Source organism: Microcystis sp. 0824, assembly GCF_003112475.1.
In the GTDB taxonomy this organism is placed as follows: domain Bacteria; phylum Cyanobacteriota; class Cyanobacteriia; order Cyanobacteriales; family Microcystaceae; genus Microcystis; species Microcystis aeruginosa_C.
Window position 1 is genome coordinate 1 of sequence record NZ_BDSM01000003.1, and the last position, 55,463, is coordinate 55,463.

General features: G+C 42.2%; 67 protein-coding genes, 4 tRNA genes and 3 pseudogenes. 36 read left to right on the forward strand and 38 right to left on the reverse strand.

Features of this window, described 5'->3' with window-relative positions:
- Positions 1-214: 214 nt before the first annotated feature.
- From N0824_RS00455 to N0824_RS00485, 6 genes are all read left to right on the forward strand, one after another.
- A complete protein-coding gene (locus N0824_RS00455) occupies positions 215-1,378 on the forward strand; it encodes a pyridoxal phosphate-dependent aminotransferase (protein WP_108935305.1) in 1,164 nt (387 codons plus the stop codon).
- Between the two features lie 492 nt (positions 1,379-1,870).
- Positions 1,871-2,908: a fatty acid desaturase gene (locus N0824_RS00460; RefSeq protein WP_108935421.1), complete on the forward strand. Its 1,038-nt coding sequence runs from the start codon at positions 1,871-1,873 to the stop codon at positions 2,906-2,908.
- A 395-nt stretch (positions 2,909-3,303) separates the two neighbouring features.
- Positions 3,304-3,567, forward strand: a complete 264-nt coding sequence (locus tag N0824_RS00465) for a hypothetical protein (RefSeq protein ID WP_045362302.1) — start codon at positions 3,304-3,306, stop codon at positions 3,565-3,567.
- Positions 3,568-4,035 (forward strand): type II toxin-antitoxin system VapC family toxin, encoded by a 468-nt coding sequence (locus N0824_RS00470; protein ID WP_108935306.1) that lies wholly within the window; start codon positions 3,568-3,570, stop codon positions 4,033-4,035.
- A gap of 329 nt (positions 4,036-4,364) precedes the next feature.
- The gene (locus tag N0824_RS00480) at positions 4,365-4,625 is read left to right on the forward strand and encodes a type II toxin-antitoxin system Phd/YefM family antitoxin (protein ID WP_002783395.1); all 261 of its coding nucleotides are present in this window, start codon (positions 4,365-4,367) and stop codon (positions 4,623-4,625) included.
- Positions 4,618-4,884 carry a Txe/YoeB family addiction module toxin gene (locus N0824_RS00485; RefSeq protein ID WP_002756029.1) on the forward strand — a complete coding sequence of 89 codons (267 nt, stop codon included), beginning with the start codon at positions 4,618-4,620 and terminating at the stop codon, positions 4,882-4,884. Before N0824_RS00480 ends, N0824_RS00485 begins: the two co-directional genes overlap by 8 nt.
- A 237-nt stretch (positions 4,885-5,121) precedes the next feature.
- Here N0824_RS00485 and N0824_RS00490 read toward each other — a convergent pair whose 3' ends face one another.
- From N0824_RS00490 to N0824_RS20630, 7 genes and pseudogenes are all read right to left on the reverse strand, one after another.
- On the reverse strand, positions 5,122-5,466 hold the full coding sequence (locus tag N0824_RS00490) for a DUF86 domain-containing protein (protein WP_008202195.1): 345 nt from the start codon (positions 5,464-5,466) through the stop codon (positions 5,122-5,124).
- Positions 5,463-5,756 (reverse strand): nucleotidyltransferase family protein, encoded by a 294-nt coding sequence (locus tag N0824_RS00495; protein ID WP_002783391.1) that lies wholly within the window; start codon positions 5,754-5,756, stop codon positions 5,463-5,465. Before N0824_RS00495 ends, N0824_RS00490 begins: the two co-directional genes overlap by 4 nt.
- Before the next feature lie 198 nt (positions 5,757-5,954).
- Positions 5,955-6,059: pseudogene (locus tag N0824_RS21145) on the reverse strand (PEP-CTERM sorting domain-containing protein); the annotation flags it as partial.
- A gap of 30 nt (positions 6,060-6,089) precedes the next feature.
- Positions 6,090-6,443 (reverse strand): type II toxin-antitoxin system PemK/MazF family toxin, encoded by a 354-nt coding sequence (locus N0824_RS00505; RefSeq protein WP_106908318.1) that lies wholly within the window; start codon positions 6,441-6,443, stop codon positions 6,090-6,092.
- Positions 6,444-6,698: a hypothetical protein gene (locus N0824_RS00510; protein ID WP_045362295.1), complete on the reverse strand. Its 255-nt coding sequence runs from the start codon at positions 6,696-6,698 to the stop codon at positions 6,444-6,446. It lies immediately after the preceding gene.
- Between the two features lie 164 nt (positions 6,699-6,862).
- Positions 6,863-6,958, reverse strand: a pseudogene (locus tag N0824_RS21150) (LamG domain-containing protein); the annotation flags it as partial.
- Between the two features lie 164 nt (positions 6,959-7,122).
- Positions 7,123-7,494 (reverse strand): hypothetical protein, encoded by a 372-nt coding sequence (locus N0824_RS20630; protein WP_158269529.1) that lies wholly within the window; start codon positions 7,492-7,494, stop codon positions 7,123-7,125.
- A 277-nt stretch (positions 7,495-7,771) separates the two neighbouring features.
- Here N0824_RS20630 and N0824_RS00525 point away from each other — a divergent pair, with 277 nt between their 5' ends.
- Positions 7,772-8,017, forward strand: coding sequence for a hypothetical protein (locus N0824_RS00525; RefSeq protein ID WP_002734321.1), 246 nt, complete (start codon positions 7,772-7,774; stop codon positions 8,015-8,017).
- Positions 8,010-8,219, forward strand: a complete 210-nt coding sequence (locus N0824_RS00530; protein WP_172963129.1) for a type II toxin-antitoxin system RelE/ParE family toxin — start codon at positions 8,010-8,012, stop codon at positions 8,217-8,219. The genes N0824_RS00525 and N0824_RS00530 overlap by 8 nt, the downstream gene beginning before the upstream one ends.
- Before the next feature lie 413 nt (positions 8,220-8,632).
- On the opposite strand, the gene N0824_RS00535 is transcribed toward N0824_RS00530, so the two are convergent.
- Both N0824_RS00535 and N0824_RS00540 read right to left on the reverse strand, forming a co-directional pair.
- Positions 8,633-8,705: transfer RNA gene (locus N0824_RS00535), tRNA-Arg, on the reverse strand.
- 56 nt (positions 8,706-8,761) lie between these two features.
- Positions 8,762-9,904, reverse strand: coding sequence for a ferrochelatase (locus tag N0824_RS00540; RefSeq protein ID WP_108935307.1), 1,143 nt, complete (start codon positions 9,902-9,904; stop codon positions 8,762-8,764).
- Positions 9,905-10,102: 198 nt separating this feature from the next.
- Here N0824_RS00540 and N0824_RS00545 point away from each other — a divergent pair, with 198 nt between their 5' ends.
- Positions 10,103-10,861: a DUF2993 domain-containing protein gene (locus N0824_RS00545; protein ID WP_108935423.1), complete on the forward strand. Its 759-nt coding sequence runs from the start codon at positions 10,103-10,105 to the stop codon at positions 10,859-10,861.
- 154 nt (positions 10,862-11,015) lie between these two features.
- On the opposite strand, the gene yidD is transcribed toward N0824_RS00545, so the two are convergent.
- Entirely contained in the window at positions 11,016-11,246 is a 231-nt protein-coding gene (yidD, locus tag N0824_RS00550) for a membrane protein insertion efficiency factor YidD (protein WP_002783381.1), read from the reverse strand.
- Between the two features lie 55 nt (positions 11,247-11,301).
- On the opposite strand from yidD, the gene N0824_RS00555 reads away from it, so the two are divergent.
- The 6 genes from N0824_RS00555 to uvrA all read left to right on the forward strand — a co-directional run bounded on the left by N0824_RS00555 (position 11,302) and on the right by uvrA (position 17,687).
- Positions 11,302-11,988 carry a diacylglycerol/polyprenol kinase family protein gene (locus tag N0824_RS00555; protein WP_108935308.1) on the forward strand — a complete coding sequence of 229 codons (687 nt, stop codon included), beginning with the start codon at positions 11,302-11,304 and terminating at the stop codon, positions 11,986-11,988.
- Between the two features lie 102 nt (positions 11,989-12,090).
- Complete coding sequence (locus N0824_RS00560) at positions 12,091-12,963, forward strand: aldose epimerase (RefSeq protein ID WP_108935309.1); 873 nt, start codon at positions 12,091-12,093, stop codon at positions 12,961-12,963.
- Positions 12,964-13,026: 63 nt separating this feature from the next.
- Positions 13,027-13,098, forward strand: a tRNA-Lys gene (locus N0824_RS00565).
- Between the two features lie 29 nt (positions 13,099-13,127).
- Positions 13,128-13,730, forward strand: a complete 603-nt coding sequence (gene tsaB, locus N0824_RS00570; RefSeq protein WP_108935310.1) for a tRNA (adenosine(37)-N6)-threonylcarbamoyltransferase complex dimerization subunit type 1 TsaB — start codon at positions 13,128-13,130, stop codon at positions 13,728-13,730.
- Positions 13,731-13,789: 59 nt separating this feature from the next.
- Positions 13,790-14,563, forward strand: coding sequence for a serine O-acetyltransferase (cysE, locus tag N0824_RS00575; protein ID WP_108935311.1), 774 nt, complete (start codon positions 13,790-13,792; stop codon positions 14,561-14,563).
- A 211-nt stretch (positions 14,564-14,774) separates the two neighbouring features.
- On the forward strand, positions 14,775-17,687 hold the full coding sequence (uvrA, locus tag N0824_RS00580; RefSeq protein ID WP_108935312.1) for an excinuclease ABC subunit UvrA: 2,913 nt from the start codon (positions 14,775-14,777) through the stop codon (positions 17,685-17,687).
- Here uvrA and N0824_RS00585 read toward each other — a convergent pair.
- On the reverse strand, positions 17,644-18,420 hold the full coding sequence (locus N0824_RS00585) for a class I SAM-dependent methyltransferase (RefSeq protein WP_108935313.1): 777 nt from the start codon (positions 18,418-18,420) through the stop codon (positions 17,644-17,646). The two genes, uvrA and N0824_RS00585, sit on opposite strands and share 44 nt — an antisense overlap.
- A gap of 285 nt (positions 18,421-18,705) precedes the next feature.
- Between N0824_RS00585 and N0824_RS00590 the strand changes: the two genes are divergently transcribed.
- From N0824_RS00590 to N0824_RS00625, 8 genes are all read left to right on the forward strand, one after another.
- On the forward strand, positions 18,706-19,428 hold the full coding sequence (locus tag N0824_RS00590) for a hypothetical protein (RefSeq protein ID WP_108935314.1): 723 nt from the start codon (positions 18,706-18,708) through the stop codon (positions 19,426-19,428).
- A 215-nt stretch (positions 19,429-19,643) separates the two neighbouring features.
- Positions 19,644-20,543, forward strand: a complete 900-nt coding sequence (locus N0824_RS00595) for a lysophospholipid acyltransferase family protein (RefSeq protein WP_108935315.1) — start codon at positions 19,644-19,646, stop codon at positions 20,541-20,543.
- 141 nt (positions 20,544-20,684) lie between these two features.
- A complete protein-coding gene (gene fabG, locus N0824_RS00600) occupies positions 20,685-21,461 on the forward strand; it encodes a 3-oxoacyl-[acyl-carrier-protein] reductase (protein WP_002757772.1) in 777 nt (258 codons plus the stop codon).
- Positions 21,462-21,565: 104 nt separating this feature from the next.
- On the forward strand, positions 21,566-22,333 hold the full coding sequence (locus N0824_RS00605; protein WP_002757776.1) for a proteasome-type protease: 768 nt from the start codon (positions 21,566-21,568) through the stop codon (positions 22,331-22,333).
- A 31-nt stretch (positions 22,334-22,364) separates the two neighbouring features.
- On the forward strand, positions 22,365-23,102 hold the full coding sequence (locus N0824_RS00610) for a sulfite exporter TauE/SafE family protein (protein ID WP_108935316.1): 738 nt from the start codon (positions 22,365-22,367) through the stop codon (positions 23,100-23,102).
- A 119-nt stretch (positions 23,103-23,221) separates the two neighbouring features.
- A complete protein-coding gene (locus N0824_RS00615; protein ID WP_108935317.1) occupies positions 23,222-23,641 on the forward strand; it encodes a M48 family metallopeptidase in 420 nt (139 codons plus the stop codon).
- Positions 23,634-24,521: a M48 family metallopeptidase gene (locus tag N0824_RS00620; protein WP_199224869.1), complete on the forward strand. Its 888-nt coding sequence runs from the start codon at positions 23,634-23,636 to the stop codon at positions 24,519-24,521. Before N0824_RS00615 ends, N0824_RS00620 begins: the two co-directional genes overlap by 8 nt.
- A tRNA-Leu gene (locus tag N0824_RS00625) sits at positions 24,500-24,584 on the forward strand. Before N0824_RS00620 ends, N0824_RS00625 begins: the two co-directional genes overlap by 22 nt.
- 189 nt (positions 24,585-24,773) lie before the next feature.
- Here the strand turns inward: N0824_RS00625 and N0824_RS00630 are convergent.
- The 18 genes and pseudogenes from N0824_RS00630 to N0824_RS00710 all read right to left on the reverse strand — a co-directional run bounded on the left by N0824_RS00630 (position 24,774) and on the right by N0824_RS00710 (position 36,100).
- Entirely contained in the window at positions 24,774-25,778 is a 1,005-nt protein-coding gene (locus N0824_RS00630) for a DNA cytosine methyltransferase (protein WP_108935318.1), read from the reverse strand.
- Between the two features lie 46 nt (positions 25,779-25,824).
- Positions 25,825-25,989: a hypothetical protein gene (locus N0824_RS00635; RefSeq protein WP_002743277.1), complete on the reverse strand. Its 165-nt coding sequence runs from the start codon at positions 25,987-25,989 to the stop codon at positions 25,825-25,827.
- 14 nt (positions 25,990-26,003) lie between these two features.
- Positions 26,004-26,240 (reverse strand): DUF4926 domain-containing protein, encoded by a 237-nt coding sequence (locus tag N0824_RS00640; protein ID WP_002743276.1) that lies wholly within the window; start codon positions 26,238-26,240, stop codon positions 26,004-26,006.
- A gap of 12 nt (positions 26,241-26,252) precedes the next feature.
- Positions 26,253-26,573 carry a DUF6883 domain-containing protein gene (locus N0824_RS00645; RefSeq protein ID WP_024968524.1) on the reverse strand — a complete coding sequence of 107 codons (321 nt, stop codon included), beginning with the start codon at positions 26,571-26,573 and terminating at the stop codon, positions 26,253-26,255.
- A 49-nt stretch (positions 26,574-26,622) separates the two neighbouring features.
- A complete protein-coding gene (locus tag N0824_RS00650; protein WP_002743274.1) occupies positions 26,623-26,817 on the reverse strand; it encodes a hypothetical protein in 195 nt (64 codons plus the stop codon).
- A gap of 30 nt (positions 26,818-26,847) precedes the next feature.
- Positions 26,848-27,147 (reverse strand): hypothetical protein, encoded by a 300-nt coding sequence (locus tag N0824_RS00655; protein WP_108935319.1) that lies wholly within the window; start codon positions 27,145-27,147, stop codon positions 26,848-26,850.
- The gene (locus tag N0824_RS00660) at positions 27,140-27,391 is read right to left on the reverse strand and encodes a hypothetical protein (RefSeq protein WP_108935320.1); all 252 of its coding nucleotides are present in this window, start codon (positions 27,389-27,391) and stop codon (positions 27,140-27,142) included. Before N0824_RS00660 ends, N0824_RS00655 begins: the two co-directional genes overlap by 8 nt.
- Positions 27,392-27,583: 192 nt before the next feature.
- On the reverse strand, positions 27,584-27,817 hold the full coding sequence (locus N0824_RS00665) for a DUF433 domain-containing protein (RefSeq protein ID WP_002775448.1): 234 nt from the start codon (positions 27,815-27,817) through the stop codon (positions 27,584-27,586).
- A gap of 131 nt (positions 27,818-27,948) precedes the next feature.
- Positions 27,949-28,161: a hypothetical protein gene (locus tag N0824_RS00670; RefSeq protein WP_002763392.1), complete on the reverse strand. Its 213-nt coding sequence runs from the start codon at positions 28,159-28,161 to the stop codon at positions 27,949-27,951.
- Positions 28,158-28,586: a hypothetical protein gene (locus N0824_RS00675; protein WP_108935321.1), complete on the reverse strand. Its 429-nt coding sequence runs from the start codon at positions 28,584-28,586 to the stop codon at positions 28,158-28,160. The genes N0824_RS00670 and N0824_RS00675 overlap by 4 nt, the downstream gene beginning before the upstream one ends.
- Positions 28,587-28,853: 267 nt before the next feature.
- Positions 28,854-29,060: a type II toxin-antitoxin system HicB family antitoxin gene (locus tag N0824_RS00680; protein ID WP_108935322.1), complete on the reverse strand. Its 207-nt coding sequence runs from the start codon at positions 29,058-29,060 to the stop codon at positions 28,854-28,856.
- 5 nt (positions 29,061-29,065) lie between these two features.
- On the reverse strand, positions 29,066-29,275 hold the full coding sequence (locus tag N0824_RS00685; protein ID WP_002769523.1) for a hypothetical protein: 210 nt from the start codon (positions 29,273-29,275) through the stop codon (positions 29,066-29,068).
- A gap of 81 nt (positions 29,276-29,356) precedes the next feature.
- Complete coding sequence (locus tag N0824_RS00690) at positions 29,357-29,629, reverse strand: type II toxin-antitoxin system RelE/ParE family toxin (protein ID WP_108935323.1); 273 nt, start codon at positions 29,627-29,629, stop codon at positions 29,357-29,359.
- On the reverse strand, positions 29,616-29,828 hold the full coding sequence (locus N0824_RS00695; protein ID WP_002743287.1) for a hypothetical protein: 213 nt from the start codon (positions 29,826-29,828) through the stop codon (positions 29,616-29,618). The genes N0824_RS00690 and N0824_RS00695 overlap by 14 nt, the downstream gene beginning before the upstream one ends.
- A gap of 51 nt (positions 29,829-29,879) precedes the next feature.
- Positions 29,880-30,548, reverse strand: a complete 669-nt coding sequence (locus N0824_RS21810) for a GUN4 domain-containing protein (RefSeq protein WP_373276087.1) — start codon at positions 30,546-30,548, stop codon at positions 29,880-29,882.
- Positions 30,528-31,892, reverse strand: a pseudogene (locus tag N0824_RS00700) (GUN4 domain-containing protein); the annotation flags it as partial. The gene N0824_RS21810 and the pseudogene N0824_RS00700, both read right to left, overlap by 21 nt.
- 159 nt (positions 31,893-32,051) lie before the next feature.
- A complete protein-coding gene (locus N0824_RS00705; protein ID WP_108935325.1) occupies positions 32,052-34,163 on the reverse strand; it encodes a TIGR00300 family protein in 2,112 nt (703 codons plus the stop codon).
- Between the two features lie 173 nt (positions 34,164-34,336).
- On the reverse strand, positions 34,337-36,100 hold the full coding sequence (locus tag N0824_RS00710; RefSeq protein WP_108935326.1) for an SWIM zinc finger domain-containing protein: 1,764 nt from the start codon (positions 36,098-36,100) through the stop codon (positions 34,337-34,339).
- Positions 36,101-36,215: 115 nt separating this feature from the next.
- Here N0824_RS00710 and N0824_RS00715 point away from each other — a divergent pair, with 115 nt between their 5' ends.
- From N0824_RS00715 to N0824_RS00730, 4 genes are all read left to right on the forward strand, one after another.
- Positions 36,216-36,497 carry a ParB N-terminal domain-containing protein gene (locus tag N0824_RS00715; RefSeq protein ID WP_046661931.1) on the forward strand — a complete coding sequence of 94 codons (282 nt, stop codon included), beginning with the start codon at positions 36,216-36,218 and terminating at the stop codon, positions 36,495-36,497.
- A gap of 13 nt (positions 36,498-36,510) precedes the next feature.
- Positions 36,511-37,203 carry a helix-turn-helix transcriptional regulator gene (locus N0824_RS00720; RefSeq protein ID WP_108935327.1) on the forward strand — a complete coding sequence of 231 codons (693 nt, stop codon included), beginning with the start codon at positions 36,511-36,513 and terminating at the stop codon, positions 37,201-37,203.
- A 447-nt stretch (positions 37,204-37,650) separates the two neighbouring features.
- The gene (locus tag N0824_RS00725; RefSeq protein WP_002799399.1) at positions 37,651-37,887 is read left to right on the forward strand and encodes a hypothetical protein; all 237 of its coding nucleotides are present in this window, start codon (positions 37,651-37,653) and stop codon (positions 37,885-37,887) included.
- Positions 37,877-38,293 carry a putative toxin-antitoxin system toxin component, PIN family gene (locus N0824_RS00730; RefSeq protein WP_108935328.1) on the forward strand — a complete coding sequence of 139 codons (417 nt, stop codon included), beginning with the start codon at positions 37,877-37,879 and terminating at the stop codon, positions 38,291-38,293. The genes N0824_RS00725 and N0824_RS00730 overlap by 11 nt, the downstream gene beginning before the upstream one ends.
- A 234-nt stretch (positions 38,294-38,527) precedes the next feature.
- Here N0824_RS00730 and N0824_RS00735 read toward each other — a convergent pair whose 3' ends face one another.
- Positions 38,528-39,376, reverse strand: coding sequence for a M28 family metallopeptidase (locus N0824_RS00735; RefSeq protein WP_108935329.1), 849 nt, complete (start codon positions 39,374-39,376; stop codon positions 38,528-38,530).
- 109 nt (positions 39,377-39,485) lie between these two features.
- On the opposite strand from N0824_RS00735, the gene N0824_RS00740 reads away from it, so the two are divergent.
- Entirely contained in the window at positions 39,486-40,868 is a 1,383-nt protein-coding gene (locus tag N0824_RS00740; protein WP_108935330.1) for a flavin monoamine oxidase family protein, read from the forward strand.
- A gap of 79 nt (positions 40,869-40,947) precedes the next feature.
- On the opposite strand, the gene N0824_RS00745 is transcribed toward N0824_RS00740, so the two are convergent.
- A complete protein-coding gene (locus N0824_RS00745) occupies positions 40,948-43,473 on the reverse strand; it encodes a mannose-1-phosphate guanyltransferase (RefSeq protein ID WP_108935331.1) in 2,526 nt (841 codons plus the stop codon).
- Between the two features lie 206 nt (positions 43,474-43,679).
- Between N0824_RS00745 and N0824_RS00750 the strand changes: the two genes are divergently transcribed.
- On the forward strand, positions 43,680-43,871 hold the full coding sequence (locus tag N0824_RS00750; protein ID WP_104396538.1) for a hypothetical protein: 192 nt from the start codon (positions 43,680-43,682) through the stop codon (positions 43,869-43,871).
- Positions 43,872-44,037: 166 nt separating this feature from the next.
- A tRNA-Arg gene (locus tag N0824_RS00755) sits at positions 44,038-44,111 on the forward strand.
- A 237-nt stretch (positions 44,112-44,348) separates the two neighbouring features.
- On the opposite strand, the gene N0824_RS00760 is transcribed toward N0824_RS00755, so the two are convergent.
- Both N0824_RS00760 and N0824_RS00765 read right to left on the reverse strand, forming a co-directional pair.
- Positions 44,349-44,624 (reverse strand): hypothetical protein, encoded by a 276-nt coding sequence (locus N0824_RS00760; protein WP_002795807.1) that lies wholly within the window; start codon positions 44,622-44,624, stop codon positions 44,349-44,351.
- Positions 44,625-45,025: 401 nt separating this feature from the next.
- The gene (locus N0824_RS00765) at positions 45,026-45,574 is read right to left on the reverse strand and encodes an RDD family protein (RefSeq protein ID WP_108935332.1); all 549 of its coding nucleotides are present in this window, start codon (positions 45,572-45,574) and stop codon (positions 45,026-45,028) included.
- Positions 45,575-45,988: 414 nt separating this feature from the next.
- Between N0824_RS00765 and N0824_RS00775 the strand changes: the two genes are divergently transcribed.
- Both N0824_RS00775 and bioF read left to right on the forward strand, forming a co-directional pair.
- Positions 45,989-46,348, forward strand: coding sequence for a DUF6464 family protein (locus tag N0824_RS00775; RefSeq protein ID WP_002765174.1), 360 nt, complete (start codon positions 45,989-45,991; stop codon positions 46,346-46,348).
- Between the two features lie 47 nt (positions 46,349-46,395).
- Positions 46,396-47,553 (forward strand): 8-amino-7-oxononanoate synthase, encoded by a 1,158-nt coding sequence (bioF, locus tag N0824_RS00780; protein ID WP_108935334.1) that lies wholly within the window; start codon positions 46,396-46,398, stop codon positions 47,551-47,553.
- 32 nt (positions 47,554-47,585) lie between these two features.
- On the opposite strand, the gene N0824_RS20635 is transcribed toward bioF, so the two are convergent.
- From N0824_RS20635 to N0824_RS00810, 5 genes are all read right to left on the reverse strand, one after another.
- Positions 47,586-47,813, reverse strand: coding sequence for a hypothetical protein (locus N0824_RS20635; protein ID WP_158269530.1), 228 nt, complete (start codon positions 47,811-47,813; stop codon positions 47,586-47,588).
- A gap of 198 nt (positions 47,814-48,011) precedes the next feature.
- Entirely contained in the window at positions 48,012-48,254 is a 243-nt protein-coding gene (locus tag N0824_RS00790; protein WP_046661940.1) for an antitoxin family protein, read from the reverse strand.
- A 275-nt stretch (positions 48,255-48,529) separates the two neighbouring features.
- Positions 48,530-49,288, reverse strand: coding sequence for an FkbM family methyltransferase (locus N0824_RS00795; protein ID WP_108935335.1), 759 nt, complete (start codon positions 49,286-49,288; stop codon positions 48,530-48,532).
- Between the two features lie 734 nt (positions 49,289-50,022).
- On the reverse strand, positions 50,023-50,862 hold the full coding sequence (locus tag N0824_RS00805; protein ID WP_103112821.1) for an HNH endonuclease: 840 nt from the start codon (positions 50,860-50,862) through the stop codon (positions 50,023-50,025).
- A gap of 458 nt (positions 50,863-51,320) precedes the next feature.
- Positions 51,321-52,772, reverse strand: coding sequence for an ATP-dependent DNA helicase RecQ (locus N0824_RS00810; protein ID WP_108935336.1), 1,452 nt, complete (start codon positions 52,770-52,772; stop codon positions 51,321-51,323).
- Between the two features lie 482 nt (positions 52,773-53,254).
- Between N0824_RS00810 and N0824_RS00815 the strand changes: the two genes are divergently transcribed.
- From N0824_RS00815 to N0824_RS00830, 4 genes are all read left to right on the forward strand, one after another.
- Complete coding sequence (locus N0824_RS00815) at positions 53,255-53,440, forward strand: DUF3285 domain-containing protein (RefSeq protein WP_002752941.1); 186 nt, start codon at positions 53,255-53,257, stop codon at positions 53,438-53,440.
- An 11-nt stretch (positions 53,441-53,451) separates the two neighbouring features.
- On the forward strand, positions 53,452-53,961 hold the full coding sequence (gene ybeY, locus N0824_RS00820; RefSeq protein WP_108935337.1) for an rRNA maturation RNase YbeY: 510 nt from the start codon (positions 53,452-53,454) through the stop codon (positions 53,959-53,961).
- Positions 53,962-53,993: 32 nt separating this feature from the next.
- Complete coding sequence (locus tag N0824_RS00825) at positions 53,994-54,482, forward strand: diacylglycerol kinase family protein (protein WP_108935338.1); 489 nt, start codon at positions 53,994-53,996, stop codon at positions 54,480-54,482.
- Positions 54,483-54,808: 326 nt separating this feature from the next.
- Entirely contained in the window at positions 54,809-55,048 is a 240-nt protein-coding gene (locus N0824_RS00830; protein ID WP_002738935.1) for a DUF4327 family protein, read from the forward strand.
- Positions 55,049-55,463 lie beyond the last annotated feature (415 nt).

Here is a 55,463-nt window from a genome sequence, read left to right on the forward strand (position 1 = left end):
AATTCCCCCTCCCCACACCCCACACCCCACACCCCACACCCCACTCCCCACTTCATAATTCATAATTCATAATTCATAATTCCCACACCCCACACCCATCCCTAAGCGCCGCAATTCCGGAGATTATATAAAAAAACACCCAGAACAATCGAGGTGATGGACAATACTAAAGGTTGTGTAGGTCATCAGAAAAGCCCTGTCAGGGTAAAATACTATGAAACTAGCGTCACGAGTCAATCAAGTCACCCCCTCCCTTACCCTAGCTATCGACTCTCTGGCCAAGGAAATGAAGAAAAACGGCGAAGATGTCTGTAGTTTTAGCGCCGGGGAGCCAGATTTCGACACACCCATTCACATCAAAGCTGCCGCGAAAAAGGCCCTCGATGAGGGAAAAACTCGCTACGGACCGGCTGCCGGAGAACCGGGGTTAAGAAAAGCCATCGCTGAGAAATTGCTGCGGGATAATCAACTAGCATACAATGCCGATAATATCATCGTTACCAATGGCGGTAAACAGTCTCTCTATAATCTAATCATGGCGTTAATTGAAGCGGGGGACGAAGTAATTATTCCCGCACCCTACTGGTTGAGTTATCCTGAAATGGTGACGTTAGCGGGAGGAACATCGGTTATAGTGAACACTAGCCTAGAGAATCACTATAAAATCACCCCCGAACAGCTAGAAGCGGCAATTACACCGAAAACTAAATTATTTGTTCTCAATTCTCCCTCTAATCCCACCGGTATTGTCTATACTCCCGAAGAAATCGCAGCTTTAGCAAAAATTGTGGTTGAAAAGGATATTTTAGTGGTTTCTGATGAAATTTACGAGAAAATCCTCTATGATGGCGCAATTCACCGCAGTATCGCTTCTTTTGGTCCGGAAATCTTTCAGCGCAGTATTGTTAGTAATGGTTTTGCTAAAGCTTTCTCGATGACGGGGTGGCGCGTCGGTTACATAGCAGGACCGGTGGAAATTGTCAAGGCCATGACTAAGATCCAAGGTCATAGTACCTCTAATGTCTGCACTTTTGCCCAATACGGTGCGATCGCTGCTTTAGAGAGTCCCCAAGATTGCATCGAGGAAATGGTCAAAGCTTTTAGCGAGCGCCGACAGTATATTTTAGAACGAGTGCGATCGCTCCCTGGACTCAATTGTCCTACTCCCAACGGTGCTTTTTATGTGTTTATTGATATTAGTCAAACTGGTTTAAAATCCCGGGATTTTTGTCAGAAACTCCTAGAAACCCAAAAAGTAGCCGCTATCCCCGGTATTGCTTTCGGTGCTGATGATTGTATTCGTCTTTCCTATGCTACAGACCTAAAGACGATTGAAAAAGGATTCGATCGCATTGATAAGTTTATCGGCACTTTGTAGGATGATTACTGTATCTGTTAGGGTGAATTTTGTTCGCCCTTTTTTTTGGGTTTAACCACTTAGCTATTAGCCTTCAGCCGTCAGCTTTTATTTATTCTCCCCCGCAACGCACGCGAAGTAGTCTCCCTGCTCCCCAATTCATAATTCCTGATTCACCCCCTGTGCAACTATATTTTTAGTCTTGATTTACAAGGCTCTCAGAAATCAGCAGAGATAAAGTATCCTCTGGAACCCTGATTCTGTCGTTTTCAGTTGCACATCGCGTTAATTCATAATTCATAATTCATAATTGATAATTCATCGGGGCTTTTGTTAAGTTACATTAAGCCCTACAATAAAATCCTAGGGAGTTAGACGAAATTCGCTCGATCGCTCGGTCTTATCTGCTCCTAGCTGAGATAGAGAAAAGATAGCGCATCGAGAAACAGAAAACTTGAACTACTCAAGCCTTCGTCAATACTGCCCTTGTCATCTATCTTGAGTTATAACCTAGTGTCCCAAACCCTACCTAAACCTGCCCTAGAAAGGGAATTTTTGCCATTTACCCTACAGGATGTCCGTCTAGCTATCCCGGCACGTTGCTTCCAATCAAGCGTTTTTCGCTCTTTAGCCTACTTTTTTTTTGATATTGGCATTATTACCCTACTTTACTGGATAACTTACCAGATTAATCAAGCTTGGTTCTTCCCCCTTTTTTGGTTTATGCAGGGAACCATGTTTTGGGCCTTATTTGTCGTCGGTCACGATTGCGGTCACGGTTCCTTTTCCCGTTATCGTTGGTTAAATAACTTAATCGGTCATCTCAGTCATACTCCCATTCTCGTACCTTTCCACGGTTGGCGCATCAGTCATCGCACCCATCACGCTAATACCGGCAATATCGACACCGATGAAAGTTGGTATCCCGTCACGGAAACCCAGTATAACAATATGGCTTGGTACGAAAAATTAGCTCGTTTTCAGCTAATTTTATTTGTTTATCCCCTCTATCTTTTCCGTCGTTCCCCTAATAAACAGGGGTCCCATTTTATGCCCGAAAGCCCCCTCTTTCGCCCCTCGGAACGCTGGCAGGTACTGACTAGCACCTTTTGCTGTACCTTTATGTTAGGTCTATTAATCGGGGTGGGTATCAGCCAAGGCTTTTGGTTTCTGTTTAACTACTACATCATGCCCTATATCGTCTTTGTGGTTTGGTTAGACCTGGTGACATTCCTACACCACACCGAAGATGATATTCCCTGGTATCGCGGTCAAGATTGGTACTTTCTCAAAGGGGCGCTTTCTACCATCGATCGCGATTATGGCATCTTTAATCCCATCCATCACGAAATTGGTACTCACGTCGCCCATCACATTTTTATCACTATTCCCCACTATCATCTCCAAGAAGCAACCGAGGCTATCCGTCCCGTCTTAGGAGACTATTATCGCGTCTCGAAAGAACCGATTTTCAAATCTCTCTGGCGGTCCTACCGCAATTGTCATTTTGTCAGTGACCAAGGCAGTAAGGTTTTTTACCGCAAAAACTAATCCTATCTTAGTTATGAGGGGGAAACGGCAGCAAAATCTGCCTCCTCCTCTCACACCGAGAATAGTTGCCAAAACTAGCAATAAAGTCTTTTTCTTGATTTGGTTCAGTGGCAAGGAATTAAGCTGATGCAGTGAAATTGAACGACGTACAAAGGGAATGACATCGGCAGCATTGGCCAAGAATCAAACAAATATCCAAGCGGTTCTCTAGGATTTGATCATTTTGCTTTTCAACAGCTACTGACAAGAGGATATTAAGCGCCTAGAATCTAAAAATTTACGATCAAGCAGGTCTAAAGAGTGAGTTTTTATGATACTGTCTATTGTACTAGCTCAATTATTATAACTTTCCTATAAAAGATTAATTACTCAGACAGCAAAAAAAGTGGCAGATTATGACACAGGCAATCCTTACTCAAATCTTGAATCAGCTTGAGACTCTTGAGCTAAAAGAACTTCAGCTGCTTAATCAGAAGATTCAACAGTATCTTATGGATAAAGAAGAAGCTGACAAACAAGCGGTATTTCACCAATCTCTTCTTGATGCTGGATTAGTCAAGCAGATTAAGCGTCCTTCATCTCAACCGATAACTGAGCGACGATTGATTGAAATCGAGGGAAAACCTATTTCAGAAACGATTATTGAGGAACGCCGTTAAATGGCACTTTATTTCTTAGATAGTAGTGCCTTGGTCAAGCGTTATATCAGCGAAACCGGTTCAGCATGGGTATTGGAATTATTTACTGATGCTTTAAATAATGAAATATTTATTGCCGCAATCGCCAAGGTAGAAATTGTAGCTGCTATTACGCGAAGATCCCGCACTGGAAGTATTAGCGTTACGGATGCAGCGGCAATAGTTCATCAGTTGAGAAAGGACTCGCTTAAAGATTATCAAGTCATTGAAATTACCGAAAGTATAATTAATTCAGGAATGGTATTAGCGGAAACTTATGGTTTAAGAGGTTATGACGCAATCCAGTTAGCAGTAGGTTGTGCTGTTAATACACTTTGCCTAGCTAGTGGTTTACCTTCTATCACTTTTGTCTCGGCAGATAATGAATTGAATGTTGCTGTGATCAGTGAGGGATTGCTGATGGAAAATCCTAACAATCATCCGTCTTAAGTAAGCGATAAGCTGTGAACTCTGAAATTTTTAGAGTTTAAAAAGGTGGAAAAAATAATCCCCTTCAAGGGAGTAAAGGAATTAAGCTGATGCAGTGAAATTGAACGACGTACAAAGGGAATGACATCGGCAGCATTGGCCAAGAATCAAACAAATATCTAATTGGAGAAGCAACTAGAAATGTACCAAAGGAAATTAAGTCTCCCTATCCTCTTATTCCTTGGCGTTTAATCGGAGGAATGAGAAATATTTAGAAAAGGTGCTATTATGCTGAACAATACTTAACTTGTGTTAAAATCGGTTATGTTGTTAATTTAAGGGATAGTTACATGAAAATTGTTACTGTTACTGAGGCCAAAGAACAAATTGATGAATTAGTGAATGATACCAATGATAATCATCAACCGATTTTGTTATCTGGTACGAAAAAGAATGCTATTTTAATTGCTGAGGAAGATTGGAACTCTATTCAAGAAACGCTTTATTTGTATTCTATTCCTGGTATGGTAGATTCAATTATTGAAGGTGGCAACACTTCTATTGAAGATTGTCTGGATGAGGCGGGTATCAGAGCAATTTTAAATGGATAATTGGCAGTTGGTTTTTACCAAACAAGCGAAAAAAGATGCTGAAAAGCTGGCTCGTACTGGGTTGGCAAAACAAGCTAACGAGTTATTAAATATTCTTAAGTCAAATCCCTATCAATCTTATCCTGTTTATGAGAAACTCAGTGGCGATTTAGCGAGCTATTATTCTAGACGTATTAATATTCAGCATCGTTTGGTTTATCAGGTTATTCCAGAAGAGAAAGTTGTCAAAGTTATACGGATGTGGACTCATTATGAATAACCCCTTTTAATTTATTTTACCTAAAATGTCGGATGAATGCCCCCGCTAGATTTTTCGACAAGATACTCACCTTTGCGGGGGATGAAATCCGACCAGAATATCAACCGCGAAGCACGATTTTCATTCTACTATTTGTAGGTAAACTGTGTTATACTTAATTTAGCCAGGGTCGAGGATTAATCAATGCTAGTCGTAGAAGCCAAGTTAAAAAACGGGACACCAGAGAGCCAGGGAAATTTATTGTAATTTCTCAATAATACTGATAATGATTCTCTTTAGCTGGGGGAGATTGTTTTGAATCACTTTCCAGACGACTTTTTCATCAATTGCCCAATATTCATGAACTAATTTATCCCGCATACCTGCGATGTTTTTCCAAGGAATATTAGGATAATTAACTCTCACTTCATCAGGAATATTTTTGACTGCTTCCCCAATTATTTCAATTAATTTTACTGCCGAAAGAAAGATTTCTATCTTAGTTGAAAATTCTTCAAAGCTTAGATACTGAGTCATCTTTTCTAGTTGACAAATTGCCTCTAGAATGTCTTGCAAGAAATCTCTAAATTCCCGTTGCGTCATACATAAATAACCTCGGATAAAATTCTTTCTCGCCTTCTTCCTTTTAAGCCATTTTTACTGATAACATCCGCTTTTACCTTAAGTAAATCACTTAAATAATATTCCATATCTACTAAATCCAGTAAACTAGGCGGTTCTGTATAATCTATCAGAATATTAACTTCACTATTTTCCTGCACTTCTCCTTTTACATAATCTCCAAAAATACCTAATTCACTGACATGATACTTTTCTTTTACTAAGGACTTAACTTGACCCAAAATCGCTTTAATTTCTTCTAAATTTTTCATGATGCTTACCTTCTAAGATAACGGAAAAGACTTTTACCCTACTGATCAAAATTTTATTTCCTGTATCTGTATTGTAGCAGATAGCGGATGAAAGGATAAACCATACTCCTTAAAATCATGAGAATTGAGAGAGTTATGCCAAAAATACCCCCTCAACTGACTGAATGAAGAGGCATTTATAGTATTTTTAGAAGCAATTTAGCCTACTTTTCTGGTTTCTTTTTCGATGGATTGGGAGGGTTTTAGTTTACGCTTCAGGGTTGAAACTGCGCCGAGTGTACTGACTACCAGGAGACTTAAAGTTCAAGTTTTCCAGACAGAAAATTAAACTAATTAAACATTCATATTAGTGTTTGTTAAATCTAATGTGTATCGCATCGCCTCTTCCAATTGCTGTAAATAACTAGAAGAAAGTGTCCCCAACTGTCTCTGAAGTCGTTGTCTATCAATAACAACAATTTGATAACATAAGGCTACTGATTCCTGATTTAAGCATCCTTGTCCTGCGGGAATAACCATTGTTCCGGGGATTTGTGCGCGACGTAAATTACTGGTTAATGGAATTACAACAACAGTGCTAGTGAAGCGATCAATATTGTTATGTTGGACAATAATAACAGGTCGAATACCAGCTTGTTCTGAACCACGACTCGGATTCAAATCAGCTAGATAAATATCGCCTCGCATTTATTCCTTATCCTCTTGTTCAAGGTGAGATAAATAATCGGGTAAAATACTTTCTGAAAAGCTAATATCCTCTTGAGCAAATTCATTTTGTAACGATTGTGCTTCTGCATCTGAAATATTATCCCATTTCTGAAAACGTGAATTTCTTTGTAAGGATTTGACAAATTCAAGGACTTTTTGCTGTTTTTCTAGCGGTAAAGTCTTAATACTTTGCAAAATCTGGTCTTGAAGATTATTAATATGGGTGACAGACATTTCAACTTTTACTATATTTACACTAGGCCAACCATTTTACCATAAAAAACCCTCTTGTTGTCAATTAGTTAGCAACAATTAAATAATAGACAATAAACAATACACAAAAAATACCCCCTCTACTGACTGAATGAAGGGGCATTTATGGTATTTTAGTGGGCAATTTAGCCTACTTTTGTGGTTTCTTTTTCGGTAGATTGGGATGATTTTAGTTTGCGTTGGAGGGTTGAAACTGCGCCGAGAGTACCGAGTGCGAGGAGGAAAGTTATAATTTGAGGAACACTATTAGATATGTAGATATGATTAGATAAGGTACAATAAAAGATGAAGATGCACCTACTTAAGCCATGAAACAAGTTCTCAAAAATATTGAGGTATCAGAGATTCCCACACTAATCGATACATGGATAGATATTCCTGTAAATTAATCGATAGTAAAAAATGTGGGATATCCCGAACGATCAGCCCGTATGAAATAATATGTATTGACTGGAACACCATGTAAAGGTGGTATGGCTAAATAACAACGCCGGAAAGTTTTATCCAAAATAGTTTTTTGCATACATCTTTTTACCAATTTTGCGGGGATCAGGCAACTAGTGCTACTAAAAGTTGCACCAGGAATACCTGGCACTATCGAAAATCTGTCATGATCATTTATACACTTATATACTTGACCAGATTGAGCTATTAAAAAGTCTTTGTTTTCACTTAAGTTAAATGTTTTAGCTTGTCGAGACACAGTTAGTCCCAATAAAGTTAATACAGCCGTTATGTATATTACACTTGTTTTCATTAATGTATCTCCTCAAAGTGCGAGCGCTCCCCCTCGCAGCCAGATTAAGCAACAACCCAACACCAAAGGCGGACAAAACAAAAATACACACTCCCCCCCCCACAACTGTATTAAAAGTTACAATTTAATAAATTTTTATATTTCTCTCTTAATCCCGATAAAGAAACCGCAGAACCAAGTCGGTTGTGAACAGCCCACCGCTTTTACCATTTTTGGTTAGTATCTGGATGTGGTATTATTTGAGGTGTGTTCGGATTATCTGATACGATCAAGGTCTATGACAACTTACTATGAAATCCTCAGCCAAATAGAGAATCTTCCCCTTACGGATAAGTTGCGACTTTTAGAGGATTTAAAAACTATCATCAAGCCGACCGTAGCGCCAAAAGATGACGATGAGATCATTCCAGCCGAAGAACTTGCTGAAAGCCAAGCAGCATGGCAAGATTATTTATCCGGTCGAGATACTGGAATCACTTCAACAGAATTAAAATACAAATTATTTGGAGATAAACTTGGCTGATTATATTCTACTTAGACAAGCAGAACGCTCCTTAGAAAGGATGCCTAAAAATGATCAAATTCGTCTTCTTGAAGCTTTGGATACTTTGATTTCGGATTCTACAAAATTAGATATTAAACCCCTTTACGGAAGAGATGAACTAAGATTGCGAGTAGGTAAGTATCGAGTGTTGTTTTTTGAAGACAGAAATAACAATCTATAGCGTTTTTCAGTCTGCTGAGGTACAAAAGTTATGGGTTTTAGGCAAAAGGCAAGAGGCAAAAGGGAAGAAAATAGGTGTACCTCACTAGCTTAGGAAACGCTATATTAATTCTGCTTTGTCGTGATCGCGTCACAAATCTTAAGTTATATATCTCTCACACTGGCGATCGCTTCCTTTCCCCTGTTTTACTGCTTCTCAGGCGAACTATTCTCATTCCGTGAGATATTGTGACGCAGTATGTCTGATTCGCCTTTGCCTTCTCCCTTGACTGATCCTCAACTCGATCGCCAACTAAATTAAACACAATTAATATCAACCGACGGGATTCAACTGACCCAATTCGACGCTCACCGCATCAAAGCGATTGTCCCCGGGACGATAGGAGAGAATTTCCAATTCCTAGTTAACAATAACGGGTACGGTAGGGATCGAACCTACAACCGTCCGCTTAGAAGGCGGATGCTCTATCCATTGAGCTACGTACCCAGGGAAGCACAATTATAAATTATACCTCCAAAAGTGACAAGTGGTAGGACTGATTTTCAATGATGATGGTGGTGTCCGTGGTGATGATGATGGTGATCGGAATGAATGTGAGGAATTGTTACAGAACTATTGACAGATAAAGCCTCTTGTGATAGCAAAGCTTCGATATGTTCCCAGGCCCAATCGGCGGCCATCTGACAAAATTCGGGGTTATCGTTGACACAGGCCATCTGCACATAATTAACTTGGTCGTGCTTGCGGCGTAAAGCTTCGATAATATGCTCCACATCCAGTAAAGTTTCGTGATTTTCCGTAGCAAAGCCAATCGGCATGAAAATTAAGGCTTTTGCCCCCAATTCAATCAAATTCTTCGCCGCTAACTCTGCATTCGGTTGCGTCCATTTAATTAAGGGGGTTTGGTGATTTAACCAACCCACAGAAATCAAGGGATAACGATAGATTAATTTTTCCCGGACCAACTCGTATAAAGCTTGACTTTCATCGATTCCCGACGTAAATCCCTTAGCTTCGTGGGGACAACCGTGATTCATTAAAATAATGCCAATTTGCGAGGGAAGACAGCTACTAGCTACCTCAGCAGCGATTTTTTCCTCCACTAACCGCGCCATTAAATCTATATAAGCGGGTTGGTTATAAAACGAGGGAATATAGCGCAATCCTTTGACCCAATGTTCCCCCGTTTGTCCTTGAGCTAAAGCTTTGTTAACTTGTTCGATGGCAATGCCACTGGTAAAGATAGAATCAACAACGAGGAGAGGATAGATCAAAATTTTCTCAAATCCCCGCTCGCGGATTTCCGTTAACACCTGTGCCGGTAAAAAAGGCGCACAGAAGTTAAACGCTTTGAATACCTCCACCCGATTACCCCATTTTGCCTGTAAATTGCGCTCGATTTCCTGTCTTTGATGCTCGAAAATGTGGTTATGGGGCGAAATAAAGTGATTATGCTGGTGTTGCCATTCGTGTAGGTCAAATATGGCCAATAATTTCGCTAGGGGAGGATAAACCCAAGTCGGTACGGGAGCGAACTTAGCCGTCAGCAGATTTAAGGCCTGTTCATTATAGTTGGCGAAGTCCTCGTAACTCTCCACTTCCCCGTATCCCATCAATAATACCGCCACTCGATCGCTGTGGTTGTGGGTAGCGGCTAACTGTTGTTGATCTGAAATGGCAACCACGTTTTTAACCCCGATTTTTTAAGTGAAAAACGCTATATCACTGGGATAGTAGCATTTTTCCATCCTATCCCCTCGCACGCGATAGACCGCTAAAAATTTATAACCTCTACAGAATCATACAGATTGCTTATCATCCTGATTAATAAAACGATATGTAAAGAAACTTTAAATAATGTTAAGATCGTTGCAGTCCCACCTATGAGAGATATGACAGCAGGCGTGTTTGGTAGCTTACCTTTTTCCAATCAGAGCGGCGATCAACTCATCAGTAAAGTGGTGAGTGCTGCAATCGCTGCATTATTCAAACGCACAGGCAAGCTGACAGCGACTGTCCGCGCCGAACCCGTAGCCAAATTACTGCAAGGCAGTATCGACGGTTTTGACTTTATCGGTCAGTCGATGCTCATGTACAATGGCCTACGCATCGAGGCCATGGAATTGTATGTGCAGGCGGTGGCGATCGATTTTAGTGCCATTTTTACCGGACAGGTGAAACTCCGTCAACCGACGCGGGCCACTTTGCGGGTAGTTTTAACGGAAGAAGACTTAACCACCTCTTTTAATACACCTTTTATTGTCGAAAAACTGCAAAGATTAGAGTACGAAGGTAAATCAATTCACTGTCAGAATACGGAATTAATTCTCAATGACGATAAAACTTTAACTCTGAAAAGTCTAATTAAATTGGGAGAAGAAGAACCAATTCTTCTAGAAATGACCACTGCTGTGGTTGTGGAAGAAAGGCGAAAAATTCAATTTGTCGAGGTGGTTTATCAAGGCGACGAAAGATCGAAAGCTTTAGGAGAAGCTTTAATCAGCCACGTTAACAACCTTATGGATTTAGATAAATTTGCCCTCGATGGTACTCAATTAAGAGTCGATCGACTACGTTTAAAAGATAAACAGATTATCTTTTATGGTATCGCCGATATCGATCGTTTTCCCCAAAGAAAATAGGCAACCATCAACGGGTCTAAAAATATCAAGAGTCTTACAGACTTCACCCTAAAAATGAAGTATAACCTAATTTGGTATTGACTCCTGAATCCTGACTCCTGAATCCCCAAAACGAAAACCTCGTATCTCACCATTGAGATAACTGCTGTAGGTTTCAATCGTGCTTGTGGTGACAGGGAGGCACGGGATCGTAACCTCCGGGGTGAAAGGGATGACAACGGAGAATACGCTTAATTGCCAACCAAGAACCCCGCAGCACACCAAAGCGATCAATCGCTTCCATGGCATACTGGGAACAGGTGGGTTGAAAACGACAGGAAGGGGGAAATAGAGGCGAAATAAACCGTCGATATCCCTTAATTAAACCAATAAAAATTCCTTTCATCAATGTCACCTCGATCGCCTAAACTAAATAGATAGTCAATTTTCGCTTTTGCCACGTGGAACTATCCCACTCTCTCCTATTTTCGATCGGTTTAGTCGCCTGTTACCTAGTTGTTCTGATTCTGATCGCTGAAAAATTAAAAAGGGTTTTCAGTACCGATGGCGAAATTACCCGCAAAGTTGTCCACATTGGCACGGGAAACGTCATCCTTTTGGCCTGGTGGTTAAATATCCCCGCTTGGGTGGGAATAAGTGCGGCCATCCTAGCGGCAACTATCGCTATCCTATCCTATTTTTTTCCCATTTTGCCCAGTCTTAATAGTGTCGGTCGCCGCAGTTGGGGAACTTTGTTTTATGCTGTTAGTATCGGTGTTCTCGTGGGTTATTTTTGGCCAATTTCTCACCCCGAATACGCGGCAATGGGTATTTTAATTATGGCGTTAGGAGACGGGTTAGCAGCCCTAGTCGGACAAAATTTCGGTCAACATCCCTACAAAATTTTCGGCAGTGGCAAAAGTCTGGAAGGTTCCCTGACTATGTTAGGAATCAGCTTTTTAGTCAGCTTGATTATTTTATCTTTTATTAATGGCATGAATCCGCCAATTATTTTAGTATCTTTATTAACAGCGATCGGAGCTACTATTCTAGAAACTTTCTCGAAACTAGGTATAGATAATCTCACTGTACCGATTGGTAGCGCCGCCATTGCCTATTTTCTTACCCAAATTTTCATCTCAATCTAGGCTATCTCAGCTTTCAAACTACCGAAGACCGATGATATTCACTGGTAACTGATAACTGATCACTGGTAACTGATAACTGATAACTGATAACTGATAACTGATATGACTTTTACGATCACTCAAAACCAAAATCAAGATCTTACCTATTGTCTCAAGGATGAAGATGCTGACGCTTATCTGGAAGTGGTTCCCGCTAGGGGAGGAATCATCACCCGTTGGCAAATTTGCGGAGAAGATATTTTATATCTGGACACAGAAAGATTCAAAGATCCTAACCTCAGTGTGCGCGGAGGAGTCCCGATTTTATTCCCTATCTGTGGCAACTTACCCGATAATAGCTATCAACACCAAGGCCGAAACTATAGCCTCAAACAACACGGATTTGCTCGTGATTTACCCTGGCAAGTGAGCAAACAAAGCACAGAAACTGCCGCTAGTTTAACCCTAGAATTAAACAGCAATGAAGCCACTCGTCAAGTCTATCCCTTTGATTTTCAATTAATCTTTACCTATCAACTGCAAGGAAACAGCCTCAAAATTCACCAAAAAGTTATTAATCTTTCCCCCGAAAAAATGCCCTTTTCTATCGGGTTCCATCCCTACTTTCAAGTCAACGATAAAACCCGATTATCCTTTGATATTCCCTCCTCCCAATACCTCGACCAACGCACGAAGACCCTCCATTCCTACTCTGGCAACTTTGACTTTAATCTCGAAGAAATTGATGCCGCTTTTCCGCAAATTACGCGCCATCAAAGTAGTTTTAGTGATTCCTATCATCAGCGTCAAATTGTCCTCGGTTACGACGATCTGTACACAACTCTTGTTTTTTGGACCCTGAAAGATAAAAATTATATCTGTCTCGAACCTTGGAGCGCTCCCCGCAACGCCCTCAACACAGGCGAACATTTGACCTACCTAGAACCCCAGAGTAGCCGCGAGGCGATCGTGGAAATGCGAGTCAATCAAATTTAAATTACCCCTTGACTTAGCCCCGATAAGATGTTATATTGATAAATCGTGTGCAGAACACGAAACGGGTCGCTAGCTCAGCGGTAGAGCACTCGGCTTTTAACCGATTGGTCTTGGGTTCGAATCCCAGGCGACCCATAAAAACTTACTGATACAGAAAGATTGACTTGTCTTCCCCTGTCTATGGATTAGCCTTGCATACCAGCAGTCCCCAACTAGGACTGGCCCTCTCTAATTTCAGCGATGATAGTCGTCAACAAACTTGGGACTTAGACAGGGACTTATCGAACCTATTCCACCCCTATCTAAAACAGTTCCTAGCCCCGCAAAAATGGGCTGATTTAGCCTTTCTAGCCACCGCTAAGGGGCCGGGGAGCTTTACCAGTACCCGCATCGGGATAGTCACCGCTAGAACCCTAGCACAACAATTACAGCTACCGATTTTTACCGTCTCCAGTTTAGCGGCCTTTGCTTGGTCACAACGGGATTTTTACCCCCTCGATACCCATCTCGCCCTAGAAATGCCCGCAACTAGGGGAAAATTGTATGTGGGCATCTATCGGGGTAATCGGGTTTATTTAGCTGATAGCCTGATGACTCCGGAACAATGGCAGCAGACTTTAGAAAACTTAACTATTCCCTATCAAAGATTAGCTACACCCGATTATTTAGGCATAAATGCCCCCGATATCCTCGATTTAGCCCATTTGGACTGGCAAACGGGAAAACGCCCCCATTGGTCGGAGGCGCTACCATTTTACGCGATGTGATTAAGTTGAACGGCTCATTTACCGGAGTGATAACATGGTTTAGTATAAGCTCGATCAATATGGAATCAAGACTCGTGTTATCTACTCTCCTAGCCGATTTCAAGATCATTTTTGAACGTGACCCCGCTGCCCGCAACTGGTTAGAGGTACTGTTTTGTTATCCCGGATTACAAGCTTTACTGTGCCATCGCTTCGCCCATTGGCTATATCAGATCGGGATTCCCTTTATTCCCCGTTTAATTTCCCATTTTGCCCGTTTTCTGACTGGTATCGAAATTCACCCCGGCGCCCAAATAGGTCAGGGTGTTTTTATCGACCATGGCATGGGAGTGGTCATCGGAGAAACCGCCATTATCGGTGATTATGCCCTCATCTATCAAGGAGTTACTTTAGGAGGGACGGGGAAAGAAAGCGGTAAACGTCACCCGACTTTAGGGGAAAATGTGGTCGTCGGCGCTGGGGCTAAGGTTTTAGGTAATATTTATCTGGGTAATAACGTTCGCGTTGGTGCTGGTTCTGTGGTCCTGCGCGATATTCCCGCCGATTGTACCGTCGTTGGTGTACCAGGTCGTTTAATCTATCGCGCTGGGACGCGGGTGCAACCTCTCGAACACGGTGATTTACCCGACTCGGAAGCGGTGGCTATTCGCGCTTTGGTGGACCGCATCGAACAACTGGAAAAACAAGTGTACGAATTGCGGCTAGAACGGTCAAAAGAACCAGATTATCGGATTAATTGCCCAGTTTTAGCCCATTTAGAAGAAGAAGCGAGTCATAGCTGTTGTCCTGGGGCCGATCGGGATATGCGCGAGTTTCTCGAAAGGGCGGTTTAACCCCGATAATCTTCTGATATGATAGAAGACTGGTTTTCTAAATAAGTGGTTTTAATTAAATAGAAGATAGATTTTGCCTTCGCTCCCCCCTGCCCCCCCTTAATCCCCCCTTGATAAGGGGGGTATCTGACAATTTTTAATAACTACTTACTTACTAGCTGAAACTCATTCATCAAGGCTATGATTGTTAAGGACTACTTGGCACCGTCCGATGGCTCAAACTGACTCAATCCGTATCCGTGGCGCACGACAACACAATCTCAAAAATGTTGATCTCGAATTACCCCGCAATCAGTTGATTGTTTTTACGGGAGTTTCGGGATCGGGCAAATCTTCCCTCGCTTTCGACACCATTTTTGCCGAGGGACAGCGCCGCTATGTGGAGTCCCTCAGCGCCTACGCACGTCAATTTTTAGGACAATTAGATAAACCCGATGTGGATGCGATCGAGGGTTTAAGTCCGGCTATTTCCATCGACCAAAAATCCACTTCCCACAATCCCCGCTCTAGTGTGGGAACTGTTACGGAAATTTACGATTACTTGCGTTTATTGTTCGGTCGTGCCGGTGAACCCCATTGTCCCCATTGCGATCGCAATATTGCCCCCCAAACCATCGATCAAATGTGCGATCGAGTGATGGAATTAGCCGATAAAACCCGATTTCAAATCTTAGCCCCAGTAATTCGCGGCAAAAAAGGCACTCATAAGCAATTAATCTCTAGTTTGGCGTCCCAAGGCTTTGCCCGGGTGCGGATTGACGGCAAGGTAGTAGAATTATCCGAGGGCATCGAGTTAGATAAAAAACATCTTCATGATATTGAAATTGTTATCGATCGCCTGATCAAAAAAGAGGGTTTACAGGAAAGATTAGTGGATTCTTTAACCACTTGTTTAAAGCATTCCGACGGTGTAGCGATTGTGGAAATTCTCGATGAGAATAACGAAGATAATCCCGAAGTTACCAAAGAAATTGTCTTTTCCGAGAAATTTGCCTGTCCCGAACACGGGGCAGTTATGGAAGAATTATCCCCCCGTTTATTCTCTTTTAATTCTCCCTATGGTGCTTGTCCCAACTGTCACGGATTGGGCAGTTTACGGAAATTTTCGGCAGATTTAGTCATTCCAGACCCGAAACAACCGGTTTATTCTGCCATTGCCCCCTGGTCAGATAAGGATAACTCCTACTATCTTTCTCTCCTCTACGGTTTAGGGCAAGCTTTAGGTTTTGAAATTCAAACCCCTTGGCAGAAACTAACAAAAACCCAGCAAGATATAATTCTGTATGGTAGTAAAGAACCGATCTATTTTGAAGATGACTACCGTTACGATACTGGTCGCGGTTACTATCGAGAATTTGCTGGAGTTATCAATATCTTAGATAGAAATTATCAAGAAACCACCTCGGAAGTTATCAAACAAAGACTAGAGAAATATATTGTTAACCAAACCTGCGAAGTTTGTCACGGAAAAAGATTAAAACCGGAAGCTTTATCGGTACGTTTAGGACAATATACGATCACGGATTTTACCGGAGTTCCCATTCGGGATTGTTTGCAGAGAATTAATGATTGTCATTTAACCCCAAGACAGGCATTAATTGGGGAATTAGCCCTCAAAGAAATCAAAGCGAGACTACAATTTTTAATCGATGTGGGATTAGATTATCTTACCCTCGATCGACCAGCGATGACTTTATCCGGGGGAGAATCCCAACGAATTCGATTAGCGACTCAAATCGGTTCGGGATTAACGGGAGTATTATACGTTCTCGATGAACCTAGCATCGGATTACACCAAAGAGATAATAGTAAACTGTTAGAAACCCTGCAAAGATTGCGAGATTTAGGTAATACTTTAATCGTCGTCGAACACGACGAAGAAACGATTCGGGCAGCCGATTATGTGGTCGATATTGGTCCCAAAGCGGGCATTCATGGCGGAGAAATCATCTGTCAAGGCAGTTTTAAAACCCTTTTGAAATCCAAAAAATCGATAACAGGGGCCTACCTATCGGGACGCAAAGTTATTGAAACTCCTCACCAAAGAAGGTCTGGGAATGGTAATGCTTTAGTTTTAAAAAATTGCCATCAAAATAACCTAAGAAATATCGATGTAACGATTCCTTTAGGAAAATTAGTCTCGATTACGGGGGTATCTGGTTCGGGCAAATCCACCCTAATTAATGAGTTATTATATCCAGCTTTACAACATCATTTAACCCGTTTAACTCCCTTCCCCAAAGAATTAGAGAAAGTGGAAGGATTGGACGCGGTTGATAAAGTAATTGTCATCGACCAATCACCGATAGGACGCACTCCTCGGTCAAATCCTGCCACCTATACGGGGGTTTTTGACATTATTCGCGAGATTTTCACCGAAACCATCGAAGCAAAAGCTAGGGGTTACAAAGCGGGGCAGTTTTCTTTTAATGTTAAGGGAGGACGCTGTGAAGCTTGCCTAGGCCAAGGGGTAAACGTCATCGAGATGAATTTTCTCCCCGATGTCTATGTGCAGTGTGATGTGTGTAAAGGGGCGCGTTATAATCGGGAAACCCTACAGGTTAAGTATAAAGGTTATTCGATCGCCGATGTCTTAGATATGACGATCGAGGAAGCATTAAAAGTCTTTGAAAATGTCCCCCGGGCTACCACCAGATTACAAACTCTCGTGGATGTGGGTTTAGGATACTGTAAACTCGGTCAAAGCGCCCCCACTTTATCCGGTGGAGAAGCGCAAAGGGTGAAATTAGCGGCCGAATTATCCCGACGGGCCACGGGAAAAACTCTATATTTGATCGATGAACCGACTACGGGTTTATCTTTTTATGATGTGCATCATCTCTTAGATGTGTTACAAAGATTGGTCGATAAAGGTAATTCGATTATCGTCATCGAACATAATCTCGACGTGATTCGCTGTAGCGATTGGATTATTGATTTGGGACCGGAAGGAGGGGACAAGGGAGGAGAATTAATCGCGGTGGGAACACCGGAAACCGTGGCTAAATGTGAAAGATCCTACACCGGTCATTATCTTGCCCAAGCATTACTTCAATATCCCCCAAAAAAGCGGGATAATATTAGGGAAGAACACAGAGATAATAAAGCCAATGATCAAGATTAGTATTTAACTCTTGTTCGCTCTTAATTTCCTGACCGGTTTTCCAAGAATAAATTTTAATCTCTTGAAAGTAAGACCTTAACTGTCTTAATTGTTCTTTGGGTGTGGCGTAATAATTTTGCAGACGAAAATTATGGGGTTCATCCCGAATAATTGCATAGTCAGCAGTCAATAACTGTTGGTAGCTAAGAGAGGGATTACAGGCACGCAAAATCACCCAGAGGACTAAATTTACATAGCTACTAAAAGGATTGAAACTAATCTTTTTTTTCCAATCGAATTCTGGGATAATTCCCTGAAGATTATGACTAGAAAAACAAAAATAACCGCCAGTTTTACCGATGCGGCTAATTTCCTCTAAAACTAGAAAACGGTCAGCAGGGGAAATATAATCAATGCCATTAAAACTAAAGAGAATAAAGTCAAAATAATTATCCGCAAATTGTTCTAGATTTCTAGCATCGGCCACTTGCCAGACTAAATGGGGGAATTTTTGACGACAAGCGGCGATCATTTCCGCAGAATAATCAACACCGATATATTCTCCCACAAGAGGGGCAAAATACTTCGTAGTTCGTCCCGCACCTACCCCTAAATCAAGCATTTTCATGGTTGATAAACGCTCTTGCAGCAGGGTTAAAATTGTCTTTTCTGCTGGCTGTAGCGCGGTTAATTGGGCATAATAACCGACAATACTAGGGTCTCTATAGGTTTGCTGATTTTTATCCTTAATCATTCTCGATCGCTCTTTCCTACTGCCATCTTTAAGAAAATATTTAGACTATCATAAGATGCGCTTAAATTATCCAATTGGCATCAATGGAGATTTTTAGTTCTTTTGTCTTATCTACAAGGATAGCATTTTCCAAAAGTGATAAAAGAAATGTAAAGTTATTTTATAGTAGTTGTCTTTGGTGTCTGTCTGTGTTACAATTACCACAACCAGTCATTATTAACACTTAGATAAAAAACTTCAAATATTATCTTAATCAATAGGAAAAAACATTTGTCTTGAGATGATATGAACAAAACTATTTTGAGCAATGCAATATTTATGACGTTTTTTTTATCGACGGTTAGTCATGGATATACTCAGAATGAGGCTTCTTTTCCTATTCGAGCTTTGGAAGGAGATAATTGTAATCGAGTAGTTGAATTGATCTATCAATCAGAAAAATTAGCATCAAATGACTCTAGCACAAAAGTTTATTTTGAAGGGTTTTTAAGAAGAATAGGAAAAGATGAAGATCAAACAAATACATCGGGATTTTGTGAACCAGCAACGGACAGGGAAACTCTATCTATTAAGATTATTATTGAAAATAATAATGAAATAAAAAAGATTGAATTACGTTCAGAAAAATTTCCTGGATATATAATATTCACACCCATATCTTTCGATATAAAAAATAATTATATTTTAGCTCGATACTATTTAGCTAATAACTGGGGTTCAGTAGATACTGGATATTTCACATACGATCTAAAATCCGATAAATTATCTTATATAGAAGCTTGTCAAGAAGAAGATTGGGTCGAATATAGAGGCTTTATTTCTTCATTAGAAATTGCTTTTAAGTGTTCTTCTTACGGTCAAGATCCAACAGAAACATCATTTATTTATGATATTTTTAATTCTAGCAATGGTCAAGTTTATCGAGTCAGAGAAAGAATCAGAATCAAACACGAAAAATTTGGTGAAATTGTTGATTCAATGTCAATCATCAAAAGGCAGGTTTTTTAATTAAATAAATCCTGTTAATACTGTATCAAAAATTATAGCTAGTTTAACGCTATTTTACATTTATAAGGAACTTAATCGGGTCGATAAAAGCAGAAAGTATTAATTCCAGATATAATACAAAGTCGTTAATAAGAAGGTTAAAAACAGTGGTTCACCATCGTTAAGAAAATATTTAGACTATAATAAGATGCGCTCAAATTATCCCCTTGGCATCAATGCAGATTTTTAGCTCTTTTGTCTCATCTACGGCCACTTTTGCCGAATTATCCCTACAAGCAGCCAAGGCCCCTGTTGATACCCTCACGGGTTGGTCATTAGAGGATCGCGATCCGCAGGTGATCGAAAAATTTGTCCCCCTTCTGGATTGGTTTTATCACCATTATTTTCGCGTCAAAACCGATGGTTGGGAAAATATTCCCCCCTCAGGACAAGTATTATTCATCGGCTCCCATAACGGCGGTTTAGCGGCTCCCGATATGTTTATGATGATGTATGATTGGTTTCAACGCTTTGGCAGCGATCGCTTAATCTATGGTTTGATGGATTCGCGAGTCTGGCGAGTTTTTCCATCCCAAGCGCATCTAGTGGCCCAAATGGGGGCCATTCATGCACATCCGAAAATGGCGATTGCAGCTTTGAATAGTGGTGCTAGTGTACTAATTTATCCAGGAGGTGCTACGGATGTTTTCCGTCCCCACAGTTTAAGAAATAAAATTCATTTTGCCGGTAATCTAGCTTTTGTTAAACTAGCTTTACAGTACGAAGTGCCGATTATTCCCGCCATTTCCCACGGCGCTCACTCGACCCTGTTTGTCCTCGAAGATATTTATCCTCAATTAAAAGAATTGCATAAACAGGGTATGCCTTGGCCTTTCGGTATTGACCCTGGGACCTGTCCCATCTATTTCGGTTTACCCTGGGGACTAGCTATCGGTCCCTTGCCGAATATTCCCTTACCTGTGCCGATACATACCCGGGTTTGTCCCCCAATTATTTTTGAACGTTACGGCAAAAAAGCGGCCCGGGACCGCCGTTATGTACGCGAATGTTATGAGAAAGTCTGTTATTTGATGCAGCAACAACTCGATCAATTAGTGGCGGCCAATTCTCCCTGATACTATACAGGAAAGTGGGGACAGAGCGATCGCACTTGAGGATGGCTGCGGTCAAATTAACCCGCTTGTGAGATAATGAAGTGTTTTGAGCAAAGTTATCAGTACAAAGTTTTCTCTTGAGATTTGACGATTATTTGGGGAATGCAGAAAATTATGAAACTATTACCCGCAGAATGCCAGCATTTACAAGACAAAGTAGCCATAGTAACCGGGGCCTCGCGAGGAATCGGTAAAGCGATCGCCTTGGAATTAGCCAGCCAGGGTGCTACTGTAGTGGTGAACTATGCTAAATCTAGCAGTGCTGCCGATGCCGTTGTCGAAGAAATTACCGCGGCCGGGGGAAAGGCAATAGCTCTACAAGCAGATGTGGCTAAAAGCGAAGAAGTGGATAATTTAGTGGACAGTACCAAGCAAAAATTCGGTCATATTGATGTCTTAGTTAATAATGCCGGTATTACCCGGGATACCCTGATGTTAAGAATGAAATTAGAAGACTGGCAAGCGGTCATCGATCTCAATTTAACCGGGGTTTTTCTCTGCACTCGCGCCGTCAGTAAATTGATGTTAAAACAGAAAAGCGGCCGCATAATTAACATCACTTCCGTATCCGGTTTGATGGGTAATCCGGGTCAATCTAATTACAGCGCCGCTAAAGCTGGTGTTATCGGTTTAACAAAAACTTTAGCCAAAGAATTTTCCAGTCGAGGCATTACTGTTAATGCCGTGGCCCCCGGCTTTATTGAAACCGATATGACTCATGACCTCAAAGCAGATGAAATTCTCAAATATATCCCCCTCTCCCGTTATGGAAAACCGGAAGAAGTCGCCGGAATGGTGCGTTTTTTAGCCGCCGATCCAGCCGCTATTTATATCACTGGTCAAGTCTTTAACGTCGATGGTGGTATGGTTATGGCTTAATTCAGTTATCAGTTATCAGTCGTTGGTCGTCAGAATTTAGCTTTTTTATCCCAACTCTGGCACTCTCATCTCCCCACTTCCCAATTCATAATTCATAATTTATAATGACTTACTGTTTAGGAATTATCAATCGTTTTGGCATTGTTATGGGGGCGGATTCTCGTACAAATGCGGGAGTCGATTATATCTCGGCCTATCGGAAATTATTTGATTTTTCGGTGTCGGGAGAAAGGGTAATTATGGTCTGCACATCCGGCAATTTATCGATTAGCCAAGGAGTGATTCACGAACTAAAAAGAGATCTGCACAATCAAGAGGATAAAAATCTCCATTCTCTGAATCATCTCTACGATATCGCCCACTATATCGGTGATAAAAGTCGTCAAGTACAAGCTAGGGAAAGAACTTGGCTAGAAAAAGATAATATTGATTTTAAATGTAACTTTATTCTTGGGGGACAAATTAAAGGAGAAGACCAGCAATTATTCCTGATTTATCCCCAAGGAAATCATATTCAAGCCACCAAAGAAACGCCCTTTTTACAGATAGGTGAAACTAAATACGGTAAACCGATTCTTGATCGCACCATTACCTATGATACACCCCTAGAGGAAATGGCCAAATGTGCCTTACTTTCCATCGATTCGACCATGAAATCGAATATTTCCGTCGGACCGCCTATCTATTTGAGTATGTATGAAGCTAATAGCCTAAGCCTACGTCATAAGTTACAATTGCGCCTAGGAGATCCCTACCTAGCCAAAATGCGGAAACTCTGGGAAGATTACGTCCGGCAAGCTTTCGAGGCTATGCCCAATGTGGAATGGCATTATACCGATGAAGACCCCAAAGAGGATATCATAATAGATTAAGTAACTCTTTGTGAATTAACTTTACAACTCGATGATCATTGTTACCTTGATGTTGGCAGGTAGTCTAGCTTGGTTTTTTAGTAGCCTTGCTGGTGGGGGCAGCCCCCTGATTCTACTCCCCGTTTTAGGTTGGTTTCTCGATGCTGCCGTCATTCCTCCGGTTTTGACCACGGGGATGCTACTCGGTAACGTCCAACGCATGGGAATGTATTGGCGGGCCATTGACTGGCCCTCGACGGTGTGGTATTTACCCGGCGCAATTATGGGATCTACCCTCGGTGCTTTTGTCTTTGCCCATTTACAATTCAAATGGTTACCGCTAGTTTTGGGGATTTTTCTGGTTTTATCCTCGCTTAAACAATTATTTCCCCAAGAAGAAAATTCTTTTTTTGAGATTAAAACTTGGTATTTTATGCCCTCGGGATTTATCTACGCTTTCCTGTCAGGATTAGTTGGTAGTACCGGCCCGATGATGAACCTGTTTTATATCAACTATGGGCTAGTTAAAGAGCCAATGGTGGCAACGAAATCCGTTCACATGGTAGTAGTTCATATAGCCAAATTAATCGCCTACGCAGCTTTTGGAGTTTTACATCTGCCCTTTCTCGGTTACGGTTTATTGTTAGGATTAGCAGCCTGGCCAGGTAATTGGTTAGGACAAAAAGTTTTAGAAAGAATGAGTCCCCAACAATTTAAACAAGCAGTGATGTTATTTGTTTCGATGAGTGGCCTATTGATGATCTGGCGAGAACGGGGCATCGTCTTTTAAAATTTTGCTGACAAGGGGACAAATTTTGCTAAAATACTAGATAAAGGTGATTTGTACTAGCTTTGTGTAATACGCCTATAACCGTTAAATTTGCTCCTTGATTAACCCCGCAACTGAAAATGACAGAAACCGCCAATTTTACCCTCGAACAAGGTTTAGAACGCTACCAACAGGGAGAAAGTGCCGCCAGTTTATTGCCAGAATTTAAACAATTAAGCGATCGCAGTCCGAAAAATGCCGCCGTTTGGTCCTGTTTAGCTTGGTTATATATGCTCACCGATAAACCGGAATTAGCCCTAAAAGCCGCCCAAAAAGCCGTAAAACTCGATAAAGTTTCCCCGCAAAACCGGATCAATTTGGTTTTGGCTATGTTGGAAACCAAAACCGCCGGAGTTAGGGAACATATGGAACTGGTGCAACAATTAGTTAGTTTAAACAAAGAAGTTCGCCAAGAAGTGGATGAAAATATCGCCGATGGTTTAGCTAGAAAACCGGACTGGAAAAGTTTAGAACGCGTCAAAGCTTGGTTAAATGAATAAGAATATGGAATTATCAAAACAGTTATTACTCGGCTTAAAAGCCAATGATTTTCGGCATCCCATCGACCTAGAGGCCACGAACTCCCTTAAACAACTGCCCGGTTTAGATATAGCCGTGAGAAGTTTATTAGGTTCCGTCGCTGAGGAATTCTTTTACTTAAATAATATTGCTGCTAGTGTTTTGGTGGGGGAAAAACAATTACCCGACCTGCATAATCTCCTCCTAGAAGCTTGCCGAGTTCTCGACTTAGAACCACCTCAATTATACATTCAACAAAACCCCGTTCCTAACGCCTATACCTTCGCCATGCGCGGCAAAAAACCGTTTATGGTGATGCACACTTCCCTAATTGAAATGCTGACTCCCGCAGAAATTCAAGCGGTAATGGCCCACGAATTAGGACATCTCAAATGTGAACACGGCGTTTATCTGACTTTAGCCAATATTATGGTTCTAGCGGCGGGATTACTACCCAATTGGGGGACAATGTTAGCACGATCCCTGCAGGAGAGAATGTTAGCATGGGTGCGCTGCGCCGAGTTTAGTTGCGATCGAGCGGCTTTATTGGCAGTTCAAGACCCAAAAATCGTCATGTCGGTGTTAATGAAGTTAGCCGGAGGTTCCCCCAGTCTCGCACCTTTATTAAATTTAGAGGCTTTTATCGATCAGGCCAAGTCCTACGATGCCGTCAGCGCCTCGGAAATGGGGGAAATGTTAAAGGGTTTGCAGACCCAACAGTTAACCCATCCCCTCCCCGTCCTACGCGCGCGAGAAATCGATCGTTGGGCCAGTTCCCCCGATTATCACAATTTGTTAAAAGGGCCAAAAATGGGTTATAATGATAAAGCTAGTGCCAAGGGCGAATGGCGAAATTGGTAGACGCACCACACTCAAAATGTGGCGAGGCAGCCCCTCATGTCGGTTCGAGTCCGACTCCGCCCATCAAATTAAAGTAATTTCTGGCTATTATGGCCTAGAAATGGCCGATAATATTGGCTCAGTTGAGGTTTCATCCGACTAAATATTAATCTCACACCGATGAGTAGATTTTACGCCTACTGGAAGCATCCTTACTACCTACCCCACTGGACGGACAAGATAGATAGGATTGGCTGAATAAATCTAAAAACCTTATCCAACACGGTTTTTAGATTTATTCATCACACCTGAATTAGTTGATGCTTGCTCAATATCTAACAAAGACTCGATCACAGAATTAACCACAGCAGCTACGCAGGAAATCGCCACACTATTACCGGTTAATTTTCGCATAGTTTGATAACTGCCGACAATTTGATAATCATCGGGAAAACCTTGTAAACGTAGCATTTCTCTTGCTGTTAAACGTCTTTTCCCATCCACTAACAAATAATTATAGGATGCTCCCGCTCGCAAGGCACAGGAATAGGGATAAGCACTGACATTTCCTCCTTTATTTTCGTGCCAGATGGTCGGTTCACTATAAGGTTTTTTTCCCTCTCTTTTTAGCAGGCGACTTTTTTGAATTTTTTCGGAGGCATAATAAAAATCCGAAATATTTTCCTCTAAGATTTCCGTTAAAGTTGTTCTAGATAAAGCTGGTTTTGGCCAGATAAAACTCCGCGCTTCTCGGAAACCAACGATAAAAATTCGTTCTCGTTTTTGCGGTAAACCAAAATTAAGCGCATTCAAAACCCGATAATCGGTATAGTAATCTAAATCTTGCAGAGTATCGAGAATAACTTCTAAGGTTTTTCCCTGTTGATGTCCCTGCAATTGCTTGACATTTTCCAGAATAAATGCTGCGGGTTGTTTGGCTTTTAAAATACGAGCAATCTCAAAAAATAGCGTGCCTCTGGTATCTTCAAACCCCTTTAAATCACCACAAATACTAAAGGGTTGACAGGGAAATCCCGCCATTAAAATATCATGATTGGGAATATCTAGGGCAGCGATTTCGGTAATATCTCCCTGGGGTTGGTCGCCAAAATTAGCGTGATAAATTGACCGAGCATCTTTATCTATATCACAGGAAAAAACACAATCAGATTCTAAGTTTTTTTGGCGACAAACTTGTTCAATTGCGACTCGAAACCCTCCCAAACCACAAAAGAGGTCAATAAAACGAATTTTTTTACTATCTTTCAGGAGATTCATTGATAGTTGAGATTATAGCGATAGGGATATTCTCTTTGATTTTAACTTACTCAACTTTCACTAAAGAGCGGACGGTAAATATTTCATTTGCTTGTAGGGGTTTAATTGCCGAAATTGGCACAGTAACTACTGAAATTGACTCACCGAGAGCGTTAAAAACCTCTAAAATTGCTCCCATTTCGCCATTGCTAGGATGGGGGATTAAATCCACTAAGAATAACAGAATTATATAATTTGCAATTCATCTTGTTTAAGATTTTGAATCGATTCAATCTTGGAAACTTCTACAGCGATAACTGTATAGGCTTTTCCCTGATTATTTAACACTTCTAAAACATAGCCATCCTCTTGGCCTTCGGGTCGAGGACAATAATCCACGATAATCGCGTGAGTGCCACGAGACAAATTAGATTCTGGCAAATCTTCGGTTAATTGAACTTCGGAAAACATATCAAATTTCATAGTCTAACTCTTTTAATCTGGTAATAAAGTCACAAATCTTGTTTCTTTCGTAAGTGAGTCGATAATCCAATAGGTAGAGACTCGTAAGTTTATCCCGTTCACCCCTTGTAAAAGTCCTTTAATTTCATAAATATCACCGAACTTTGTTTGTTTATTTAAGGTGGCCTCGTTGAGAAGAATACGTCTTAAATCTTGTTCCAATACCTGCCAGTTGTCTAAATTATATCCTGCTTGTGCCAGAAAGCCTGATTTATCATCTTTGGGTTGTAAAACTAGCAAATACCGGGTTAATTTAGCTGGTGGGATTGTCGCATTGGGATTTAAATAAGGCATTTATATTGTAATTTAGCCAATTTCTTTATAGACTTCTATAAAATAGATTTTACAGTATATACGGGCAGTATTGCCAGGCTTTTTCTTTGTCTAGGATTTGATCATTTTCAACTTCTTCGATGAGTTTTCCTAGTCCGTAATCCTCTAGGATTTCTTCGATTTTTTCAAATTCAGCAATGGGAATCTGAACGGCAATCGGCTTTTGATCCTTGTCTAATACATAGCTTTTGTTAATTTCTAGCATTTGTAGTTCCTCTAAAAGTTCTCTAGATTATTATTGATAAGCTGAATCGTGATCGGAATGTAAAGAAAGTATTCGTAAATAATCACCTTCTCTAGTAGCAATTGCTCTACATTTTTGCGTGATTCTAAAACTGTACAAGTTTTCTCCTTTTTGACCTTTTTTAGAATTAATCTTCTCCCATTTTAATCCTTGATCTTGATATAACTGCTCCCAAGTTAGTTGAGAAATTTTCCTGAAAGTTTTCAGAGCGGATGATGCTTCACTTTTGGGTAAATTGAATAAATCTCGCTGAAAAATTGGATTGTTTAGATCAAGTAAAACCTTACTCATTATTTTCAAGTTTCCTCTCTAGGGATTCTAGATCTGATAACTGCGGTGGATGATTAGCATTCCATGTCAGAGCTTGATCTAATTTTTCTCGAAAAGGCGATCGATTTATCCAGTCTTCGTTTACGGGAGAGCGATCGAGTAAATTTTGATAAAACTCATTCCACAGTTGACCCCATTCTTTTAGATCGATAACAACTGCTGTTTTTTCTCCTGTTTCATCGACAATATACTGAATACCTTTCATGATTTAAATTGTTGTGAGATGGATATTAACTAATAACTATATTTTAATCGATGCACGAGAAGATATGGATTTGACAATTTTATCCCGTTCCCATATTCTACCGGGGAACGCTCTCTTCAGTTTCTACCTGAATACTGGTTTAAGGTAGAGCCTTAGATATGGTGTTCTAAGGCAGAGCCTCGGAATAAGAAATCATGCCGAAGTGAAGCTAACGATATAATCGGATACAGCCCAAGCTGCATAATTAAGAGCCTGACGAATATCTTCCTCTTCTAACTCTGGATAAGCCTCTAAGACTTCCTGAATAGATAACTGACTAGCCAACAGTTTCAGAACAAATCCTACAGTGATACGCATTCCTCGAATCGTTGGCTGTCCAAGACATATTTGTGGATTAACAGTAATACGGTCTAGCTCTTTAATCACTGTGGAACTCCTGAGATAAACTTATTCTGTATTGTTACATACAGCCATGAATCATTATCGCCCTAACTCTTGTGTTGGCAATGAATTGGCAATTAATCAGAATCAATCTATAGCGTTTCGCTCAAGCCAACCTAAGAGGCTGTTGTGTTGACGTTGAAAGCTTTGGTGTGTTCTTCTCGAATTTTATGAATTTCTTCAGCATACTTGAGAGTAAACCCGTAGGATTCCGCAGCCTTTTCCGCAGCAATGCGAGACTTAACTAAATAGTCATGGATAGACGTGCATTCCTCCGATAATCTTGTTTGAGTTTTATCTTTTTCTTGCAAAATCTCTGAGTGGATCATAAGTTATTCTCCTCTTTGAATAGTTCAAGTGGTGTGACAATTTCAGGTGTTGACAAACCAAGGCGGGCATTGATAACGCGAATATGCTTCCGTTTGTTAGCATTCGCTAGGTGGTTGCAATTCCAAGTAACGAGATATTGAATGTCGAAATAGCTGGCATAGGCAAGATAAAACTCGACAACTTGTTCAAGAGCAGAAGTCGGCGGTAGTAAAGGAATCGTCGAAACCAAATGAATAATTTCAGCTTTACGCGGATAGTTTCCGTTGGTTAGTTCTTGAAGCACGGCATCCGAAATATATAAATCATAATAACTGGACATCTCCGACCACCACTTCCTTGTGATTTCGGTAAAAGTTTTTAGAGCTTCACGCTCATCAAAGTAATAACTCGGAACCGTGGAATCCAAGTACACTTTTTCTTTGATGATAATAACTGATCGACAAGACTAAATCAAAGCCTGAAGCAGCGGTATGGTAGCCCCCTCTATTCTACTATCCTATCTCTGTAACGAAGTTATTGCACTGTCATGCTTGACCTCGATCATTTCTCATAGCGATCGCACTTGATCGCATTGAAACTTCTCCATTTTATCCCAAACATTAGCGGTGCGTTACACGCGCGTTTTCGCACCCTACAAGATCAGCGATCGCACTTAACAGATAAAAGTTGCGGACAGGATGCAGGTGATCGGTTACGCTTCGATATACTCGCAATAGGTGGCTGGTTGGGGAATTGGCAGCCCTTCCTCTTGTAAACCATCCAGATGAAATTGAATTGCTTCTTTCATATTTTCTGTGATTTCCTCTAGGGTTTTACCAGTAGTAACACAACCGGGTAAATCGGGAACATAAGCGGAATAGTTATTTTCAGCTTTTTCGATAATAATCGCATAACACACGATTTCTATTCCTCAATTATTTGATTTAATTTTTCCTTGAAAATCGTTTCTATTTCTTTATAGGACATCGTTTGAGGTGCGGGATATTTAAACCCGTCTTTTTTTCGGCTTAATAATACTTCTAGTGCTTCACTAAAAATAGCTTCTTCATTTCGATGTTCCGAAAGATACTGACGGAGTTCTGCGTTAGTCATTTCCGAAGGTGATTTTTTCATAATTCAAAGTTCCAATTTCCCTGTTCATCGATTAAAATGATTAGAAAGCAATTGACAGATAAAGATAGCGGTATTTTTCTATCAAGGAAAAGTTTTGTAAATTTCTCTACGATGTGCGACTCGTTGACAGATGATGGTTTGATTGGGTTTATCAATAGTCAGGCCAATCCTATAATCTGCAACTCTAATTTTATATTTATCTTTATGTCCTTTCATTTTATCGAGATAGTCTAATTCAAAAGGATTGTCAGTTTCTAACTGGTAAAATACGATCAACTCAACGCGAGATTGTATGTCTTTTGGCAAGGAGGTTAATTCTTTTAAAAATCTCTTGTTGTATTCAACCTTCCACATTTTTATTTTTAAGCAACTCTAAATATTGTAAGGCTTTTTCTTTGTCTAGGATTTGATCATTTTCAACTTCTTCGATGAGTTTTCCTAGTCCGTAATCCTCTAGGATTTCTTCGATTTTTTCAAATTCAGCAATGGGAATCTGAACGGCAATCGGCTTTTGATCTTTGTCTAATACATAGCTTTTGTTAATTTCTAGCATTTGGTTTTCCCTCCGATACAATTCTTAAAAATTGGCTGTTACCTTTATATGTTACATTTTACAAGTCTCGACGCGAGAGAAGAGATTGATTCCACGCTTGATAGCTGGAAAAGAACTCCACCAAATCGGGTCATGCCAATTTCCACACCGCCATATCGGAACATCAGCAGGAAGATGTCCTTGCAGTGCTTTGAAATCAAAAATAACATCTTTATACTCTATCCAGCTGTTATTTATCCGCCAGCCTACTCTATCTCCGAAAGCGTCCCAAACTCTTTCATTATACTCCCGCGTCCCACCGAGTTCGCGGTAGATTTTCGCCTGCACGGAAAAACCAAAGCGACCGCCACTATATTTAACCCATAATTGGTCAATGGTTCGCAAATCCTCGCAGGGAAAATTATCGATATCCTCTACCTGTAGCCATCCTTCTTTTGTGCGATTGGCTACCTGTAGCATCACGACTCTTGTTTCCTCGTCCGCTTGCTTCCATTGCTGCAGTTTTAATAAATCCTCTAAGTTCCGATAATCGATTCCTTTGGCGCTTTTAAGCTGGATAGATGGGGGAGTTTGAGGAACGGAAATAATGGGAGATTGAATAATTGTTGCTACAGGTTGTTTTTGATTAATAATCTGGTGACTAGAAGTCTGACAAACAAATATTCTTGAGGTTAGATGATAGATAATATAACTTCCTTCTCCCTTATAACCGTAGCGTATTAGCGGCAAATGACCTTGAGGTGCTTGCCAACTATAATTAATATCTTGCCAATTCCAACTATTATTTTTTTGCCAGCCTACCAAACTGCCAAAAATATCCCAATTTATTTCATTATATTCTTCCATGCCACCGATTTCTCGATAGATTTGCCCCTGCACAGAAAAGCCAAATTTTCCGTTACTGTAATAAACCCATAATTGGTCAATAGTTCGCAAATCCTCGCAGGGAAATTTCTGTATATCTTCATCTCTTAACCAGTCTTTGACACGATTAGTTACTTTTCGTACCAAGTTCGCAGTTTCCTCGTCCGCTTCTTTCCATTGCTGCCGTTTCAGTAAATCCTCTAAGTTCCGATAATCGATTCCTTTGGCACTTTTAAGCTGAATAGATGGGGGAGTTTGAGTAACGGAAATAACGGGATTAACGGGTTTTTGAATAGTTGTCTGGGGTATAGAGACTGATGTTTTTATCTGCAAAGCTGACAACACTTCCGAGGCGGATTGATAGCGTTTTTTTGTACCAAACTCGATTAATTTATCCAGAATATTCCCTAACTCATTACTAACAGGATTATTAACTAACCACTGTCGCCATACCCATTGGTGTTCCCCCCCATCGAATAAATCAAAGGGAGATATTCCAGTTAATAAATAAAGGCAAGTTACACCCAAACTATACAAATCACTGGCATTAACTGGCTTGCCATTACCCTGTTCTGGGGCAATATATTCGGCAGAACCGATAATTGTTCCTGTGATGGAACGATTTAAAGGACTGACAAATTTTGCTGCGCCAAAGTCCACTAAAATCAATTTATTATCGCTTTTTCTGCGAATAATATTTTCGGGTTTAATGTCGCGATGAATTACTTGTTTACTATGAATAAATTCTAGAATCGGTAAAATCTCTGACAAAAGATGTTTAATTTTGGCTTCGTTAAATACTCCTTCCTGTTTTAATTCTTGTTCTAGATTTTGTCCTTCGATATATTCCTGCACGAGATATTGTCTCCCGTCATTACCGGTAAAATAGGCGTAAAGTTCGGGGATTTGTGGGTATCTTCCCAAACTATCTAAACGAATCGCTTCTTCTTTAAATAATTCTGCTGCTTTTTGTAAAGTTCCTGTTCCCTGCGCTGACGGGAAAAATTGTTTAATTACACAATAGGGTTTTGAAGGTTTATCCTCATCTATCGCTTGAAATGTTTTACCAAAACCCCCTTGACCGATTAATTTTAGCGCTCGATAACGTTCTCTGAGCAGTAATTGAGAACCGCACTTATGACAGAAATTATCCGTGGGGGTGTTTTTGTGCGAACAATCGGGATTGAGACAGAGACTCATAGCCGTTTGAAAAGCGTGGGAAGATTAACACTTATTATAGAAAAAGAAAGCAAGCTAGGGCGACTCTAGTGGGCAAATTTTCTCTGATAATTGCTTGAAAATATCGATAAAAATAGGTGAGTTAGCAAAGCGTAACCCACCCGATATCTATTTGCGGTTTTAAACCGTTTCTACCAAGGGACGGGTTAACTTATCCAACTGTTGGGTTAACAGACTCAGGAATAAACCCACATCGGTGACAATACCCACGGATTCTACGGAACCTCGATCGCTTAATTTTGTCACCACGGCCGGGTTAATATCAACACAGACCATTTTTACCCCCGCCGGTGTCATATTGCCCACACCGATGGAATGGAGCATACTAGAGAGCATGAGAATCATGTCTGCACCTTGAATTAAGCGGGAATATTCTTCCTGTGCTTTAATTAAATCCATCTCCGTATCCGGAAGCGGACCATCATCGCGAATTGAACCGGCCAAACTGAAGGGGACATTATTCTTGACGCATTCATACATTACGCCCTTTGTCAATACCCCGGCCGATACAGCTTTGGCGATGCTGCCGTGGCGACGGATGAGGTTGATAATCTTGAGGTGGTGGCGATGGCCACCGCGCACCGGGATGCCTTTCTGCATATCTACCCCTAAAGAAGTACCCATGATCGCCTGTTCCATGTCGTGAACTGCGATCGCATTTCCCCCCAGTAAAGCGTGAACGTAACCATCGCGGATTAAACGGGAGAGATGTTGCGCTCCTCCAGTGTGAATGACCACCGGACCTGCCGTTACTACCACTTTACCGCCCTGGTCGCGAATTTGGCGCATTTCCCAGGCAATCTGCTCGACGGTTAACTCGACTCGGCGCTCGCTGGAAACCCCCGCACCCATAAAGGTAAATTCCTGGGTGCTGTTGCGTTGTTCCCTGGATTCCGCCTGTCGGATAGTACGGATGCCCTCAACTCCCACCATGACGCGATCGCCAGCTTTTAAATCCCGCAGCAGAGTACATTTCGCTGTTTTGCCTTCCGCACCTTCAGTGACGACGATGGCTGCATCCATGCGTTGATTTTCCACCCGCACCCATTCACAGTTAACCCGCACTTCCGTGGGATAGATGGTGCTGACATAAAAATCATCGGGAGCGACCCCATCTTGTGCCACCAATGCGGTATTGACATCACAGATTTCTTGGGGACGAGCGGCCGCACCGAGGTCGATCAATTGTACCATGATCTCCTCCATTACCTCGTGAGAGGGTGCAGAAACGCGCACTTCGGCCGAGGAGGTACTTTGGCGCTCAATCCCTAAGGTGAAGTTTAATACCTTGAAGCTGCCCCCATTTCCCACCACAACATCGAGAGCTTTATTCATAATTCCCGCGTCGAGCAGATGACCTTCTAGCTGGAGAATGCGACTTTCAATGGTGACATTAGCGTGATGGTCTGGAATTAAGGGTTCGGTGGTACGCAGGGTTAAACATTTAGCGGCTCCTCCTGCTTTTAAGAACTCCGTTAGGGGAGTTTGTACCACTTCAAAGCTTTTTGACGCTAACTTATGTTGTAAGTCGTCACTAATTTTATTCATGACGATTACTTGACCGATATTCACTGCATTACAAGCAAAGTTAACCGCATCGGCTTCTTCAACGATAATGCGTTTTTCTTCGGGAATTTTTAACTCAATTAACCGATTAGAATAGGCATCAAAAGCATCGGGATAGTAGAGGAGATAACCGCCACTAAGGGGACAAAAACAGGTATCAAGGTGATAAAAACGTTCATCGATTAAACGTAAGGATAAAACCTCGATATCGAGCCATTTAGCGATTAAAGGGTGGGAATCTAACTCAGTTCTGAAGCCATATCCTGCCCATAACCAACGTCCTTCCCGATCTAATAATGCGTCTCCTGCACCTTCAAAGGGTAAATCTTTTGGCAGTTCATGAACCGTAAAACCGTTATCTTCAAACCACTGTTTAAAATAGGGTTCTTCTCCCTGTCTTTCTTTGTGTAAAAAGCGACTGAGAACGACAGTTTTTTCCAGAACTAAACCTGCATTAGCGGTAAAAACCATGTCGGGCCAGCCTTTTTCTGGTGTGACTAAATCCACGAGCGCCCGATCTTTGAGAACATGATAAAGCTGCTGCCATTGTTGCCTAGCTTTTTCTTGGGAAGATTTGTGAATGTTGCCCTCCATCCAAGGATTAATCACATAATCCACATCGTAATGATCGGGAGAACACATCAAAAAGCGAATAGTTTCAGTCATATTTTTTGACAATGAATATTCAGTATAAGTAGTCTGGAGATAAGTTTAGACCAATCTTCCATTATACTCCACTTTGCCCCGAAATGTCACTAGGCCTAAGATTAGGACAATTTCCGCTCTACAAGCTAAAAACAGGCTTATTTTAGCCGATAACTGACGGCTAGGAGCTTAAATTATTGTAAATCCTGATGTTTAAATAACCCCATAAATTTCGATTTGCGTCCGTGTTCCTTAATTAAACTTTCCCGATAAGTTTGCCATTCTTCCCGTCTTCCCGACATATAAAAGGCATTATGAGCTTTTTTCAGCCATTTAATCGCTTCTTCGTAGCGATCAGCCTTTTTTTCGTCGAGTATCTTTTCCGCAGGAGGACGCGCGTGATCGATCACCCAGTTAGGATCCACGGTAGCAGCCGCATCCATTATCCGCCAAATTAGGTGAGACTGCACATAGGAATTATCAGAAACGACTTTAATTGCATCTCTAACTAAATTTTCGTGGAGAAATATATCAATTTTAGCCTCTGTGGAACGTCCACCGCTAAACTCGCGCAAGTAATCTAACAAGTCTAATTTTAAATCGGGCCAATCTTCCCCCGCTAAAGACTCAATTTTTTGGTAATGGGAAAAGTAAGGTTGGTCTTGAAATGCCTTAATTCTAGCAGCCAAAGCTGTATCTATATCCCCTAAAGATTGCGCTAGTTCACTTGTCCAGAGAGCTAATTGATAATAATAATTCCCTGGGAAATTTAGACCAGTTCGAGCAATTATTAGGGCGGATTCTGGTGCGGATTCATCCCGTAAAGCTTTGGCAAAAAAGAAAGCTTCATCGTTTTTAGTTATCATATTTTTTGCCGCTGCCATCGCTTCGTCAATGCGATCAAGATAGACTAACTTAGTTAGATATTCTACCACTTGTCCTGAAGCTAAAGCTAGATTCAAATATTCCTGATCTTTTTCCTGCTGCTCGAAAATTTTTAAGCGAATAGAAGTTAATTTTTGGGCATAATGGGGGATATTCCCTGACCACATTTCTGAAAAATTAGCCGATTCTCCTCGTAAAATCTTCTCTAAAACAGGATCGTCCCACCCCTGTTGTAAGGCTGCTAAACTCATCTCAAAATCGGCACTCCATTCATCTTGCCATTGCTCGATCTTTTCCCTTAAATCTTGCTTTTCTTGGGGATTAAATTCTTTACTTAAAATTGCCTCAGTTAGAACTCGATCGATTCTGGCACTTAAATCATCATTGACAGCACCGTAATCTTCTAAATCATCCCATTCCTCGATACAGGCGCTAATAATTGCTTCTAAAATAGCGATCGCATTATCTGGTTCTCCCTTTTGATAATAATCTTTAGCCTCATCCACTAGGGCATAAATTTCATCAGAAATTGGATCTTCTTCGTAGTAATCTTCTTCGATCGCTCGCAGGAATTGCCGCAGTTCATTACGGACAGTATTACGATAAGTTTTGATATTAATAGTTATCTTTCCTACCGCTTTATTAAGTGGGGTAGCTGGCACTAAAAACTTATCAATTGTCTCGATAACTTCTGGGTGTTTAGCCACTAAATGATTAAGCAATTTTCTTAATTTACTTTCATCGATCGGTGTCAATAACTCCTCTAGAGAGGCTTTTTTGATAATTAATTCTGGTTGGCGAGAACAGGTTAATAAAACCGCCACAATATGCTTACACCAACCCTCATAATCGTAGGGACAGGAACAGGAGACATTTTCAAGGTTTTCTTGGTTAAAATCTATGGCAACTCGATAGGGTTTAACCTCACTACCACTCACTAAAGCTTGTAGATTTTGCCCCCGTTGCCAAAGAGAAATAACTGCAACTTTATCGTAATAATATTGACCGCGCTGATAGGAAGCATTGGTGCTATTTTGCCGGATAATTTTTTCATTGATAGGAGGAATAGTCATAGTCAGCAAAGGAGAGGATTTAGGAATAAAATCTTGTCTGTGGCAAGAAAACTGCCGGCAGCGAGGCGGACCACTGCATCAGCAACCGAGTCCACTTATCTTCAGTTTAGCCTAAATGTGCTATAGTAAAAACACTATGGAAATTAAAAACATTCCTCTGTCCCAAATTCGTCGTCCTTTACCGCGACAAACCGATCCCGAAAAAGTTAATCAGTTGATGCAATCGATCGCTGAGGAGGGATTACGCGAACCGATCGATGTTTTGGAGGTGGATGGTAACTACTACGGTTTTTCCGGTTGCCATCGCTTTGCAGCACATCAGCGTCTCGGTAAAGCAACAATTCTCTGTCGAGTTCGTCGCGCTCCTAAATCCGTTTTAGCTAAACACATCGCTTAAGCTGAGAAGTCCCATGAATGATTCCTTATATAAATATCATCGGCAAAAATTAGAGCAGTTAATGGCAGAAATTGGCTGTAAAAACCTAGAAGAATTGAGTCGGTTATCGGGTCTATCTTCTTGGCAATTGCAGAGAGTTCGCCATGGTTTAATCGCCAAATTATCCTCTGAATCTTTGGTGAAATTAGCTAATGCGCTGCAGCTGCCAGTTAGCGATCTCCTCGCTCATTTTCAAATCCCGACGATGGGGACAGAGGATCGTTCAGGGGAATTAAAAATTCTCGAACAAGAGTATCAAAATTTACAGCAACAATTAGACCAGCAAAAAGAAGAATTAGCCGCAGAATTTCAACGTCAAAGCATCGAAGCGCTCGAATCTTGGTTAGTTCAATGGCCCACGGCCGAGGCCGTTGCCCGCAAAAATCCCGACCTAGCAGCCGTCAAAATCCTCTCCCTAGTTAAACCGATTATGCAGTTACTGGAGCGCTGGGGAGTGCAACCAATTCACAGTGTCGGTGATCATGTCGGTTACGATCCGCAAATCCATCAATTGATCGATGGTCAAGCAACAATCGGTACACCCGTTATAGTGCGTTATCGGGGCTATCGTCATGGGGAAAAACTACTTTATCGTGCTAGAGTGAGTTTAATTAAAGTAGAAATGCCGGAAATTCAACCAGCAGAAACAGAAAATGTCACCGCTTAAAGTGATAATTCTTGCAGAGCTTTAGTGCTGTGAAAAATTACCCCGTGGTCTGCTTTTATCGAAAAAATCGAGTCGAAAACCTCGCCTTAAGGCGAAAAGTTTTTGGAGCGGGGTATAAATCCCCATTACAAAACTAATGGCGGCTTGATAAACGCCCTCTGAACGGTTAAGATGATATCTGATTCGGAGAAAAAAATATGTCAACGCCCTACGATAACTGTTTTGACCACATTACTGATCGTCCAACGAAATTCTGTTCGCCAGCAATGGTTACAGATGGTTTGCGGAGGTTTATTTGTTGCCGATGTTAGGATACTACTATTAGCGACGCTTAAGCGAAACCCAACCGCACTAAGCCTCACATTTTAGCATATATTTCGTAAACGATGCTCATATTTAACAGTAAAGCCGTCGTTCTACGACGGGGTTTCAGACCCAAAATTTTCGATGAAAGCAACGATCCGAAACGTTAAAATTAGCGAGATCCCCACAGCGATCGAGCAGTTAGGTTTGTCTGCTCATGCGTGTGTCGATTTCACCATCGAGAATCATGAGATGACGGGAAACGAACAGGAGGAAACCACCCAAGCCTTGATGGAAGTGGTGAATGAAATTCGTGCTTATGCCAAGAGTCAGGGATTGACTGATGAGAAGTTGGAAGAGCTTTTAGTAGATGAATCGTGAACCCATAGTTATCGATACGAACGTCTTTATAAGCTTCGCCTTAAGCAGTACGACAACACCAGCTTTGGCTGTAGAATACGCGATTAATAACTTTATTATTCTGCAAAGTCCCGCAACCATAGGCGAGTTGGTCACAAAACTTCTTCTCCCAAAGTTCGAGAGGTACATTACACTGGAGCAGCGCCAACAACTGCTAGTAAGAATTTTGGAAATTTCGCTGCTGATTAGACCTACTGACCACACTGAAATTTGCCGAGATCGAGACGATAATAAATTCCTAAATCTGGCAACCAGTGGGGAAGCACGCTATCTGATTACTGGTGACAATGATTTGCTTATACTGCAACGCTATGGGAAAACAGAGATCGTTACACCAAGGGAATTTTTAAAAATTGTTCGGCGGTGAAGTACAAAAAATCCAGTTTGAGTGAGATGATCGAAAGAACAACATCGATATCGAAAAACACGGGATAGACTTTAATTTTGCCAAGACAAGTGACTTAAGCAGTAGGTTGGGTTGAGCAATAATAACTTTTGTCTGTCAAATATTAGCGACGCTTAAGCGAAACCCAACCACACCAATGTCGTCAATAATGTTGGGTTTCTCACTGGGATTGGTGCGTTACGCTAACGCTAACTTTTATCTTATCGGTAAAGATTGCAATCCAAAACAGAGACCTTGACACACTCGTGTTAGGAAATTTAAGTCTAAAGTAGCGATTGTATCCCGAGAACTATGATAATAGGGATTACGCATATTAGCCGTATCTGTCACCATAATTGCCGAATAACCGCGACTCCAAAAGGGAGAATGATCGCTGCGTCGAGTATCGGGGACGATATAACCTCCAAAAATTACCGGCAACCACTCGCAGGAAGTCTGATTTTCTCTCATGACTCGACTGAGAAAATTTAAATCCTTGCGGGTTTTGAGATTGCCAATCAAAGCGATAAAATCCCCAGTGTTGGGGTAAAAATATTCTAGAAAAGCTGGATATTTTTGAGAATGGGGATTTTTATCACAGTAACCGAGCATTTCTAAGGATAACATTAACCTTAAATCCTGCTTAGTTTGTTTTAATTTTTCTGCGTAGGCAATGCTCCCCAGTAATCCGTATTCTTCTAGATCGAAGGCAATTAAACGAATTGGATAATTAGCCTGATTCTCCCCAAAAAACCTCGCTAATTCTAATAATACCGCTAATCCCGTGGCGTTATCGTCGGCCCCCGGCGACCCCGGCACCGTGTCATAATGAGCGCCAATTAAAATCGGAGGTTTTTGACTGTTGTTAGGCAAATCCAAGATTAAATTTTCGTAAACTTTTCCCTGAAATGAGAAAAAATGTGATTCAACTTTTCCCCAATTGCCTAACTCTTGCCGCAGGTATTCTCGCACATAAAAATGTCCTTGACTAGAGAAAAAAGGGTTTCTTTCTCGGACAATTTGTTCTAGGTGTTGGCTTAAGCGATCGCTAAGAAGATCAAACATTGATGGTAGCAGATAATTTAATTAAAAGAGCCAATGGATAGAGAAACTGAGGGAAAAATCGGGGAGAATAATAATTGTTAATTATCAGGTATTCTGTGGGGCTAAAATCATGACCAATCTCCAATTGACTAGCTATGAGTGTATCGTGGTCGGGGCGGGATTAGCGGGATTAATCGCCGCGCGGAATCTCCAGAGGCAAGGTCATCAAGTTCTGGTAATTGAAGCGCGAAATCGTTACGGTGGCAGAATGTCTGGACAATATCTCCCCTCGGGACAGTGGATCGATCGAGGTGGTCAGTGGGTGGGCCCAACCCAAGAGCGTTTTTTAGCCCTCCTTGATGAGTATAAAATACGTCGTTTTCCCTCTCCCAATCAGGGAAAAACCGTCCTAGTCTTTAACAACAAACGCTATGAATTCAATGGTTTTTTTCAAGGTTTCCACGAGGGAGAAGTACCCGATATCGGCATGGCAGAATGGCAAGATGCGATGTCAGCATGGGCGCGTTTTCAAGAACTAGCCAAAACCCTACCTTCAGGTTATCCCCAAAGCAACGATCACACCAAAAAACTAGACAGTAAAACTTTTGCCCAGTGGATTGAAGAAAACACCAGCACAGATTTTGGTCAATGGTATTTTGCTTATATGGCCCGTGCCGTCGGGTTTCTCGGACCAGCCGAACCCCAGCAAGTCTCACTGCTGCACGTTCTTTGGGGACAAAATTGCGCCCCTCAAGCTGAACATCCAGAAGCCGAACTGATCCATGGCGGAGCCGGACAAATTCCCGACAAGATCGCGGCGGAATTAGGAGAGCGAATTCGACTGGGGGAACCGGTTTTTCGCCTTAATTATGACTCGGCCGGCGTGACCGTAGAAACCAGCCAGAACACTTTTACCGCCAAATTTGCCATCATTGCCATGCCGCCCCATCTTGCCGGCCGCATTATTTATCATCCCCCGCTGCCACCCCAGCGAGAACAACTAACCCAACGAGTACCGATGGGATGCTGCGCTAAAGTCCTGATTTCCTATGAGCGACCTTTCTGGCGAAAACAGGGACTAGCGGGACTTGCTCAAGGGAATTGTCAATGGTTGGAACTCTGTGCTGATAGTTCCGATCCCGAAACCGGCGTCGGGGTAATCGCCACCTTTGTGGTTGGCGATCGCTATAACCGTTGGCGCTCCATGAGTGGCCCGGCGCGTCGTGCCGCCGTCCTCTCGGATTTAGCTATTTATTTCGGTCAAGAGGCACTTTTCCCGATCAGTTACGATGAGGTGGATTGGCCCGGGGATCCCTGGACTGGTGGAGCCTATGCCGCTTTTATGCCCCCCGGAGTCTGGACAAGTTTCGGCGAGGCTCTTTTTACTCCCGTCGGACCGATTCACTGGGCCGGCACAGAAATGGCCGATCGCTGGCCGGGATTTTTTGAGGGAGCGATCCGCACCGGTGAGGCAGCGGCCGATCGAATCGCCTTGCTTTTACGCGAAAAATGAGCATCTACAGGGCTACGCCACCTTTTAGGTCAAAAAAGTCATCATAGTCAAGTTTCGGGGCTAATAGGGCAGAAAACTCTTAAATCATCACTATTTCGCCCTGGTAATGTTCGACGAAATACTGCACACGATGACGATATTCTTTAATTGTCCGATCGACCCATTCCCGCTGCTCACTGTTAGCATAGATATGTACTAAAGGTTCTCCGGCATCGGGTAAAATCAACACCCAGTCATCATTAAGGGGATTAATCACCTTCACCCCATCGATCAACTCTAGATTATCAGTAGCGTGAGTTTCCACTAGATAGCGCATCAGGGATCCCTTGACTTTCCAAGGACAACGCACCGCCGTATTCTTATTGTAAATGCGCGGTAACTCGGCCCGCACCTGAGCTAGAGAACGTTCCTGAATGGTTAACATCTCCAAAAGTTTCGCCACGCTGAACATGGCATCGAACCCGGGATGTAATTGCGGAAAAATAAACCCAGTTTGCCCAGATCCTCCTAAAACCACATTAGGATTAGTTTGACATCCTTCCATTAAAGCGCTAGGACTGGCTTTTGTCCGCACCACCCGGCCATCGTGACGACGTGCGATCTGTTCCACGGCACTAGAAGCATGAACCGGCACTACCACTGTACCGCGAGGATGGGCGGTCAGAATTGTATTCACCATTAAAGCAGTTAATTGTTCCCCGCGAATCGATAAACCACTCTCATCGACGAGGACTAATTGTTCCCCGTTGGCCGAAACTTGTACGCCTAAGTTCGCTTTCAGGGCCTCCACCACATGGCCCAATTGATGGATTAGTAACTCTCTTTCCTGCATGGAAAGGGCATTCTGACGTAAACTGGCATTGAGAACCACGGCATCACAGCCAAATTTAGCCAGTAATTCTGGTAAAATTGCTCCCGAGACTCCGTAGGCGTAATCAATGACGATTTTGGAACTACTATTGCGAATAGCCTCCACATTTAGCTGAGTTTCAAAGGTTTTGCGGTAATTATCGAGAATATCAGCCGGATAGGACATACTGCCGATGTCCTGCATTCCCACCCGTCGCAGATCTTCTTTGAAATAGGCCCCTTCGATTTTCTTTTCCCTCGCTTTGGAAACATTAATCCCTTTTTCGTCTAAAAACTCGATTAAGAGAAAATCCGGGCGATCGGGATGGATACGGACGTGAATGCCACCGACTACGTTTAATTTAGACACTAAAGTCCGCGAAATCGGTAAAGCATTCGCTTGTAGGTTTTGGATATTAACTCCCACGGACATTAAACCGGCAATCAGCGATCGACTGACCATGCGCGAGACACTACGTTGATCCCGGGAGACGATTACCGTTGACCCCGGTTTTAGAATGGAACCGTAGGATGCCCCCAGTTTAACGGCGAATTCGGGCGTGATATCGATGTTAGCCAGGCCCGATACTCCTCGTTGACCAAAGAGGTTTTTATGGGCAGTATTTCCCCAAATCAGGTTAATATTGAGGATGGCTCCCGATTCGATCTGTTTACTCGGCCAGACTCTTACTCCAGAGTTGATCTGCGCTTCTTCCCCCACGATCGATAATTGTCCGATCACCGCACCTTCGTGTACCTGGGCCCGTCGATCGATTCTGGTTCCCCTAGCGATCGTACAAGCGGCTAAATTGACCTCATCTCCGATCACTACACCATTCCAGAGGATGGGACGTTTCAGATCGGAACCGGCACCGATGGTGACATTATCGCCGATAACCGAACCCCTCTCGATCAGAACATTTGCACCAATGCGGCAATGATTGCCGATCATGGCCGGTGCCTCGATCTGGGCACTAGGATCGATATAGGTATTAGTACCGACCCACACCCCGGGGGATTTTTCTCGATAGGGAAATTCTAGGTTAACTTTGCCAGATAAAGCGTCGTATTGCGCTTCTCGGTAGGCCTCCAGATGACCGACATCGCACCAATAACCGTCGGCCACATAACCATACATAGGTTCGCCCCTTTGCAGCAGCAGCGGAAACAAATCTTTAGAAAAGTCGACTTCTTCTTTGTAGGGGAGATAATCGAGGACTTCTGGTTCGAGAATATAGGTTCCGGTGTTGACAGTATCGGAAAAAATCTCGCTGGTGGATGGTTTTTCGATAAAACGGCGAATTCTGCCTTCTTTGTCGGTAATCACTACCCCAAACTCGATCGGATTGGGAACCCGCGTCAGGACGAGGGTTGCTTTCGAGTTTTTGCTTTTATGGAATGCGATCGCTTTTTGCAGGTCAAAATCAGTGATACTATCGCCACTAATCACCAGAAAGGTATCATCTAACCATTCGGCGATATTTTTCACACATCCTGCGGTGCCTAGGGGTTGATCCTCCTCCACAGCGTAGGTGATTTTTACCCCAAAGTCGCTGCCGTCTTGAAAGTAATCGCGCATGACATCGGGGAGATAGTGCAGGGTGGTGATAATTTCAGTAATGTCATGCTTTCGCAGTAAATTAATAATATGTTCGGCGATCGGACGGTTGAGAATCGGGACCATCGGTTTGGGAAGATCACAAGTAAGCGGACGTAATCTTGTCCCCGAACCACCTGCCATTAGTACCGCTCGCATAACTTCCTCCCAAGGCTATCTTTTCGCCGTTTTTAAATAGTTTTTGCAAATTATGGCTTTAGTTTTCCTATCTCGATCGAGCTAGTTCCTAACCGGCATTCTAACACTGTCTCCCGGATTCAGGACAATATTTTCTTTTCCCAAGTCGGCAAAACCCAAGCTTAAAATGGGAGGTGTGAATTGTCTAAATTCAAGGATGAGATGGCATGAGACTCGTTGTTTTTATCTTAATAATTTTTTATGGTGTCGGTGGTTGGAAATTCTGGAATGGGTACAGAAGCACTAACTTTAGTTCCAGTTTACCCAATCGTTTAGCTCTAACACTGTTCTGGCCGCTTCTGTTGGCTGTTAATCCCGCCTACCGCAAGAATTTTCAAAAAGCCCTCAAGGGCAAATAAAATTAACATACTGCCAAGGTTGCAGCCATAAAACAAAAAAGGGGGTGGGTATCGAGGCGTTTTCTGCTGGATTAGTCGAGATTACCCCCCCCCCAAAAAAACCCTTAAATAATCCATGGTGATCAGCAATTTAGCTGTGGATGGCTTATTATGGTTAGGGAAAAAAGGGGTCGTAGCTCAGTTGGATAGAGCGAGTGCCTCCTAAGCACTAGGCCGCCGGTTCGATCCCGGCCGATCCCGCCTTTTTCAGTGTTGCCAAAGGCACGGCGTAGCCGTCCAGTAAACAGTGAAAAGATGCTGGGAAACTGCTATTTATAGCACTTTTCACGTTACTGATGTATCGACAAGTTTTGCCAACAAAGGACTTAAGCTCCTTGCCCATGCCTCATTCTGATGAAAACTGCTATAGCGTTCATTATCAAAATATCTACGGGCTTAATTAAGCCCGTAGGCGCGGCTACGGGCAACTTCTAGAGGTTAGGCTTGATCGCTTCTGTTCTCGTTAATCTGTCGGATGATTTCAATCATTTGAGCGTGTCGATCATCCATTCTCTCTAGATGCCGGTAAAAATCGGCTTGAGTCTCATAAAAATCTGATTGTGCGCTTGCTATTCGAGCTAGGTAATCGTAAAGCCCTTTTTTCTCCTGTTTCCGTTCTTCGCGGTCACTAGCGACGGCATCAGCTAGGGCTTGAATAGCGCGAGCGTTCGATTCCACTATTTTCTCGATCCGCTCTAATCTGTCTTCTGACATTTTGGTAAACTCCTAATAGACTAATTTCTTGTCCCCCACCGATGCCCGTCGGATGGGGGAATAACTTTAATTATGGGCTTTTCGATGCCAACGCTGATCCGATTCCCTAAATTCCCCCTGTAATGCGATCTCATCAGGAGCCTTAATCTTTCCTGACTATTACCAAGTCAGGGAGACAAAATCAAGGGTTTTCCGTTACAGGAAAACCCACATATAGCACTTTTCACGTTACTGAGGTATCGACAAGTTTTGCCAACAAAGGGCTTAAGCCCTTTGCCCATACCTCATTCTGATGAAAACTGCTATAATACTGCTCACTCAAAACTCAAAACTCAAAACTTAAAACTCAAAACTCAAAACTTAAAACTGATCACTGATAACTGATCACTGATCACTGATATTTATCTTCTCATTCTGCCCTTAACTTGATACCAAAGCCTTCTTAAACGTAGATCGAGAGAAAAACCTCGACGGGTGGGAATAACAATCGTGCCACCGATGCGATCGTGGAAAGCGCGGTTCAATTGCTCATCACCGATCGCCATACCACAATCGGCGAAAAGGGGCGAAGATAGTAAAATCAAGCTTAAAGGATTGCCAAAAAAAGTATTTAACCCTACCATCATTAAAGCTGCCCCGCCACCAGCGATCGCCTCTCGTTTGCTTAACTCCAAAATTCCGGGTAAACGCTGAAGTCGCAGATCGATGACCTTCATATCCAAGGCCCAACGTCCTAAACTCTGACCCTGATTCTGCGCCACCAATAACACCCGCAAACACCACCAAATCAGGAGAAAAAGGAAGAATTGCAGTACAGGCGCACTATTAGCAAAGGAGCTTAAAAACCAGATCGAGGCAAAGTCGATCAGGAAAGCATAGGCCCGACGATCTAAGGGAATTTTCGGAAATTTTTGCGGTAGATTATCTTCAGGCGGGATGGGGTAAACCATAAAAGACCTCTTGTAAAAATCAAAAATTGTTGTTAGGGTTAGGGGTCAGTAGCCAGTAGTCAGTAGTCAGGAGAATTAAGAATGAATAATAATCAGTTAAATGGTCTATTTACACACTTTATGCGATTTAATCCTTATTTTTGCCGTTTTTGAACCCGGAAAAATTAATTATGCAAGAGGTTTAAAGTCAATTCTCGGAAAAATCCTGCGGTTTATCTTCTACTCCAATCGGGAAATTGGCAATTCTAGGATAGTTGTCCCTTGTCTTTTTTCTCCCCCTGTCTCGGAGTCTTCTGTCTGGGAGTCTGCTTACCTAACCGAAGATTTTTGATTTTTGCAGGAGATATAATTATTAATCGACTCGGAGATCTAAGCTACCATTGAGCAAAGGTAGCCCAGAATACAGGGATAATCATGGAGCAAGATTCATTACTAACGGAGGTTATTCTAACCCATCCGCGGCAAAGTTTGGGAGAGATACAGTTGGATTGGATGCCACAACCGGGTAATTATTTGGCCTTAAAAGGACAAACCTACGCAGTTTTGGAACGTCACCACCAGTACCAATACAAGATTGGTGGCTATTGTTTACGCAAAATTTCCCTTTATGTACAAACTGCTCCCACTCCTAACGAAAAAAGTTTGATTGAAGGACGTTGGGTGATGGGGGATGCTAGTTGTCGTTTTAACGCCAGATCCGAACTGTTACGCTGTGCGATTAACCCCTCTGGTCCCTGTCAAGATTGTCGTTTTTACGAAACTATTAACCCTTAAAAGAGCCTTTTTCGGGAATAATCTGACTATGTATTGACAAATCGCCTATGAATCATCCTTACTCTTGGATCGAGGATAGCTTAAAAACCCTCCATCAGGCCAATTGGTATCGAAGGGTTAAAACCATTCAAGGCCGGGGCGGAGCCGTTATAGAATTAGAGGGTCGAGCGCTGGTTAATTTTGCCAGTAATGATTATCTGGGATTAGCAGCCGATGAAAGAATGATCGCGGCAGCCATAGCAGCCACACAACGCTATGGAACTGGAAGCACCGGCTCGCGTCTATTAAGTGGACACCGAGATATTCATCGAGATTTAGAATTAGCGATCGCATCCTTTAAAAATAGCGAAGACGCGATCGTTTTTAGTTCGGGATATTTAGCCAATTTGGGGACAATTACCTGTTTAGTGGGGCAGAAAGACCTGATTTTAGGAGATCAATACAATCACTCTAGCCTCAAAAATGGAGCCAAGTTAAGCGGTGCCACGGTGAAAGAATACCGGCACAATAGTCTCGAAGATTTAGAAAATCAGTTATTAGCCCACCGTCATCACTATCGTCATTGTTTGCTCCTCACTGATACAGTGTTTAGTATGGATGGGGATATCTGTCCCCTAGCGGGAATTCTTGCTCTAGCTGAGATTTATGATTGTATGGTTTTGGTGGATGAAGCCCACGCCACCGGAGTTATGGGGGAAAATGGCACAGGTTGCGTGGAATATTGTGGTTGTCAGGGACGGGAATTAATTCAGATGGGAACCCTGAGTAAAGCTTTGGGCAGTTTAGGGGGGTATGTGACCGGAAACGCCAAAATTATCGATTTTATCCGCAATCGCGCCGCCACCTGGATTTATACTACCGGTTTATCCCCCGCCGACACCGCCGCCGCTAGAATGGCTTTAGAGATTATTCGTCTGGAACCGGAACGTCGCCAACGCCTACACCAAAATATTAATTTTGTCAAGAGTAACTTAAATAATTTTAATATATTGCCTTCGGAAGCGGCGATTTTATGTTTACCGGTAGCCAATCCGGGTCAAGCCCTAGAATTATCCCAAAAACTGCTAGAAAAGGGGATTTTTGCCCCCGCAATTCGTCCTCCTACCGTTCCCACCAGTCGTCTGCGGTTTACTGCCATGGCCACCCATAGCCGCGCCCATCTAGAGGTTCTTGTCCAGTCTATTGGCGAATCTTTCCCCACATAGAGAAAAAGTTTTTCGTGGGAAGTGGGGAACAACTAAGTTGAGCGGCGGTTAGCATCCTTGATCCCATCATCAAGCTCTCTAGCCTGGCCGCTCCAACGACTTGTTAGACTGGGCTTTCGCAATACGTTTACGACTTCTCTGCCGCTTGCTGCTTCCTTTTTGCGTAGGTCTGCAAGGATTGCATCCAAGTCATAGTTGAAGGACTTGGCATACTCTTCACGGATTCGGTGGATCTCCTCGACAATTTCATCTGTCCACATGACTTAATCTCCGATCAGTTCGTTGGGTGTGCAAAGGATAGGCAATACCCAAATGGCTCAAGTTTGCGGCTTGCCGCTAAATATTCGCAGGCAACTTGCCAAATTAAAACTCCCTCTGTCAGATTAGCTACTAGAGAAGCTGCGATTGCCTGCTTACTAGGATAACGCGAATCATTGACGTAAATTAAAACATTTGTGTCAACGGCGTTCATGCAACATATCTCTCGTAAACTGGGGAGCATCAGAGGGAATGGGGTTTTGTTGCATTCGCTCAACAAGCAGTCTTAAAAAATTCTGCCTAGCCGCAATATCGGTAATCTTTGGGGGAATAATTTGAGGTGATTTGACAAAAAGCTCCACCTCAGTGCCTTCAGGTAAATCGTAAGCTGTTTGAAGGATGAACGTACCACTATGATAAATCGCTTTCAAGGCTTGGGGCATGGGGAAATCTCTATCACAAGAATTAGGGGTGATTTAGTTAGCTGCTTACAGTCTAGCCTACAGGATTGCCCCTCTATTTTAACCAACGCTAACATTCCTCAACTGGTCCCACAAGAGCGGCATCGCACTTAAACCCACAGCTTCAATAAATGTGCATGGTGCGTTCCCCAAAAATCGATCGGTGGAGCAGTAGGAGCCACATTAGGGAACGCACCCTACGGTGATCTATTGGCTTCTTAATAGCTAGTGGGTGAAAGCACTCAAAGTGATCTCATCTAAAACTGCTCCTTATCTCTAAAAAATGTCCCCATTACCTGAAGCAGTCTTCCTGTACGATAATCATAAAATCCAGGAGTCAAGTTATAAAGGGAAAACCCCATTTCATTAATATTGCTTAGCATCTCCTCAAACAGCACTTGGTCTTCATATAGAGGAACCAAGGACATTTCTAAAAACATTCCTTGAATTGAGGGTAGAATTCCTGATGCACCTTGGAGAACTCTATCTTCATACCCTTGTGTATCAATTTTGAGAAACGGCGCTTGGAAATTGGAAAAGCAGTGGCTCACTAGTTCATCTAACCGCCTCACCTTGACTACTTCAGAATCAATGTAAGCTGATCTACCAGCCGCGTCTACATGAGCAGGTAAGATACCCAGTATTGAACTACTTTCAGAATTACCAGAAATATTAATTGTGGCTTCACCAGTTGTATTGCCAACCGCGCAACGTTCTGCAACTTCCCAGTTAGGGTAGTTCTTACTTGCAATAACTAGCTTCTCATAAGCAGATGAGAGAGGCTCAAAGGAAACAATTTTACCTTGATACCCAATTTCAATAAGACCCTGAGCATATTGCCCAATGTTTGCTCCTACATCTAAAACCAAGTCAACTTCATAGAGGGTCAATAGCTTCAAAAATCGTGAACCTTTACGTTGAGTATCAATCGCCTTAGCTCGATCAAATGCTGAGGGATAGTACTTAACGATGTCGAAGCCTAGTTGTCGAATAAATTGTCGTATTTTCTTTTTCATGTTTTAGCCACAGCTATGAACTCAACCTGCTGCCAATTGCAGCCCCAAAGCAGACAGAACCACTACCACTAAAAGACTGCGGTCTAACTACGTATTATAGGTCAACTTTCTGTATAACACTCTCTGGGGTAACAATATGGGTCAACTTTCGGCATATCACTCTATTTAGGCGCAATCGCCCGAACTTTTCCCTATATCACGCCCAAAAGCGTGTTAGCCAGATTAGCTTACTGCAAAAAGCATCCTTTAAGGAAACTTATCACAGAAGCTTTCTAGAAATCTAGCAAAGATTCTTATATCTGGCTGCACTTTGTCACAAAATTTCACTATTATTTCGGGTAAGGTATGGTAAATCCCTTGATAGATTCAATCGGGACTAACTTCTGTGAAAACGGCTATAAATCTCCTGCAAAAATCAAAAATCTGACCTTAGGTGAGGAGAATCCGAGACAGGAGGAGAAAAAAGACATAAAAAATTTAGTACAAACGCTCTGCTCTCCCTGCTCTGGCGCTCCCTAGCTTACCAGAGGTCGATTATTCACTAAATGGTATCAAAAAAATCGGGTCTAAAACCTCGTCTTTACTCATTTTATTGTAACGGGATTTGGGATCACAGCTGCAGTAAATGTGCATGGTGCGTTCCCCAAAAATCGATCGGTGGAGCAGCAGGAGCCACATTAGGGAACGTACCCTACAAGATCGGCGATCGCACTAAATCTGCATAACGTCAAAGATCACCGGGCCGGCGCAATAGATGGTTGCGAAGCAGAAATCGCCTTAGTCGCTGGCTCCGGTGCATCGCCTTGTTGGGCAGCTTTCATTTTCGCGGTTAATATTTTTATAAATTCTAATTCTAATTTATCTCCATCTATACCATAATGCGCTTCCCGATGATGATTAGGACATAGGCCAATAACGTTATCGATAGTATCCTTACCATTATTTTCCAAGGCTATAATATGATGCGTTTCAATGTAGTATTTATTATCTTTTATTTCAAAACCTATTTTTCCACAATATTCACATTGTCCGCCAGCGCGATTTAACACAAATTTTCTAACCTTATTGTCTCTAACGAATGATGATGTAACCCTATTAGCACGATCTGGAATTTCTGAGCCAATCGGTAAGTCGGCTATTGAAGAAAGCGATTTTCTATTCTCTTTCTTAATTTCATTAACAATTTCCAGTATCAAAGTTTTTTCTTTAATTATGGCAACATAATTGCCATTGTCTTTATTGATCTTAATATTTAAAATATAACTATTATCAATTTCTTTAATGCTTCTAGGAGATGCTGTTATATCCTTAGCGATGCACACCAACCCATAGGTCAAAATATTTTTCTCAGTTACTAGCTCTAATATTCGTCTTTGATCGTTTTCCCCTGGACGATTTCTTAATGGATCACTTCTGGATAAAAATTTATATTTCCCATCTCTAATTTTATCATCCCATAAAGTAAAAATAGCCCGTTTATGATCGGGTGAGATTGCACACCAAGACCATCTAGGATTAGTGGGTTTCGTATCTAAAATTTCAAATATTTGATTTCTTGTTAGTTCTTTACTCATATTTATTCTTTCTTTTTAGCTGCCCAACTACATACTATAGGTCAACTTTCTGTATAACACCCTCCAGAGTAAAGATATGGTTCAACTTTCGGCATATCACTCCATTTAGGCGCAATCGCCAGAACTTTTCCCGATATCACGCCCAAAAGCGTGTTAGTCAGATTAGCTTACTGCAAACAGCCTCCTTTTAAGGAAACTTATCACAGAATCCTTCTAGAAATCTAGCAAAGATTCTTATATCTGGCTGTACTTTGTCACAAAATTTCACTATTATTTCGGGTAAGGTATGGTAAATCCCTTGATAGATTCAATCGGGACTAACTTCTGGGAAAACCGCTATAGATCTCCTGCAAAAATCAAAAATCTGACCTTAGCTGAGGAGAATCCCAGACAGGAGGAGAAAAAAGACAGGAAAATTTAGTACAAAAGCTCTCACCCCTTTCCTGCTCTGGCGCTCCCTAGCTTACCAGAGGTCGATTGCGACGACAATTATCGCAATGACCACAGCGAAAATTATCGGCATTTTCCTGAAAACCAAAGGCATTTAAGAGAAAGTGCCAACGACAGCGACGGGTATAGAGGTAGGGAAACATCTCATTTTTGGGGTTAAAAGTCATCTTGGCGGAATTATGGCGATAAATAAGCCGATAATGAAAAGGATCGAGCCATTCTAGGCGATCGAGACTGTGTAAAAGGGAGAGAATGAGCGCACCATCGGGAAATTCGGCACTAATCGCCTCTACTTTGCCCTCTAGGGGAATTTGGGCTAAAATTTGCCAAGCTTGTCGGTATTGGCGTTCCTGTTGGGAGTTAAAGAATTTTTGCTGGTTTTTATCGCTATTATCTAACCATCCCGTCGGTTCACTAATTAAGGTGAGAGCCTGCATTTTACCCCCATCGCGACCACCGCGGCCGATTTCCTGTAGGTATTCTGATAGTAAAGCTGGGGGTTGGTAGTGGACAACCCAACGCACATCGGGTTTGTTGATACCCATGCCAAAAGCTGAGGTACAGACAACAAAAGTTAAATCCCCCCGCAGCCAATTTTGTTCTATTTCCCGACGCTGAAAGGGGGATAAACCGGCATGATAGGCACTGGTGCGATAGTGGAGAGATTGCAACCATGCCGCTAAATTTTCACTATGGCGACGGGAACGAGTATAGATCAGGCCGGATTGTCGAGGTTGACCGGTGAGGAAGTTTAATAGTTGATGACGACGACAACCGGGGCTAATACATATTTTGGTGCTTAGGTCAAGGTTTTGACGGTAAGGATTTATTAAGAAAAGCTGTGGTTTTTCTAGTTGTAAGATGCGGGTGAGCGTCTCACGGGTGGCGGGGTTAGCGGTGGCGGTAAAAGCAGCGATCGCTATTTGGCTGCCGGCTGGTTTCGATTGCAGCAGAGCGGGACGGACGGCCCCAAGACGACGGTAGGCAGGACGAAAATTATCGCCCCACTGGGTTAAACAATGGGCTTCGTCGAGGATGAGAGCGTTAATTTTAACGTGGGGAAGGGTTAATTTTGACCAGAGGGGCGGACTTAAGAGGGTTTCTGGGGAAAGATAGAGAAGTCGCAGGGTTTGATCTGCGATCGCTGCTAAAGTTTTCTTTCTCTGTTGTCGGGGGATTTCGTGATGAATAAGGGCGACGGGTAGTTTTTTGGCTAATAATTCCTCCACCTGATTTTCCATCAGGGCCACTAGGGGAGAAATCACTAGGGTTAAGCCGGTTTTTAATAAAGCGGGCAATTGAAAACAGATAGATTTACCGAATCCCGTGGGCATGACAATCAGGGCATCTTGTGCCGCTAGAATTGTCTCGATAATCTCCTGTTGGGGAAAGCGAAAGGCCTCATAGCCCCAAATTTTTTGAAAAATAGTCTGGATGCTTTCGGGATATTGGGAAGACATGGTTAGACTGCTGGGAATTATGAATTATGAATTATGAATTATGAATTGGGGAGCAGGAGAGTGGGGTGTGGGGTGTGGGAATTATGAATTATGAATTATGAATTATGAATTGGGGAGAGGGCTCTCTTAGGTTTGGTGGGCAAAATGTATTCTAAGATACATTCTTCCTAGCGAGCGAGTGGAAGGAACCACAAAGACACAAAGGACACAAAGATTGATCGATCCTATATAAGTTAAACTTATCACACAGAACCTAGAAGAGCCGGGAGAGGGGAGAAAGGAGCGGGGGAGGGGAGAGCATTTGTATTAAAATTCAGGGGCTGGTTTAAAGGCACAACTGGTTAGAAATCTCTGGTTTAAACAGTTTGAGCGGTTTTGACTATCCCGGACGGGGAATAGTTTTTCCCATAATTGAATTTTTTTGCACTTTTTTAATAATCTGTTACACTTATAGCGATCAATCCTTGTCTGGGGAATTACTGATGACTGAACCTGTTAGCACCACTGACCCCGCAGTAGAAACCGCCACCGAAGCGCAACCCAGTTACGTCAAGCTGGCGATGCGGAATATGGTCAAGAAAAAAGGCGTCTCGTTAAAACACTTTTTTTTGACTACGGCAGCCCTATTAGGCTTTTTTGTCGGTATTTCCTATCTGACGCGTCCCTAAGGTGAAATCTGGTGAGTGAGACTTTGCCCCTAGGGGTGGATTTATGCCTACAGGATAATTATTTTGATCCCGGAAATAGTCCTGTGGATGGCCAAACTTGGCACTATTGGTTGGAGACATGGTTAGGCTATCTATCGGATTATCTCCCCGTTGCCGCCGGTTATGAACTAAGTTTGCGTTTAACAGACGATCGAGAAATTCAGACCTATAATTGCCAATATCGCCACAAAGATCAACCGACGGATGTTCTCGCTTTTGCCGCTCTCGAAGTGGATTTCCCGGTCGATGAGGGCATTTTAGAGACAGAACCTTTATATTTGGGGGATATTATCATCTCTGTGGAGACAGCACAACAACAGGCTTTAACACAAAATCATCCTTTGGCGCGAGAATTGGCCTGGTTAACTGCCCACGCTTGTTTACATCTTTTGGGTTGGGATCATCCCGATGAAACAAGTCTGTTAGAAATGCTATCTTTACAGGAAACTTTGTTAAAAACCGTCAAAATTGCCGATACATAGTTAGTTGTTTTTGTCAAGCATTATTGAGGAATATGAAGACAAACTATCATCAAGCCAACCAATCTGCCAGCCTATCTAATCCCTATCTCAACAATAATTTTATCCCTCGATCGGGACAGCTGAGTGAGGGCAACAATCCCAATCAAAGAGAATACGCTTGGCAAGTCGCCTCGAATCTATTAGTCAGTTTTCGCTACGCTTGGGCCGGAGTCCGTTATGCTTTTGTCAGTCAGAGAAATTTTCGCATTCACACCCTGATTACCCTAGTAGCGATTAGTTGGGGCTTATTTTTGCGGGTTAATGCCCTAGAAATGGCGATTGTCTCCCTTACCTGCGCTCTGGTGATGGTCTTAGAATTAATTAACACCGCTCTAGAATCAGTGGTGGATCTGACGGTGGGGCAATCCTACCATGATTTAGCCAAAATAGCGAAAGATTGTGCCGCTGGTGCCGTTTTAATCGCCTCGATCGCCGCTTTACTCGTAGCGGCTTTTATTTTTATTCCCCATTTATTAGTTTAAGTGGGAAGTGGGAAGTGGTGAGAGAGGAGTAGGGAGAAAAAGCTAACTCCTGACTCCTGACTCCTGACTCCTGACTCCTGACTCCTGACTCCTGACTCCTGACTCCTGACGGCTAAAAAAGCCGATTTGACATAAGGGGACTCGACAACTTTTAGCCGATAAATTTAACTTTTCTTAACCTAAGCCTAAACTGGCGAGGGGAGAGGGTTTCGCTATATATAAAAAATTGTAATCGTCGATACAGCAAAAAATCTCTTTTGTCCCCCTATAGGTTAGAATATAGTTAGTGATAAGACTTCTTTTGTAGATCTTGCAGGAAATCTCCCATGAGTGCCATAACTTTCTCCACCGCTCCCACCGCTTACTCTATCAGGATGATTAAGGACGAAGTCCGTCAGATGGTAGAACAGGGGGTAGTGAGCAGACACCAACCGATCTACACCCTCTGTCAGTTCATTCCCCCCCGGGAGTGGGTTTGTGTTGAATGTGAACTAGAACGATGTGACTACCTTCTCAGAGACCAAATTGGTGACTTAATCGCCTCGGAATCTTGGGATAATGATTAAACTCTCCCATTTGCCGATCTGGGGAAAAATCGGACTAATCAGAAATTTAGCAGCCTTGTCCACTTCCTTAAACTATTATAATTCAGCCCCGGTCAATTCTGGGGCTGAAACTATGGGGATAGGAAGGGTGTAATTGTTAAGAAAAAAGAAGTTTTGGCAATATTTAGGACTTGCTGAATAATGGTAAAACCCTTTGAAAATAAGGCTTTTGACCTGTTAAAATCTGATGTTAGTGCAAGAAAATAGGATTGGGACATTCAAAAACCTTGCATTATTCTCCTCATAGTACATAAACTGGTACAAAAAAAGAGGGCAACAAAGCCTGAAACGACCGACTCCTGACTCCTGACTCCTGACTCCTGACTCCTGACTCCTGACTCCTAACCCCACCAACAAACTTTTTCAGCAAACCCTA

Excerpts from the sequence above, each read along its gene's own strand:
- N0824_RS00720 (WP_108935327.1), top strand. The coding sequence starts at position 36,511 with ATGAATGATTCCTTATATAAATATCATCGGCAAAAATTAGAGCAGTTA.
- N0824_RS00790 (WP_046661940.1), bottom strand. The coding sequence starts at position 48,254 with ATGCCCCAAGCCTTGAAAGCGATTTATCATAGTGGTACGTTCATCCTT.
- N0824_RS00735 (WP_108935329.1), bottom strand. The coding sequence starts at position 39,376 with ATGTTTGATCTTCTTAGCGATCGCTTAAGCCAACACCTAGAACAAATT.
- N0824_RS00825 (WP_108935338.1), top strand. The coding sequence starts at position 53,994 with ATGAAGACAAACTATCATCAAGCCAACCAATCTGCCAGCCTATCTAAT.
- fabG (WP_002757772.1), top strand. The coding sequence starts at position 20,685 with ATGCAGAAAATTATGAAACTATTACCCGCAGAATGCCAGCATTTACAA.
- N0824_RS00740 (WP_108935330.1), top strand. The coding sequence starts at position 39,486 with ATGACCAATCTCCAATTGACTAGCTATGAGTGTATCGTGGTCGGGGCG.
- N0824_RS00690 (WP_108935323.1), bottom strand. The coding sequence starts at position 29,629 with ATGTGGAAGGTTGAATACAACAAGAGATTTTTAAAAGAATTAACCTCC.
- bioF (WP_108935334.1), top strand. The coding sequence starts at position 46,396 with ATGAATCATCCTTACTCTTGGATCGAGGATAGCTTAAAAACCCTCCAT.
- N0824_RS00630 (WP_108935318.1), bottom strand. The coding sequence starts at position 25,778 with ATGAATCTCCTGAAAGATAGTAAAAAAATTCGTTTTATTGACCTCTTT.
- N0824_RS00585 (WP_108935313.1), bottom strand. The coding sequence starts at position 18,420 with ATGATTAAGGATAAAAATCAGCAAACCTATAGAGACCCTAGTATTGTC.
- N0824_RS00795 (WP_108935335.1), bottom strand. The coding sequence starts at position 49,288 with ATGAAAAAGAAAATACGACAATTTATTCGACAACTAGGCTTCGACATC.
- N0824_RS00560 (WP_108935309.1), top strand. The coding sequence starts at position 12,091 with ATGACTTTTACGATCACTCAAAACCAAAATCAAGATCTTACCTATTGT.
- N0824_RS00830 (WP_002738935.1), top strand. The coding sequence starts at position 54,809 with ATGAGTGCCATAACTTTCTCCACCGCTCCCACCGCTTACTCTATCAGG.
- N0824_RS00670 (WP_002763392.1), bottom strand. The coding sequence starts at position 28,161 with ATGATCCACTCAGAGATTTTGCAAGAAAAAGATAAAACTCAAACAAGA.
- N0824_RS00470 (WP_108935306.1), top strand. The coding sequence starts at position 3,568 with ATGGCACTTTATTTCTTAGATAGTAGTGCCTTGGTCAAGCGTTATATC.
- N0824_RS00590 (WP_108935314.1), top strand. The coding sequence starts at position 18,706 with ATGAACAAAACTATTTTGAGCAATGCAATATTTATGACGTTTTTTTTA.
- N0824_RS00485 (WP_002756029.1), top strand. The coding sequence starts at position 4,618 with ATGGATAATTGGCAGTTGGTTTTTACCAAACAAGCGAAAAAAGATGCT.
- N0824_RS00645 (WP_024968524.1), bottom strand. The coding sequence starts at position 26,573 with ATGCCTTATTTAAATCCCAATGCGACAATCCCACCAGCTAAATTAACC.
- N0824_RS00480 (WP_002783395.1), top strand. The coding sequence starts at position 4,365 with ATGAAAATTGTTACTGTTACTGAGGCCAAAGAACAAATTGATGAATTA.
- N0824_RS00615 (WP_108935317.1), top strand. The coding sequence starts at position 23,222 with ATGACAGAAACCGCCAATTTTACCCTCGAACAAGGTTTAGAACGCTAC.
- N0824_RS00525 (WP_002734321.1), top strand. The coding sequence starts at position 7,772 with ATGACAACTTACTATGAAATCCTCAGCCAAATAGAGAATCTTCCCCTT.
- cysE (WP_108935311.1), top strand. The coding sequence starts at position 13,790 with ATGGAATCAAGACTCGTGTTATCTACTCTCCTAGCCGATTTCAAGATC.
- N0824_RS00765 (WP_108935332.1), bottom strand. The coding sequence starts at position 45,574 with ATGGTTTACCCCATCCCGCCTGAAGATAATCTACCGCAAAAATTTCCG.
- N0824_RS00730 (WP_108935328.1), top strand. The coding sequence starts at position 37,877 with ATGAATCGTGAACCCATAGTTATCGATACGAACGTCTTTATAAGCTTC.
- N0824_RS00545 (WP_108935423.1), top strand. The coding sequence starts at position 10,103 with ATGAGAGATATGACAGCAGGCGTGTTTGGTAGCTTACCTTTTTCCAAT.
- N0824_RS00510 (WP_045362295.1), bottom strand. The coding sequence starts at position 6,698 with ATGTCTGTCACCCATATTAATAATCTTCAAGACCAGATTTTGCAAAGT.
- N0824_RS00605 (WP_002757776.1), top strand. The coding sequence starts at position 21,566 with ATGACTTACTGTTTAGGAATTATCAATCGTTTTGGCATTGTTATGGGG.
- N0824_RS00725 (WP_002799399.1), top strand. The coding sequence starts at position 37,651 with ATGAAAGCAACGATCCGAAACGTTAAAATTAGCGAGATCCCCACAGCG.
- N0824_RS00805 (WP_103112821.1), bottom strand. The coding sequence starts at position 50,862 with ATGAGTAAAGAACTAACAAGAAATCAAATATTTGAAATTTTAGATACG.
- N0824_RS20635 (WP_158269530.1), bottom strand. The coding sequence starts at position 47,813 with ATGTGGACAGATGAAATTGTCGAGGAGATCCACCGAATCCGTGAAGAG.
- N0824_RS00715 (WP_046661931.1), top strand. The coding sequence starts at position 36,216 with ATGTGCTATAGTAAAAACACTATGGAAATTAAAAACATTCCTCTGTCC.
- N0824_RS00705 (WP_108935325.1), bottom strand. The coding sequence starts at position 34,163 with ATGACTGAAACTATTCGCTTTTTGATGTGTTCTCCCGATCATTACGAT.
- N0824_RS00465 (WP_045362302.1), top strand. The coding sequence starts at position 3,304 with ATGACACAGGCAATCCTTACTCAAATCTTGAATCAGCTTGAGACTCTT.
- N0824_RS00655 (WP_108935319.1), bottom strand. The coding sequence starts at position 27,147 with ATGAGTAAGGTTTTACTTGATCTAAACAATCCAATTTTTCAGCGAGAT.
- N0824_RS00750 (WP_104396538.1), top strand. The coding sequence starts at position 43,680 with ATGAGACTCGTTGTTTTTATCTTAATAATTTTTTATGGTGTCGGTGGT.
- N0824_RS00650 (WP_002743274.1), bottom strand. The coding sequence starts at position 26,817 with ATGCTAGAAATTAACAAAAGCTATGTATTAGACAAGGATCAAAAGCCG.
- N0824_RS00710 (WP_108935326.1), bottom strand. The coding sequence starts at position 36,100 with ATGACTATTCCTCCTATCAATGAAAAAATTATCCGGCAAAATAGCACC.
- N0824_RS00685 (WP_002769523.1), bottom strand. The coding sequence starts at position 29,275 with ATGAAAAAATCACCTTCGGAAATGACTAACGCAGAACTCCGTCAGTAT.
- N0824_RS00660 (WP_108935320.1), bottom strand. The coding sequence starts at position 27,391 with ATGAAAGGTATTCAGTATATTGTCGATGAAACAGGAGAAAAAACAGCA.
- N0824_RS00495 (WP_002783391.1), bottom strand. The coding sequence starts at position 5,756 with ATGAAAAATTTAGAAGAAATTAAAGCGATTTTGGGTCAAGTTAAGTCC.
- N0824_RS00810 (WP_108935336.1), bottom strand. The coding sequence starts at position 52,772 with ATGTCTTCCCAATATCCCGAAAGCATCCAGACTATTTTTCAAAAAATT.
- yidD (WP_002783381.1), bottom strand. The coding sequence starts at position 11,246 with ATGAAAGGAATTTTTATTGGTTTAATTAAGGGATATCGACGGTTTATT.
- N0824_RS20630 (WP_158269529.1), bottom strand. The coding sequence starts at position 7,494 with ATGAAAACAAGTGTAATATACATAACGGCTGTATTAACTTTATTGGGA.
- N0824_RS00775 (WP_002765174.1), top strand. The coding sequence starts at position 45,989 with ATGGAGCAAGATTCATTACTAACGGAGGTTATTCTAACCCATCCGCGG.
- N0824_RS00610 (WP_108935316.1), top strand. The coding sequence starts at position 22,365 with ATGATCATTGTTACCTTGATGTTGGCAGGTAGTCTAGCTTGGTTTTTT.
- N0824_RS00745 (WP_108935331.1), bottom strand. The coding sequence starts at position 43,473 with ATGCGAGCGGTACTAATGGCAGGTGGTTCGGGGACAAGATTACGTCCG.
- N0824_RS00505 (WP_106908318.1), bottom strand. The coding sequence starts at position 6,443 with ATGCGAGGCGATATTTATCTAGCTGATTTGAATCCGAGTCGTGGTTCA.
- N0824_RS00455 (WP_108935305.1), top strand. The coding sequence starts at position 215 with ATGAAACTAGCGTCACGAGTCAATCAAGTCACCCCCTCCCTTACCCTA.
- N0824_RS00760 (WP_002795807.1), bottom strand. The coding sequence starts at position 44,624 with ATGTCAGAAGACAGATTAGAGCGGATCGAGAAAATAGTGGAATCGAAC.
- uvrA (WP_108935312.1), top strand. The coding sequence starts at position 14,775 with ATGGCTCAAACTGACTCAATCCGTATCCGTGGCGCACGACAACACAAT.
- N0824_RS00815 (WP_002752941.1), top strand. The coding sequence starts at position 53,255 with ATGACTGAACCTGTTAGCACCACTGACCCCGCAGTAGAAACCGCCACC.
- N0824_RS00620 (WP_199224869.1), top strand. The coding sequence starts at position 23,634 with ATGAATAAGAATATGGAATTATCAAAACAGTTATTACTCGGCTTAAAA.
- N0824_RS00695 (WP_002743287.1), bottom strand. The coding sequence starts at position 29,828 with ATGCTAGAAATTAACAAAAGCTATGTATTAGACAAAGATCAAAAGCCG.
- N0824_RS00640 (WP_002743276.1), bottom strand. The coding sequence starts at position 26,240 with ATGAAATTTGATATGTTTTCCGAAGTTCAATTAACCGAAGATTTGCCA.
- N0824_RS00595 (WP_108935315.1), top strand. The coding sequence starts at position 19,644 with ATGCAGATTTTTAGCTCTTTTGTCTCATCTACGGCCACTTTTGCCGAA.
- N0824_RS00490 (WP_008202195.1), bottom strand. The coding sequence starts at position 5,466 with ATGACGCAACGGGAATTTAGAGATTTCTTGCAAGACATTCTAGAGGCA.